Origin of the sequence: Desulfosporosinus hippei DSM 8344, from assembly GCF_900100785.1 — a bacterium.
Lineage (GTDB): Bacteria > Bacillota > Desulfitobacteriia > Desulfitobacteriales > Desulfitobacteriaceae > Desulfosporosinus > Desulfosporosinus hippei.
Window position 1 is genome coordinate 173,014 of sequence record NZ_FNCP01000001.1, and the last position, 57,671, is coordinate 230,684.

Genomic DNA, 57,671 nt, shown 5'->3' on the forward strand with positions numbered 1-57,671 from the left:
CGCCGCCATCATGGTAAATCGGCTCGAATAAAGAAATTGGTTCCTGGATAGCATCTAAGGCAAAAACAACGTCTTCCCGAGGCAACGAGAGTTTCTTGGCGATTTCGGCAACAGTTGGTTCACATGACCGTTCACTCACCAACTGATCCCTTACCTGCAAAGCCTTGTAAGCGATATCCCGCAAGGATCTGCTAACTCTAATTGGATTATTATCCCTTAAATATCGGCGTATTTCCCCAATTATCATTGGAACTGCATAAGTAGAAAACTTTACGTTCTGACCAAGATCAAAATTGTCAATCGCTTTCATTAATCCGATACACCCAACTTGAAAGAGGTCATCCACATATTCTCCACGATTCGTAAACCGTTGTATCACACTCAGAACAAGGCGGAGATTTCCATGGATTAGTTTATCTCTGGCACTGCGATTTCCAGCTTGATAAATTACGAATAATTCTTTCATTTTTGCGCTAGATAATACAGGCAATTTTGAGGTATTCACTCCACAAATCTCAACTTTATTCAATGCCAATCTACGAGCACCTCCCCAGCAAATTCTGTTGGGAAGTATACCCTAACATAGATTAGGTTATTCCAATCGACAAAATTCTTTACGCAATCTACGAATAATTCTTTTCTCAAGCCGTGAAATATAGGACTGGGAAATCCCTAAACGATCTGCTACCTCTTTCTGAGTTTTTTCTACCCCGTCATCAAGCCCGAACCTTAATTCCATGATAACTTTCTCTCTATTCGTTAATCTTCCCATTGCCAGATGCAAGAGTTGACGATCTACTTGCTCTTCAATAGGCTTAGAGATAATGTCATTTTCCGTACCTAATACATCTGATAACAGAAGCTCATTTCCGTCCCAGTCAATATTTAAAGGTTCATCAAAGGAAACCTCAGACCGGGTTTTATTGTTACGTCTAAGATACATCAAAATTTCATTTTCAATGCAACGAGAAGCATAGGTAGCCAGTTTTATCTTTTTCTGTGGATCAAATGTATTGACAGCTTTAATTAAGCCAATCGTTCCTATGGAAACAAGATCTTCAATTCCAATCCCGGTATTTTCGAACTTTCTGGCAATATAGACCACCAAGCGAAGGTTTCGTTCTATCAAAATATCTCGAATAGAACCGTCACCCATTTCCAAACGCTCTAGTAGAACCCCTTCTTCGTCTGAGTTAAGTGGTGGGGGTAGGGCTTCACTGCTTCCAACGTAATAGATTCCACTAACTCCAAAAATCTTTTGAAGCAGCATGGCCCATAGGCCTCTGGCCTTACCATGAACATTACTCCACCACTTCATTCATCCATCTCCACCTTTCTGAACATGTTCTGGGTGTAGTAACGCTTGGTATTCACCCTCTGAGCTTAATACTTGTCTTACAAGCGCCACCGTAGCATGAATTTGTTGAGTTCCTTCGGCGCCGAAACACGTTACACTATCCGGTCTTATTCCTAGAAGCCAACTCTTATTATCAATTGTCTGAAAAGGGATGAAAACAAGACGTTTTACCAACTCGGGATTGACCTTCCACAATAGTGGCCACGGGTCTGCATAATCCTTCCAAGGGATATCCAGGAACGCTTTGATATTCTCCGGCATAGCACTTGCAGCAACCTCCTCTTCCAGCAGAATTACAGGATAGCCTGTCAATGGATCCCGCAAATGATTGCCGGTATCTAGTAAGGCCTTGATTTGAATAACCCCTTGCTCATCTCCACCAAAATTGATCTCCAGATCGAAAATATTTCGTCCTATAAAGGACTTTTTTTCTTGCCATCGTTGCCAAAGTCGCTGTAAGAGCCACCACATTAGAGCACCTAAAGGAAGAATCCAAACTCTGTTTATAACCAGAATTAACCGTTCTTTATTTACTCCCCCATCAAATTGCGCCCATCCCCATGAAGCGTAGACAAATCCGCCTAAGCCTGCAGAAAGGAGCCAAAAGCCAACGATTTCTTTAAGAAACGCATTTAATCTTGTAGTTGGAAAAGCGACAAAGACCATAAGAAAAGGAATCAACCATTTAATGAATAGAGTCCACGGTGGTAGTGAATAATAGGCAACCACAACGGGGATTTCGCCAAGTAAAACTGCCATAGAGATTCGGCTTAGACGAATTGGTAGTTTGAGTAGGCGACCAAGAAGGACAAGCAGGATAGTGTCCATTCCTCCATTAATGAGAATAGCCAGATCAAGATAGGTCTGTGCAATGCTAATTTGGTACACCCTTTCTATGCGCTTCTCTAAAAATTATACTTGAAATACAAAGTAAAACCTGTCGCATTCAGCGGGGCATAAATGGATATTAAAGGTAAATTAGTACGAGTGGTGTAGTTTTTTATCTATGAACCCTATTCGTCGACAGTATGTGTAAGCTTTAGCACGAAATTATTTGATAGCAACATATTTAGTCGATACTTAACTCATCTAAATATCTGATGACAGGCTGACATTGATTGTGGATTCTTTTTATTTTTGATAAGTCTTTTAAGCCCGGCTTTCCCCTGAGAAAGTTGGCTACTGGTTTTCACCTTTGCTTTGACAAACTGTTACATTAAACGGAAATTTACGGTTATTTCTTCAAGAATAATCATTTTTATTCAAATTTTATTGAAATATTGATAAGTCCGTGTTATTGTAAATTAAAATTTAGAATTTTTACATATCTCCATGTGCTTAATTACACTTAGTTTCTCAATGCCGTTTGAACTAATCAACAATTAAAGGCGGTAGATAATTAATGGCTAAAAACCTAAACGTTAACTTGAGTGAGAAAAAAAACGGTCTGAATACCATCGTTCAGATTGCCAAAGAGCTAGAAAGCATTTTAGAGCAATCGAAGGATTTTGAAAGTGCCCGTCGACCTCTGAGGGAAGCGATAGATCGTAATCTTAAGAACAATGAGTTCTTACTGCTTTGCGACTTAAAAGGGTTAGCATTAATCCACTCAAATCGCTTACGAGAAGGTATGGTCTTTAATAATGAAATTGAACTAAAGGCAGCTCAATGTAATCAACCGATTACTCAAATTTATCATCGTAATACTGGAGAAGTTTTGCTAGACGCGGCAAGCCCTGTTTTTGTCAAAGGTACTCATACCTACGCCGTTCGTCTGGGTATACCACTTCAAAAAAATCTTCTTAGCAAACAACTGCTTTCAGGTATACTACCGGTTCTTCTACTCGGTGGGACATGGATTATCTCAAGTTCCTTTTCTCCGGCTTCGCTTATCTCTTCAACCATTGCCCTGGGCGCTCAACTAATCTATAGTTTCTGGCTTAAGAATAAAGTTTCATCGGCACTTCAGCAAGCTTTTAAGGTAACAAAAGCCATTGCTAAAGGGAATCTAAAAGTTCTAGCCAAGGCCAATTCCAATGATGAATTGGGAAGCCTATCATTCGAAGTAAATAAAGTATCTCTTGGCATGAAGTCGATCATCACGGATCTAGCTTCCTTTTCTGAGCGAGCTCAAGATATGAGTCAAACTCAAGCATCCCATGCTCAACTATTCGCAGAAAATCAAGAAACCTTGGCAGCTACTCTGGAGGAATTTAGTGCAGGAGCAACTGATCAAATTCAAGGCATGCAAATGTCACAAAAGCAAGTTGACGAGATCCAATCTGCTTCCCAAAGCATTTTAATCAGCACACAGGAGGTTCTTTCCTTGACTAGATCCGCTAAATCAACAAGCCAAGAAGGAACCTTAGCGGTTAATGAGGCAATTCTTGAGATGGGCCTGATCTATGAATCAACGGAACAGGCTAATCAATCTATACACGGATTAGCTGAACAGGCCCAAAAAATCGGAGATATTATTTCTGTAATTAATGGCATTTCAGATCAAACTAATCTACTGGCCTTAAATGCAGCTATTGAAGCTGCTCGAGCTGGAGAACATGGTAGGGGCTTTGCAGTTGTCGCAGAAGAAGTCAGAAAATTGGCAGACAGTTCAGCTTACTCTTCTCATCAGATTATGGAACTTATTTCGAATGTTCAAGGAATGGTTACCTCAACTGTCGACAAGATAAGCCAAGGAATGAACGAGGTAAACCGAGGTAAGGCAGTCATTGAAAAAGCCGGCGATGCCATTGCCTCCCTTGACGAAGTGATCAATGAAACTTCAATAAAAGTGGAGACTAACCTGCAAAATGCTGATCACTTGTTAAATCAGAGTGAATTATTAGCTCAAACTCAGCGGCAGGCAACCACAATTGCAACTCAATTTGCCGAAGGAGCCACTCAAGCAGCAACAACTGTAGAACAACAAATGGTTTCTACTAAAGAAATCGCCTCCATCTCTTCTGAACTAGCGAAAACCTCCGCTCACTTGAACCAAGTTATCCAACGATTCGAAGTCTAAATACACCAAGAAAAAACCAGGTCATACCACTAGAGGTATGACCTGGTTTTTTATCTAACAATTAATTAAGATTACCGTCTGCGCCTCAGAAACTCAGGAATGTCCACATCCCCTTCTTTAGCTACAGTCTTAATAATATTGTCTTGAACCTTACCGGGGGGGGTACCGAAACCAGCCCATTGCTGGTCGAATCCGGTTGCGATGACTGTTACTCTAAGCTCTTCCTTCAGATCCTCATCGATAACCGCTCCAAATATTATATTCGCTTCAGGATCTGCTGCTTCCGAAATAATTCCTGCCGCTTCGTTCACTTCAAAGAGGGTTAGATTTATTCCTCCGGTAATATTCAGCAGTACACCTTTTGCTCCTTCAATAGAGGTTTCCAGCAGCGGGCTGGAAATTGCCTTTCTTGCCGCATCAGCTGCCCGATTTTCCCCTGTTGCCTGACCGATGCCCATTAATGCTGAGCCGGTATTTGACATAATAGTCTTAACATCCGCAAAATCTAAGTTAATTAAACCAGGAACTGCAATTAGATCTGAAATGCCTTGAACCCCTTGACGCAAAACATCATCCGCAATGCGAAAAGCCTCATGGATTGTTGTATGCTTGTCCACTACCTGTAGCAAACGATCATTGGGAATTGTAATAAGGGTATCTACTTTGCTTTTTAATTCGGCAATGCCTTTTTCAGCTTGCATAGCCCTCTTACGCCCTTCAAAAGTGAATGGTCTTGTAACCACCCCTACTGTTAGCGCCCCCATTTCTTTGGCGACTTCTGCAACAATAGGTGCTGCTCCAGTACCGGTTCCTCCGCCCATTCCTGCTGTAACAAAGACCATATCCGCGCCTTTTAGAACCTTAGCCAGTTCTTCACGACTTTCTTCCGCCGCTTTAGCACCAATCTCAGGATTTGCGCCCGCTCCCAGCCCTTTAGTTAATTTAATTCCTATTTGAACTTTTTCTCCCGCACGTGAGAGCTGTAAAGCCTGGGAGTCAGTATTAACTGTTACGAAATCTACCCCTTGTAAACCAGCGGTAATCATACGATTAACCGCATTGTTTCCACCACCGCCAACACCAATGACCTTAATTTCTGCAAATTGGTTTAAGTCTGTATCAAATTCTAGCATTTAGGCGTTAACCCCCTCGCTCATTCTTACCTGCAATAATTTATTAACAATACAGGTTATTTCTATAATTTTTCTGTGCTTCCATATGTTCATGTGTAAACTTTCTCGCTGAATAACAGCTAAATTCAAACATTAGTCTCTAGAACTACTCCTTTAGGAGTATCTGCCATCCAACGGCTTATTGGCCGATCAATTTTGTTATACACACAACATTACAAATTCTATATTCTTATCCAATAACCCTTTTTTTGATGATAAATTTTTCTCTAAAAAAAGGAAAAAGAATCTTTAAAAAAACTTCCAGAATTACTTTCCGGACAATTCCCTTAAAGTGTTAAAGATATTCTTAGGCGATGATCTCCTATTTTTTAAGAAGATGGCGACGGATGCTTCCTAAATTTTGGAATATGCGCACGCCGAAAGCGACCACCGCTGCTAAATAAAGGTCAACACCAATCCGGTCACCGACATAGGCTAACAGAGCTGCAAGGAGCATATTGCTGAAAAAGCCTGTTAGAAATACCGTACTATCAAAATGGTCTTCCTGAGCAGAACGAATCCCCCCTAAAACAGAATCTAAAGCTGCGAGGATTCCTACCGATAAGTATTTTGCATATTCTATTGGAACTGAAAAAGGACTTACATACCCAATTGCTAGTCCTAAAACTAAGCCTAATAAGGGTAACCACATATTAAAAATCCTCCTGACTTAGCGACCAATTACCGGTTTTGCCGCCGTAAAATCAATATAACGAACCCCTTGTTGTATTGAAGTGTACCCATCGTCACTTAAAAGTTGATAAAGTGCCATCAATTTATCTTTCCACTCATTGGCTTGTCCAAGTCGTACTTCAACCCCACTTGTCAAAAATAGAGTAATTTGCTCGATAGCATTAACATGCAACTCTCCAATCTGAGTAACTAATTCCGGCGGAGCTTGTTTAAGCAAGTTCAGACCTGCTTCAAGGAGAGAATTTTCCAGGTTCTGCCCGGGCCCAACTGTATCGGGAAGTTCAATTCCACTAATCACGGGATAATCATTTTTTGGCCAACTCTCTAGCCGGCGCAAAAAAGTCCCTTCGGAATCCACCTCTAAAACCCCTTTAGGGACTACAACTAAAGCAACAGGGGTTCGTTCAGTAACCTGAACAACCAGAGTTTGAGGGAGATTTCTTTGGAAATGAACATCTTTTATTAACGGATGTAAAGATATCTTATATTGAAGAGCTTTCCGATCAAAAAGCAATAGGTTTTGCCCTTGAATTCCGTCCGTTAACTTTAGGATTTCGCTTTCTGAAATGAGACTTAATCCTTGCACACTAACATGTTGAATAGCAAAAGCATTGGAGCGTAAAAAAAGCGCCAAACCCAGGGAAAGCAGAATCGTCAATACTGCGATATAGAGAAAGGACGTATTCATTTTCTTGGGTTCCATAGTGGTATTTTCCTCCTTGTCCCAAGTATAACGAATACAGTCCTATTCTGCTACACAAAATATAGGGATCTTTAAAATTAATTCGTAGAAATCTCACTTTTTGCCTTTTTAGAAACTCGTAAGAGCTTTGCTCCTAAACGGCAGTATTTTTCTTCAAGTTTTTCATATCCTCGATCAATGTAGTCTACCTTTTCCAGCACAGTTGCCTCCTCTGCTGCTAATGCCGCTAAGAAGAGAGCTGCTCCGGCGCGTAGATCTGTAGCTTCGACGAAAGCTCCTTCAAGAGATTTAACCCCTCGTATAATCGCTGTCCTGCCCTCAACCGTAATTTGAGCCCCCATTCTACGCAGCTCATCCACATGTTGAAAGCGGTTCTCGAAGATTGTCTCGGTGATTATGCTTGTTCCTTCCGCACTAGACAACATAGCCATAAACTGAGGCTGCATGTCGGTTGGAAATCCGGGATATGGCATTGTTTTAAGGTCTACCCCTCGTATCCCGCCCAACTGCTTCACCCGTACTGAATCATCCAGAAGAGTTATGGAGGCCCCGGCCTGCCGTAATTTAGCAATCACCGGTTCCAGATGTTCAGGAACGACATTTTCGATGACTACATCTCCTCTGGTCATGACAGCAGCTATCATATGGGTACCCGCTTCAATGCGATCAGGAATAACCGTATGTTCTGCAGGACGGAGGGAATCAACTCCATCAATTCTTAAAACATCCATCCCTGCCCCGCGCACTTTCCCACCCATCTTGTTGAGAAAATTTTGCAAATCTACTATTTCCGGCTCACGTGCTGCATTTCTTATGACTGTAGTCCCCTTTGCCAAAACTGCAGCCATCATAATGTTTTCTGTAGCGCCAACGCTTGGGACATCTAAATAAACATCCGCACCTTGGAGATGATCTGTCCAGGCTTCAATATAACCATGCCTTTCCTTAACCTTTACTCCTAATAGCTGCAAACCTTTTATATGCTGATCCATCGGACGGGAACCAATAGCGCATCCTCCCGGTCTGGATATTTTAACTCGCCCATATCGCGCTAACAACGGACCTAAAATTAGATTGGATGCTCTCATTTGCCGCATTAAAGCTTCATCAACCTCGCAGGATTCTAGCTGCCCAGCATCAATAAGCATAGCCTCATTTTGACGTAGGACTTTACAACCAAGCCCTTCGAGCACTTCGATCATATGTTTAATATCGGCTAGCTCCGGTATCTCAAGCAAACTAGATGTCCCTTCTGCCAGTAACGATGCAGCTAATAAGGGAAGGGAAGAATTCTTTGCCCCACTAACTCGGATACTTCCTTCTAACCTTTGTTTACCTGTGATAACATAGCGATCCATCACTATAATCTACTCCCCTTTTAAACAATTCAATCCGGTACTATCAAACTTGAGTGGCTTTCTCTAAACATCTCTTCTTCGGTTGACTCGTGCCGTTAGAATACTTTCGACTTCCGTTTGTAAGCCAATACCATATTTCAATTGAATATCCGCCTTAATGGCTTCTATCAAGGCAAGAACATCACTGGACGTTGCAAGGCCTGTGTTGACAATAAAATTTGCATGCTTCTCGGATACTTTCGCACCACCTATACTTCTTCCTTTCCAACCGGCTGCCTCAATCAATCGTCCGGCAGAATGTCCCGGTGGATTTCGAAAGACGCTCCCCGCGTTAGGCAGCTCAAGTGGTTGATTTGCTGTACGTTTTGTTAAGTATTCTCGCATATCCTGCAAGATTTGTTCCCGTTCACCTGCCTTGAATTTAAGGTGAGCTTCTAAAACCCAGGCATGCCCCCGCAAAGAACAGAATCTATAGGCAAACTCAAATTCATCACGTTTTAACTTCTTAATACTCCCATCCGCCCACAGTGTTGAAACACTAAGTACACAGGAAGAAATTTCACCGCCATGGGCCCCGGCATTCATCATAATAGCCCCGCCAATAGAGCCCGGAATCCCTCGTGCAAACTCCAAGCCACTCCATCCCAGTTCGCCTGACTCTTGAGCCAAACGAGCTAATGTATATCCGGCCTCAACCCTGACCGATTGATCCCCCCAGCTAATTCCTCGTAGTGATGTTGAAACTAACGTGATTCCAGAAAGTCCTTCATCCGGAAAGAGGACATTCGATCCACGCCCAATTAAGCGCACGGGAATTTCCGCTGCTTGGGCCCGCTGCCAAACTTTTAGTAAGTCCTCAATTGTTTCAGGCCAATATACAGTCTCAGCCGGCCCACCAATCCTCCATGTACTCAGTTTATGGAGCGGATAATTCTTCTCTACACGCCCCGGCATTCCATCCAAAATCATTAATATTCCACCTCAAGTTATCTGCCATTCTTTGGTTCTTCCAAATAGAGCTAAGAGCCAGCCTTATATCCAGCCAGGAAACTCCCAGATCTATGCACATTGCTATGTTTTGAACTGCTGCTTTTTCCTCAGATAGTTTTGGCCAACGCGGCAAATGTCCCACAAACTTCTTTCTATCTTGTGAGCGGTAAAAATCAATCTGATTTTCTCGGATCTCCCAAGCCGCTTTTTCATTTCCTCTGTCATTACTAATTCTTCTTCCCAACGAACTTTTTTCCATAAGCCCATCTAACCAGGACTCAGATATAAGCCAATACACTCCCTCTTTCCGCTCACATTGCCATTGCCCATCAGGAGTTGCCCAAAGTATAGTTGGTTCAAAACCAGCCTGATCTAAGGTGTGCAACAGCAAAGGACGTTCATCAATCAGGACTGTGGGCTCTGAAATCCAAATAATTAAGTCATTTTCTAAAAGATTATGTATAAATGATTCAACAGATTGAAATTCAATCCCCTTCGCCAAAGCCTTTTCTCTTAGAGCATCCTTCTCTTGCAGGTCAGGCCAGAAAATCAATTCTGTTACAGGGCTAAAAACTTCCAAAACTTGAACAGTATTACCATCCAAAGGCTTATCTAGCCAGTTCGGTCGAAATTCTCGGCTTAAATCTTCCTGAGTCGGTTCAACCATAGAATAATCAACCTGGATTTCTTCCAAAACAGCCCTAACCCCACTGATTCCTGGAACTGCAGAAGAAGCAGCCAGTTGTATCTTTCGCTTCGGCCACACCGTGCTCACTCCTTTCATTGTTCACTGCCATATGCTATGCATCGGAGTAAAAAGGTGTGAGCGAAGTGTAAGAGGGACGGTCCTTTTAACACACATTTATGCCAGCTAAAACCCAAGTCGTGAACCCTAAGACTGCATCCTTCGCTCTTGCGAAAGCTGCTAGGTGATACTCCCAATAGATGTTATCGCAACCGGAAAGACCATGAAACACCGATTTTAGAAGTGGGTGTTCCAGCATTTTGAATTAACTTGTATCCTGGACTCACTCCTTTGGAAATGAGCCCAGGATACAAGTCGAGAGCCCCCCCTAACTTGTATTATCACACACGGCCTTACTGTTTAGAACCTTGCTGATAGCGGATATCTAAGTTGACCTCCCAATCTTGACTACAATGATATCACTAAAGGCTTATTAAGCCAGAAGTAGTTATCTTATGTTATTGACTTTCGAACTACGAACCACGAATATCGAACCACGATCAGCGCCAGGCTGTAGCTAGGCAAAGGTCTACAATTTTATCTAAGGCCTTAGGCTGAGCTAAAGTTCGGGAAGCCTCTCCCATTTTTGCTAAAAGGGATGGTTGAGAGATTAGTAGCTTAATTTCATTCCACAGTCTTTCCCCATTACATTCTGAGTCCAAGATTACTTGGGCAGCCCCTGCTTGAACTAGAGCCTGGGCGTTATGTTCCTGATGATTCTCTGCCGCAAAAGGGTATGGAATTAAAATTCCAGGTATACCGGCAACCATCAGCTCAGCCAGTGATGCCGCCCCAGCCCTACCGATATACAAATCTGTACAGGCTAAAGCTTCCGGCATATCTTTCAAATATTCTATAACTCGCCATTGCGGGCTTTCCCAAGGAATCTCTCTTTGTTTTAATTCTGCAATAGTCTCTGCATAGGTAACACTTCCGGTCGCCCAAATCACTTGGATATCCGGTCGCTGGGCCAGACATTCCAAGACCTTGACCATGGCCAGATTTAAAGTGCGAGCACCTCTGCTTCCACCGGTAACTAGCAGGGTCAACCTATCCGAGCGAAGCCCAAAATGCTTTGCCCCAATTTCACGAGAATACCCACCAATTTCCTGACGAACCGGTAGTCCAACCAGTTCCATTTTATTCTTAACCCCAAAATGTGCAATGCTCTCAGGGAATGTCACCATAACTTTGTTCACTACTCTTGCCAAAATCCGATTAGTAATACCGGGCCAGGCATTTTGCTCATGAAGTAAGGTCGGAATCTTAAAAAGGGCAGCAGTCAATACCACCGGACCGGATACATATCCCCCTGTCCCGATGACTAAGTCCGGATGGAACTCACGTAAGACGTTCTTGGTTTCCCATAGGGCTTTAAAACTTTTACCAATAACCTTTATTGTATCCAGACTTAACTTACGAGGAAGTCCCTTTCCGGAAATACCTTTAAAGGCTATCCCTGCTTCCGGTACTAAACGCGCTTCCATCCCATCCTGGATTCCTACATAGAGAATTTGCGTATTAGCATCACGTGCCAACAAACCTTTGGCAATTGCTAATGCCGGATAAATATGCCCACCTGTTCCACCACCGGTCAAAATAACGCGCACCATCCATACCCCTTTCTCCACTGGAGACTATTGTGAGCCCCGAACATCCTGCCTCAAGTTCACTATCTTACTTCCCTCGAAATATTCAACAGCACTCCAACACCTAACATAGTGAAAACCAAAGAAGTTCCTCCATAGCTTATAAACGGTAAGGTAATTCCCGTAACAGGCAATACCCCGCTTACAACACCCATATTGATCATTGCTTGTATAGATACCATAGCAGTTAATCCAACCGCCAGGAAACCCATGAATGGATCTGGAGCCCTCATTGCCACCCGAAAGCCTCGCCAGGCAAAAAGGAAGAAAATCAAAACCACTAAAGAAGCCCCTACAAAACCGAGTTCTTCACCAATCATAGCGAAGATAAAGTCCGTATGATTTTCCGGCAGATAAAGAAACTTTTGCCTGCTCTGCCCTAATCCTAAACCAAACAGTCCTCCGGGTCCCAAGGCTAACAGCGCCTGAATGGTCTGATATCCATTTCCCAAAGGATCTGCCCACGGATCCAAAAACGCAAAAATACGTCTCATACGGTAGGGTGCTGCTGCAATGGCAGCAACCACCAAGCCTAAACCTGTTCCAGCCAAAGCCATAATGTGACTTGTCTTGGCTCCCGCAGCAATTAACATAAAAAAGGTGGTAGCCGCTATTACTAATGTCGTCCCCAAATCAGGCTGAAGCATAATCAATCCGGCAATGACCCCCATTAAACCAAGGATGGGCAAAACTCCTTTGCGGAAAGACTCAATCTTATGAGGATTAAGCGCCAAAACATGAGACATCATCAAGACCATGGAAAGCTTGATTACTTCCGAAGGCTGAATAGACAATGGCCCTAGTCCAATCCATCGATCCGCTCCATTAACCCTTCGCCCAATTCCCGGGATCTTAACAGCAATCAGCAGGACAATAGCCATAATAAGCGCAGGCTTAGCATATTTTCGCACCCAGCGTAAGTCTATAACCATGCTGACAAACATTGCTACTAGCCCCATCGTAACCCAGAGTATTTCCATCTTAAGATAGTGATAAGGATCGTCATACTGAATATAGCCTCTAACCGCACTCGAACTATAAACCATAACGAAACCTATCGCTAACAGAGCTAAAATTGCCCCTAACAAGACTAAATCCGGTCGATGGTACTTTCGCATTAATAGATCCCCCTTTTATTTTTGAATGGGTTCCCTATAATGCCTACGCACTAACTCCTTAAACAATTCCCCTCTTTGCTCATAATTCTTAAACATATCCCAACTTGTACAAGCAGGAGATAATAATACGACATCTCCAGGCGTTGCTTCAGAGATGGCTTTCTCTACCCCATCCTCGAATGAAGCAGCCCTTATAATCCTCTCAACCCTCTCATCTTTAGCCGCCTGTTCCATCTCCTCAGCCGCTTGTCCCAGCAAAATTAAACTTTTGACCTTTTTTCGGACAACCTTCATGAATTCGTGGAAATCAAGTCCCTTATTTTTTCCTCCGGCAATTAACACCAAAGGCTCGTCGAAAGCCTGCAAAGCTTTAGTTGCCGCATCTGTATTCGTGCCCTTAGAATCATTTACAAAAAGCACCCCTGCAAAGGAACCTACAACTTCTTGGCGATGTTCAACTCCTTTGAACCGAGCAAGTCCTTCTGAAATCTCAGTCCAGGAAAGCCCGAATGCTCTTGCGGCAGCGGCAGCTGCCATAACATTTTCCAAATTGTGAGATCCGCGTAATTGGAGATTCTTTCGCGAAATAATAGGAATCATCGTCTTCTTTTCCTTAACCGCAAAGACAATATCATCATGCCATAGACTAATTCCATCCTGCAAAAAAGTAGTCGGGCTGAAATAAATCACTTGGCTTTTCAATTTTGTTCCTAAGTCCCGGACTCTCGGATCATCCCAATTCAAGATCGCTAAATCCATAGGAGTTTGGTTTTTAAAAATCTGAGCCTTAGCCTCTAGGTAGTTTTCCAATGTTTCATGCCTATCCAAATGATCAGGGGTGAGATTTAGCAAAACTCCTATATGTACATGAAGCTTATCCACAAATTCTAATTGAAAACTAGACAGTTCAGCCACAACAATACTGTTATCCCCTAAGCCGTTTACTTGCCCGCTCAAAGCAACTCCAATATTCCCCGCAACAACTGTAGGCTTACCTGTTAGCTTAGCCAATTCTCCTATAAGGGTTGTGGTTGTCGTTTTACCATTTGTCCCGGTTACTCCAACACAAAGGGCGGGACAGTCATGCATAGCCAGTTCTACTTCACTCCACAAAGTCACATTGCGAGAAAGTCCCTCTTGAACCAAAGGGAGCTTAGGGGAAACCCCCGGTGACAAAACAATCAGCTCAGGATTAATCTTAGCAAATTCCGGCATTTCTCCTAAAAGCAAATGTTTTGTATCGAGTCTGATATCCTCTATACCAGCAAGCTGTTCTGCCGACTTACTATCTGTCAAGAAAACCTCTGCTCCCAGCTTATGAAGTTTTCGAACCGCCGCCTGTCCACTTAAACCTGCCCCTATTACCAAAGCGCGTTTGTTCAACCAATCCACAATATATACCCTCCGTTTCAAGTTCTAGACGCTATTTTTGCATATTCATCTCGAACCTCTCAAAATAACCGATCATATCTCCTTTCTCATCTCTTACAGGTACAATATTAACCCTCTCATTCCTGTAATTAACGTGCAAGAAGACCTCATTAGCGTGGTTCTTGAGTTTTTCGACAGTGGATTTTATCATTTCCACTGATTTAGGGTTTTGATGGCACTCAAAAAGAGACTTCCCAATCAAATCTCGATAGCCACGTTCTTGATAGTAATGATATTCTGCTCTTTTATTAAGGTATCTGATAACATGCTCACAATCGACAAAAACAATCGGGTACGGGTATGAATCCAAGATAAAAGACAACATTTCTTCTCTATCCACAAAAGTTCCTCCTAAGTGAGTCTAGATCTATTGAGTCTCAATCCTTATCCCAGGGTAGGCATATATCCAATAATTCCCAGAACGGCACAAATCAAAGCGACAGACCAGAAAACAATAACTACCTTCCATTCACTCCAACCAACAAGTTCGAAATGGTGATGCAGGGGACTCATACGAAAAATCCTTTTCCCTGTTGTTTGAAAAGAAGCAACTTGAAGAATTACAGAGAGCGCCTCCACTGCAAACAAACCACCAATCACTATCAAGACTAACTCACTCTTAGTTAGCACTGCCAGGCTTGCTAGAGCACCTCCTAGTGCTAAGGATCCGGTATCCCCCATAAAGATCCGCGCCGGGTAGGTATTAAAGCGCAAAAAGCCCAGGGTTCCACCCACCAATGCCGCAGCAAATACTGCCATATCCGTCTCATGGGCCAAAACAGCTACTCCGTGAATAGCAGCCAGTAAAGCAATCACCACATAGGCGGCACCTGCAAACATTGTACTTCCGGCAGCTAATCCATCCAATCCATCGGTAAGATTTACCGCATTAGTCATTAGCACAATGAGCAGAGAAATCAATACATAGTAAAACCAGTTTAATTCTAGGTGTACTGATGTGAAGGGAATAGCAACGTCTGTTCCTCGCCCTAGCCACTTGACAGAAACCCACATTAGAATAAATGCTAAGCCAAACTGTCCAATGAGTTTTTGGTAGGCTCTAAGCCCTAAAGAACGATGCATTACAACTTTAATAAAATCATCAATGAAGCCAATTAATCCAAAACCAAGGGTGATTCCGACCAAAGTCACCATTTCCAAAGAAGTGGGTTGTTCTGCCGAAACTAGAGCACTGACAATAATACCTACTAGAAAAATAATCCCACCCATTGTAGGGGTTCCTGCCTTTTTTAGGTGTCTTTTAGGGCCATCATCGCGTACATTTTGACCGAACTTAAGAACCCTCAAGACCGGTATCAAAAAAGGGCTCAGGACCAACGTGATAATTAGGGCTAATCCTGCTGCCAAGACCAAACGCTCAGACATGTGCTATTCCATCCTTTACTCTCATCTTTCCAGTTTTGCCGTAATCTCTTCCATTCGCATACCTCGCGAACCTTTAATCAGAACCCAAGTCCCCTGTCCCAACGCCAGCAGCCTTAGGGCCTCTTTAACAGCCTCTTCACGAGAATAGGTCACTGTTATATGATTTTCCGGAAAACCGGCCAATCGCGCCCCTTGAGCAATCTCTTCAGCCAATTTTCCCACTGTGATCAATTCACTGATTCCTAAATTTGAGAGTGCTCGCCCAACCTCTCGATGGCCTGATTCCGCGGAAATTCCTAATTCGTACATTTCACCTAAAATTGCCAGGCTTCTATTACTACCTGCTCGCTCCTTGAGGACTTGCAAAGAGGCCTGCATGGAAACCGGATTGGCATTATAGACATCATTAATTATGACACTTTCCGAAACCCCTCTTCGAATTTCCAACCGCATTCTAGATAATTCCAGCTCACTAAGCCCAGCGCATCCTTTGTCCAAAGAAACTCCCAACACCGTCCCAACAGTTAAGGCAGCCAAGGCATCCAATACATTATGAGTACCGGGTAAGGGGAGATTGGCTGTTACTTTCTGATTTTTATAACCCACGTCAAAGGTTGTTCCCAGTTCTCTCCAAGGCCTAAGCTTTGCACCTCTAATAATTGGTTCGGCAAAAGCTCCTTCAATACCATAATATGAAATCTGATGCTTGAGATCCATTCGGGCCTTTTCTACCGAAAACTGATCTTCGGCATTGATAATTGCGACTCCATCCTCAGGTAAGGCATCAATTAGCTCCCATTTTGCTTGAGCAATACGCTCCTGAGTAAGAAGCAATTCCAAATGAGTAGTACCAATATTCGTTATTACCCCAATATCCGGCTTTCCAATATCGCATAGGGCTTTAATCTCACCCAAACCACGCATACCCATTTCAAGAATTAATATCTCTGTTCCAAGGGGTGCATTTAAGATGGTCATCGGAAGCCCTAACTCGTTATTATGATTTTCTTTATTGCGGTAAACCCGATACTCTTGGGATAAGACTGCGTATATCATGTCCTTTGTTGTCGTCTTACCATTACTTCCTGTAACACCAACTACCTTGGCCTTAAGCTCCATACGCCAATACTGAGCAAGTTCTTGAAGCGTCTTAAAAACAGACTCTACTAACAAAAGAGCTTTCCCTTCCGGCACCCTAGGCTCTATGGCTCCCCGAAAACGAGTTTCATCCGCAATAACCAGCACTGCTCCATTATTCCAAGCTGCGTCTATATAATCATGCCCATCTACTCGCTCTCCCGGCAGAGCAAAAAATATTTCTCCACCTTGGGCTTGACGACTATCAAGGATACACCCGTGAACTTCCTGATCCGGGTCTCCCAGCAATTTTTCTTTAACTAATCTAGAGACGGCTTCAGTCGTCCATTTACGCATAGCCAAGCCCCCTTAATGCTTCACGTGCTACTTCACGGTCATCAAAGGGATGAACCTCTTTACCAAAGATCTGATAGGTTTCATGCCCTTTACCGGCAATCAAGATTGTATCTCCCGGTTTTGCTTGACTGCAGGCACTCCATATTGCTTCTCGACGGTCTGCTAGAGCAATATGCTCCACTCCTGAAACGCCGGTCAGAATCTCTTTAATAATTTCATCGGGATCTTCCGTTCGGGGATTATCCGAAGTTACGATCAGAAAGTCACTCCCCCTTGCAGCAACCTCCCCCATCAAAGGCCGTTTTGTCCTATCACGATCCCCTCCACAACCGAAGACAGTGAAAAGTCTTCCTTTGGTAAAGCTTTTAGCAGTACTTACTACATTCTCCAAGCCATCCGGGGTATGGGCATAATCCACGATGACCTGAAAGGGCTGACCTTGACGAACGCTTTCAAAGCGACCTGGGACTCCGGCTATTTCTGAAAGGGCCTCAGCAACAGTTGCTGGGGGATAGCCCCTCTCCACTCCCCAGACAAAGGCTGCTAAAGCATTGTAAACACTAAAAAACCCTGGCGTCGCATACCAAACTTCTTGTACGGTTCCCTTAAATCGAACCTGAAAGCGTACCCCCTCTGGGGTTACTTCTACATTCTCTGCCCGGTAATCAACCTTATTATTTATTCCATAACTCACAACTGAAGCAATTGAAGCTTGACTTAATTCCCTAAAGACCGGATCATCCCCGTTTAAAATACTAAGCTTCTTTAATTGCTTAGTCCCTTTCAAATTAGAAAATAAGAGGGATTTCGCCGCCAGATAGTCCTCCATTGTTTTATGATAATCTAGATGATCTTGTGTCAAGTTTGTAAAAATTCCTGCATCAAATTCACAACCGGCTACCCGTCCTAATACCAAAGCGTGAGATGATACCTCCATTACAGCCAAGTTCACACCTTCAGCAACCATTTCCGCTAAAAGCTTCTGAACCTCTATAGCCTCAGGAGTTGTCCTCTCCCCTGGAATGGCCCGCCCATTAATTCGAGCCCCTAATGTTCCTATCAAGCCAACTTTCTTGCCAAGCTTTATCCCGATTTTCTCAATAAGATAAGTAATGGTAGTTTTGCCGTTTGTACCGGTTACACCGACTAGCTCAAGCTGCTCACTCGGATGATGATAGATTATAGCTGCCATCGCTCCCATAACTTGACGCACACTTAAAACTCTAATCTGGGGAACATCCAGTGGTAAAAACCGTTCCACAACTAAAGCCACAGCCCCGGAGGCAACTGCATCAGCCGCAAAGTCATGACCGTCTACCTGAAGGCCCGGTACACAAGCATATAAATCCCCTGACTGTACGTGCCTCGAATCCATTGACATTCCGCGGACGATGACTCCACAATCCCCTGACGATTCCAGAATCTCAATACCGCTGATTATGTCTAATAACGATTTATTCGCTCTAGGCATTCATCATCTTTCCTTTCGAATGCTTTGTAAACCAGATTATAACTTCCCTTAAATTATTATAGACAAATAAGCCTTGCGACAGACCTAAACCTAATCGGTTACTGCCCTAATGGGCTGCCCGAAATAGGCATACGACCCGTTAGACTGCGAATAGCCTCAATGTCTTCATCTTCATCTTCCCACCAGGGATTAAGTGTAGGCGTCGATGCCTCTGCCCCCAGATAGAGGAGAATATTAGATTCCGCTTCCACTTGTGAGTCACCGTGAGGGATCTGATCTAAAACGATCTCACCTTTACCCTCTGTCATTATCTTAAACCCTGCTTTAGTTAGAATATCTTGTGCCTCTCCTAAAGGAAGGCCTAAGACAGAAGGAACCGTTGCGGCTTTTTTAATAGGTGAGAACTCTAGCCCAGGCATAGGTTTGCCGGGAGTTAAAGGTGCCTTAGGATCAGGTTTAACACCCAGATATCTCAACGAATCGAGCATGACCGTCTGTACAACAGGAGATGCTACAACCCCACCATAAAAGGGCACGCCATCAATAACACACAAAATTGCCAGACGGGGTGCATCTGCAGGGGCAAATGCTATAAAAGACGCAACATATTCCCCTTGGATATAGCCACCGTTCTGCACTTTTTGTGCAGTCCCTGTTTTTCCCGCCACACGATATCCCGGCAGGAAGGAACGTCGCCCAGTTCCATTTGTTACGACAGATTCTAAGACCTCACGTTCGATTTTAGAAGTATCCTCACTTATAATACGCCTGATTTCTTCTTTTTTGAAGGGGGTTACAACCCTACCGCTTGGGCCAACAATCTCTTTTACCAATTGTGGCTTCATCAAGGTCCCACCATTAGCAACCGCAGAAACCGCCGTTAGTAATTGGATAGGGGTAACGTTATTTGTCTGACCAATTGACATGGTCGCTAAATCTAAGGCTGTGGCCTTTTTCTTATTTGCTAAAATCCCTAAGGCTTCTCCGGACATCTCAATACCTGTCTTCTTTCCAAAGCCAAAATCCCGCAAATACTTATAAAAAGTATCCATTCCCAAGCGTTGTCCCATTTCGATAAAACCCGGATTACAGGAATTTTCAGCCACTTCCGTAAAAGTTTGATCACCATGTCCGCCTGCTTTCCAGCAACGAACATTTTTACCCAAAACCGTATAGGCACCCTTGTCAAAAAAATGCTCGCTAAGCTTAATTTTCTTTTCTTCCAAAGCAGCAGCGAGAGTAATAATTTTAAAGGTAGATCCTGGCTCATAACCATTCTGAATAGCAATATTACGTCTCGTACTGGGATCTGCTTCCTGATATCGATTTGGGTCAAAGGTCGGTGCAGAAGCAAGGGCCAGCATCTCTCCTGTATTAGGGTCCATTACCAGGATTGATGCGTTCTTAGGCACTTGCCCATTCATATTAACCCCCTGACCGGTCATTAACTTTTGCAATTCCCGTTCCGCAAAGGCCTGAATATTTTTATCAATGGTTAATTTTACAGTGTTTCCCTGTTTGGGAGCCAGGTACTGATGTTCCGCTTGAGGCAAAGGAATGCCATTAGCCCCAAATTCTTGGAGAATACTACCCGGTATCCCCTTCAGCTCCGATTCCCTTGTCAACTCTATTCCTTCAAGACCCTGATTGTCAATTCCAGCATACCCGATTATATGGGCTGCAAGACTTCCATTGGGATAATATCGCTGACTATCCTCCGTAGTTCCTATGCCAGGAAGTTCTAACGCCCTTACTTGTGCTGCAACCTCAGGGGTAACACGCTTTTGTACGTATTCCAGCGCTGAACGTTTTGTAATCCGCGCTTCAATTTCTTGAGCCGATTTTCCAAGCAGCGGAGCTAAGGTTGCGGCCATCTCTTTAGCACGGCCCGATTGGCGAACCTCCGCCGGAACTGCATACACTGTTTCTGTACTGACACTCATTGCTAGAACATTTCCTTGGCGATCCTCAATATTTCCACGTTTGGGAGCTACCGGAACACCACGAAAATGAGAATCATCTGCCTTTTTTCGCAAATCGGCTCCCTGACTTAGTTGAACGAAGCCTAACCGAACAATTAACACTACTAAAAAGGCACAGACACACAAAAAAAGAAAAGCGATTCGTTTACGCATGACGACATAAGGACTCATAAGCCCTCACCCCACCTTTCTGGGGTCTCCGCGTACCCAAAGCGCCTTTCTCTTAACGTTGTGTAGAAGCAAAAAAGCTTGTAAATTTTCGTGAGAATTGTTGAAGTGCAGTGGGTTTAGACTCTGCTTGAGTTACCGCTTGGGTCGGCGGAGCCCCCTGTTCATTTTTAGCCGCAGGCACTACACCTGCCATATACACTTTCCCCGTAGGTTTCTCCATACCCATAGATAGGGCAACACTCTCAATACGTCCTACTGAACGAAGTTTGTCGGCTTCCATCTGAAGCAGATCATTCTTCGTTTTGATAGCGGAAATTTCATTTTCTAGGGCTCGTATCTCAGCTCCTTGGACTACTGTCAGATGAATAGTTTCCGCTCCAATGGCACCCGTCACTCCGACAACAAATGCCAAAACTACAATACTTTTAATCTTAGAGTATCCTTTCCCTTTTCTCACAAGTCGAGGATTTTTCTCGGCATGTGTTTGTGTCAAAACCTCCTGCCACTCAACCTTTTCTTGCGCCACTACCATGGGTATTCCTCCTCCTATTGCTTTAGACATTATATTTTTTCGGCAACCCGTAATTTTGCACTTCTTGACCTAGGATTTTGCTCCACTTCTTCTTGGCTGGGAAGAAGTGGCTTTTTGGTTATTACCTTAGCTTTGGCTTTTGCATTGCACCGACAGATCGGTAACTCCGGCGGACACGTGCACCTTCCCAGCCAGGATTTCATTCTCTCTTTGACGATGCGGTCTTCAAGAGAATGAAAGGTTATTACCCCTACTCTGCCACCCTGGCCCAGACAGTTCAGGGCCTGATCTAACCCACGATCCAAGACTCCCAGCTCATCATTGACTACAATTCGTATGGCCTGAAAAGTACGTTTTGCGGGATGAGGTCCACTTCGTCGAACTGCAGCCGGAACCGCAGCTTTAATTGCCTGCACCAGATCTCCCGTGGTTTCAAGAGGCCTTTCTCTGCGCGCTTGAGTTATAAACTGGGCAATCCTTTTTGCCCATTTTTCCTCTCCATAGTCCCAAATGAGTTGAGCTAATTCCTCTTCAGTCCATAAATTCACAATTTCACGAGCACTTAATAGACCTGAAGAATCCATACGCATATCTAAGGGGGCATCATGCATATAACTAAACCCCCGTTCAGCTTCATCGAGTTGAGGTGACGAAACTCCTAAATCAAAGATGATTCCATCGACGGGAAGCAAGTCCAATTCTCCTAAAGTTTCCTCTAACGACTCAAAGTTCCGATTGATTAAGGTGACCCGTTCATCCTTACCAAGAATATCTTCAGCATGACGAATAGCCTTTATATCCTGATCAAAACAGATCAATTTTCCGGACGCTCCAAGCTTTGATAAAATCATTTTACTATGTCCGGCACCTCCTAAGGTGCAATCAACATATCTACCCGAGGGATTTGAAACGACTAAATTTACAGTTTCTTCTAATAACACTGTAACATGATGAAATTCCAAGTTAATCCGTTCCTTTCTATATTCCGAGCTGGACTAGAGATTCAGCAGCGCTGGCATAGGCACTTTCTGCTTGCTGACTGTATTCTGTCCAAAGTTTCTGGCTCCAAATCTCGACTCGACTTGACACTCCCACCAGAACCAGATCTTTCTCTAATTGCGCATAATCACGCAGATTAGCTGGTAATAGAATTCTCCCTTGCTTATCAAGCTCACATTCTGTTGCCCCAGAGAAAAAGAAACGGACGAAAGCTCGTACATCAGGTTGAGTAAATGGTAACTCGCGCAGCTTTTTTTCTAAGGTTTCCCACTCTGAACGAGGGTAAACGAACAAACAGTGATCTAAGCCTTTGGTTACAATAAATTGTTCACCTAAGGCTTCACGAAACTTGACAGGTATAATCAACCGTCCTTTTCCGTCAATCGTATGAATGTATTCCCCCATAAACATAGTGCTCACCCCACTGCAGTGGTTTTCTACCCCACTTTACCCCACTTCATCCCACTATTCTCCATTCATGAAGATAATCCTGCTAAAGAATTCTCTTTTTAGAATAAAAAATAGGAAAACAGGAGGAAGGTCCTAGTTTATTTCGAAATAAGTAGGACCTAAGCAGTAAAAAAACAAAAGCCTTTTCAACACTTTAATAAAGCATTAAAAAGACTAAGGACTAAGAGTGAAAATTTAATTGGGATATAGCTTAAGGTAACTTTCAAAAGTAGTTAAATGGATCAATTCCGAGACTTCCACTTCTTCCAATTGGAGTTCCTTAATTCTACTTCGACGGAGTTAGACTCACGGAAGTCTCGATGTTCGGCTTTAGCTGAACTAGTTCACTTAGGCTTTTTAAGCAAGATGCAGTGGTTTTCCGAGTATTCCGTGCGCTGCTTCCATTACAGCTTCAGGCAATGTAGGGTGGGCATGGACTGTTCGTGCTATATCCTCTGCGAGCAGCCCTTTTTCAATGGCTATTACTAATTCAGAAATTAACGTGCTCGCCTGCGGCCCCATGATGCTGGCCCCAATAACCACTCCTTCATGATTCGCCAAAATTTTAACGAGTCCAATGCTTTCACCTAAGGCTAAGGCTTTGCCATTGGCTGAAAACGGAAATTTACTGACTCGATAATCGACTCCTGATGCTTTAAGCTCCTGCTCAGAAAGCCCAACCGTGGCAATTTCAGGATGTGTAAAAATCGCACTGGGTATGGCTCGATAACTCATCTCCACGGAATGACCGGCAATCTGTTCCACAGCAATTATTCCTTCTGCAGAGGCCACATGGGCTAACATAATTCCCCCTACGACATCCCCGATTGCATAAACATTAGGAAGATTGGTTTCCATTTTAGAGTTCACCTTAATGGCTCCCTTGTCAATCTCCAAACCCAATCCATTTACATCGATTCCTCTCAGATTTGGTCTGCGGCCAGTTGACAATAGAACGCAATCAGTAGAGATTTCTTTAACTCCTTTAGCATCTTCAATCTGAACTAGAAGACTCTCACCTGCTTGACTAATCTGCTTTACTAATGTTTTTGTAAAAATATCTATTCCATTACGTTTTAGTAATGGGGTTATTCGCTTTGGAATTTCCTCATCGATGGTTGGTAACAGACTCGGAAGCATTTCCACAACACTTACTTTGACCCCAAAGGCCTGATAGATGGAAGCAAATTCCAACCCAATAACTCCTCCTCCGATAATAACAAGACTTTTAGGCATATCAGTAATGTCTAGAATCTCATCACTGGTCACTACCCCTGGAAGATCAGCTCCCGGAATGGGTATTCGTACAGGTGTAGATCCTGTTGCCAGCACAACGTTCTCTACCTCTAAGTCTTCCTCACCATTCACTGTCCTCACAGAAATATGCCCTAATTGTTTAAATTCGCCCCATCCCTTGATAACACGAATATTTGCGGCTTTCATTAATTTCTCCACACCGCCGACAAGAGAGTTGACAACTTGTTCCTTTCGAGCAACTACTGCCTGATAATCGACTCTTTTGTCACCAACATACAAACCAAACTCCGGAGCGTGTCCAATTTCCCGCCATAAATCAGCACTCTTAACGAGAGCCTTTGTAGGAATACACCCTCTGTTCAAACACGTACCACCTAATTGTTCACCCTCGATGAGAACTACTGACAAACCTAATTGAGCGGCTTTTAACGCACATACATATCCTCCAGGACCTCCTCCGAGGACGCCAACTTTATAAGCCACGTCTTTCCTCTCCTTCCCTATAGTTTTCAACTAATTCTATTTCAGGGGACGTTTTACCTGCAAAGATGCTCAGTCTAAAGCTGAACAAGAATCTGTAAACAATATGTCCAGCTCAATTTGATCGTATGCGCAGGGACTCTGTTCAGTTCAAAAATGTCCTAGGTTGCTCTGTCTACAGACTAAATACAAGGAAAGGACCTAAGCCCCGAGTTCAGCTCAGGATTTAGATCCTTTTAAGATTGTTCTCTACCTCTTACGGTTTAACCGAAAAACTCTCCTGAAGTAACAGGTATTATTAGGATTTGCCCAGGATAGATAAGATCGGGGTTGCGAAGATCATTAGCCAGTATAATGGCCTGCATTGTTGTGCCATAGCGTTGAGCAATTTTCCAGACAGAATCACCTTTTTTTACCACATATACTTCATTTGAAGGGGTAGGTGTAGGCATTGGTGGGCAAGGACGCTTAGGATGATGTTGATGATATTCATGTTGTTGATGATGATGCTCCATAACAGGGGTACCACAAGGTGAGCATGGTCTTGGCCCGTCAAGATCAAGGGAAACAAAGCCCGGATCTAAATCAACATCTAGATTTACAAAGCCTCCTGGGGGATACATGCCAGGAGCACCATGCATCATACCATACATACCTGGCATTCCCTGCATGCCTTGCATGCCTTGCATTCCTTGCATGCCTCCCATTCCTTGCATTCCTCCCATTCCTTGCATTCCTCCCATTCCTTGCATGCCTTCCATACCTTGCATGCCTTCCATGCCTTGCATTCCTCCCATACCTTGCATTCCTCCCATACCTTGCATACCTTGCATTCCCGGTGTAAGAGTTGGGTTATAAGCAACGGAACGTAATTCCATATTATTTTCCTCCTTTATCGTTAACCAGCTTGCTTCTCAACATTTATTCTTGCCTTTAACTAATAACAATATATGGAAGTAAATCCATAATGTGTTTGTACCTTGCTAAACTATTTGTTTTTTTAAAATCATATAATTTAAAACCCAAGCCTTAATAGTGCCCGAATCAAATTCTAACTTTACACCCAATTTAGCTAAAAACTTGTACTTAAAATACAAGTTAATAGCAGTTTATAAGAGATTAAAAATAACACAAACAATATTCTTGAACTCGAAGTTTGTATTTACTGGGTTAAATACCTTTATCAAAAGTATACTCCATCTATAAAGGGGCTGATGCTTACGAACCTTTAGTTCGTTTTGCACAGCCCCTACATAACTAACAATATTAGCTTAAATTCAAATATGGATTTTCTATACCTCAGTAATCGCCTTATTAAGCTTTTCAATTAGATCATCCGGATTTTTCCCATGAGTTAATGCCGCACCTTCGATGCTCTCCATTGTTGAAGAAGGACATCCTAAACAGTGCATCCCAAGTTCTAAAAAAACTTGAACAGTTTGAGGATATTGGCGAAGAACTTGGCCTACTGTCATCTCTTTAGTTAACAATTAAATTCCTCCTTTGCATTTCTTATAGAAATACTCGGTTTTATTATATAGTATTTTTGTCGGATATACAACAAGCTAAGATACGAACACCCAACTCACATTTATACCATGTCTACTCTCTAAATCCGGGTCATGATTACAAAGTTATTTACACCGTCCCCCTCATAGCACTTCCAACTTCCGACAAAAGCTGATAAATGTGTTCCGAAAGATCTTTCTGAAGAGTACCGGTCCCACAACTTGGCGTTAACATACTTTGCTGGCGCAAGAGGTTTTCATCAACGCCACGTTCTACAAGCGCAGCAATATTATTTTCCAAACGATGTATTAGACCATGAGCAGTTTCTTCCCAAGCATCTTGATTTGTAGGGACAATTCCCCAAGAAAGGATGCCACCACGTAATAAAAATTTGTTAAGATGCTCAGCTAAAACCATCATACTCTGTAAATAAGCATAGGCATCAAAATTCACAATTTGGGCCTTAGAGTCAAAAAGAAGCGTCCAATCCATACCTGCACAAACATGTACGCCGGGGATCCCTTTTTGCCGTATAATTCCTTCAAAAATTGAGTTTAACTCTGTTATCAATTCCTCTCTGTTTAGGGTTATATAGGAGGAGGCACCTACACCATAGAGTCCGGGATCATCGACCATCATAATTACTGGCAATTCGAACTTGCTCAGTCGCTTGGTCTGCCACTCGGCATGTAAAGTAAGAGTCTTAACCAAGATATCTCGAAGAGTTTCATCATAATAGCTGGATCTTCTATTTTTATCCGTGATTTGCATACCTAACGTAAGCGGCCCACTTAGTTGTCCTTTTAAAAATATAGCTTCCCTTGTTCCATGATTTTCGAGATTAAGGCAGAAAGCTTCAAACCCTTCTCCACCTTGCAGACTAAAGCCAAAGCGACTTAAAGCCTTATCGGATCCCTCAATTCCCTCTAAATACAGAGAGAAAAACCCGGTCATTCGCTCTACCCAGTCCGTTTCTTCAACTAAAAACTTTGGATTTTTAATATCACCAATAATTCCTGTTTCAATTAAAACACTGAGGTATTGCCCAATAAATGAGCTTTCTGCACCGGAATTAGGGAGTTGAGGCCAATGAGGAGCCAGAGGGACTTTTCTCCATATCAAATCTAAGGCCTCTTCACTATTTGTTTGAGGAACACTTCCAACTCCTGTGGTTAAAAAATGAGGTTTGAAATTATTTCTGTTCATATCTTAACCTCCCCATCTAGCTTGATTTAATACAACCTCGAATTTTAAAGTGTTATATTTGGTATTTAAGAATATTGTCATTTTATCATCTCATGTAATTGTTGAACTATACTATGAGTAAGCGGTTGGAACATGTTCCAAATAAAAACCCAATCTGATACGTAAAACGATCCCCACACGAAAACTGCTCCAACAATAATTCCGGGAACCCATAAAAAGGGTAAATACCTCCCCCCAATCCGGTGAATATCATGTGCCCGAATAGGAGCAAACAGGAATCCCAACAGGATATAACCAACCATAGGTGCATAAAATGGAACTCCCCAAGGGATCAGAGCCCAGGCAATGGCAATAAATACCGCCCAACGATAACGTCTTTCCAACCAATAAATAAGACCGGCTTCATTAGGTTTCTCCGGTAAATGCGGAACAACGACTCCAATTTGGAGCAATCGAATAAGAATAAATAGACCAACTAACACCGCCCATATTAACCAAGGGGATTGAGCCTGTAATAACTGCATACCAGGCCATAAGTGGGAAAGCCATGGGTTAACGTTGAGAGGAATACGAAATAATCCAGAGGTGAATAGCCCTGCTACCATAGAAATGCGAGCTAAAAAGAATAGTCCATTCCAGAACCAAGCATTGCGCAGACGACGCTTGGGCTTATTATTTCCGATCTCTTTATAACGCCAAGTTGCTGATCGAATATTCATCCATCCCAGAAAAACCATAAGCAGAGCCCAGCATCCAGCAAAGATTTGTTCTTTATCCCATTGCACGCTTGAGGTCAAAGGAGTTTCGACCGCTACAGCTCCCCACATCCCCTTAATCGAAGCTCCTTCGATTAAAATCGATTGCTCTTCTGAAAGTCCTGAGCGAAGGTTCGATAATGTCAGCGCAAAAGCCAAACTAGGCTCTACTTCTTGCTCAGCCTGTTGCAAGTACATTTTAGCAGAATCACTAGAGTCTAAACCCTTTCCCACTGTCCATGCCCAAAGTGAAGGGTGAAGCCTCTTTACTGAGATTAGGTTTCGAAAATCATCTGCTTGAGGAAGTCTCTTAGACGGAACTAACTCAACAGGTAGTTCAGCCCATATCCCGATACCTACTCTGTCTGCAGTTTGCAGCCAAAGTTCATCCGGAACTTGTCCAATGAAATAAACAAGGTTTTTTCCTTCTTGACGTTTAGATATTAACCATGACTCTATCTCCCCGGAATTACGAAGACGGCTTTCCTTCTGAGGTGTTAATGCTTCTCCCGAAATCAAAAGTTCCTGACCATTTAATTTCCAATTCCCAGATTCAAAGGAAACCGCGCTTAAACCTAAAGGCAAGGATAAATCGTCAACATCACCTTTACTGTTCGTAACCTTTAGATGTAGTTGATAGAGGTAAGGGTCTTCCGTCGTCCAGCGACGGGCATCAGGTAATAAGAATGTTAAGGTCACCGGTTGACGATCCGGACTTTCTTGGGGTTCCACAACAAGTGTTTGCTCCGCTAACCCAGCAGATCCATCGGAGATAACCCCATATACAGTCCATGGCCCTTCCGGAGAAAAACCACGGTGCAGCAAATCTGTAGCCACTGTTATTTGAGCAGTAGACTCAAGCCATCCAATCTTTACTTGCGGCAACACTATGGTCGTTTCCACAACGGCATCCAAACGAATATCACCTTTGATATACCCCGATTTTGGCCAAGCGGAACCTAACAAACCGGAACGCTGCCCGGCACTTCCAGTAAGCTCAACTAAGAGGGTGTTGTCTTCTCCATAACGAAAGGCTTTAGGTAAAATTTCTAACTCGTCACTTCCACCACTACCTTCAAATTCACCTATTTTTTCACTGCTAGAGATTCCATTTAAGTAAACATTGGCATGTCCCTGTACCCCATTAAAGGTAAGTACCATTGTCCGGGAGCTCCACTCACCGGGGATTTGTAACCGTTTAGTAACAACGGAGAATCTTGCACTAGACGGAAGAACCAACGGACGTCCTTTAGTTAGAAAGAATTTACTATATTTACCCTCGGAAGGTTCTGATTCTGTAGTCCAAGCTTGGCGTAAAGATGAGAACTGATTCCAACTCCCATTTAAATTCTGAGTATAACGTGAAGCACTAATTGCACTCTGGCTGGCATAAAGAGAATCCCCTTCCGAACTCTGCCAATTCCACCAAAGAACGCCTAACGTTACTACCCATAAAATTATAAAAACTATGAAGCGACGATTAAACATAAAACGAGCCCCTTCTTGCAGCACTTAAATCCGATGATACTTGAGATATTCGTGAAAAATCAACAAAACCCTTGCAAACAATAAAAAAAACTCATTTAGTAAACTAGTCCAACCATAGGACCAATTTCCAAAAATGAGTTCCTTAAAATTAAACTTGCTTTTTAATTCAGCTGCTCATTGCTCCGGCATTCCGGACAGACACCATAAAACTCCATGCGGTGTCCTAATATTAGAAATCCGGATTTCTCCATCACTTCTTGTTCCATATTAATCAGAGGCGCATGAAAATCAGCTACCTTACCACACTTTGAACACACAATGTGATAATGATTATTGGGGTTGCCATCGAAACGACTGGCCATATCTCCATAAGATAACTCCAACAGGTGTCCATGCTCTTTTAACATGTTTAAAGTATTATAAATTGTGCCTAAGCTTACTCCAGGAAATTTAGCCTTGACATGATGGTAAATTTCATCGGCCGTGGGATGGGACCGAGTTTCAAGCAAGAACTCCAAAATTGCCTGTCTCTGCGGTGTAAAACGGACACCTTTATCTTTCAATTGTTTAAGAATTCCGATTGCATTCATGTCCCTATCCTCTTTCCTCAGTATTTGAAATCATTTCTAATTAGATTTTAAGTTAATATAATAAATTTGTCAACTATCAAGTTGCCTAATAAATTCCCCGTTTTAAAAATGCTTTCGCTCAAGTCTTCACTTATCATGCTAATTCGATTAAGAGAATACTTACACTTTAAAATAAGTGGTATTAAAAGAACCCCAGAAGTGCTTCTAATTACCGATCTCTTGCATTGTAGTTCTGTCTCCAGCTCATTCTCCGGAATCCCCAGAAGGATCACCGCCTGGGAGTAGCTCAAATTCCCAAACGTTTGGGAATTTGAATTGCCGTCCTGGTCGCGGGCCGTTTGGCCCCGTACTCTTAAAAATGCCCATACTTGCTCAGCCTTTTTACGTAAAAAAAAGAGAGTTAACTAACTCTCTTTTTTATACCACTAAAACCATTAAATTTTTAAGCAGGATTTGGTGCTTCAACTGGACAGACAGTGGCGCAAGAACCGCAATCGATGCAAAGCTCTGCATTGATAACGTATTGACCGTCACCTTCGCTGATAGCAGATACTGTACATTCTCCTTCACAAGCACCGCAACTTATGCATTCTGAGCTAATAACGTATGCCATACCCAACATCCCCTCTTCTCCGAACTTCAGAATCAATATACCAAAGCCATGGAGAAAAGGCAAGCTAAAAACTATTAGGTTATCACATAAAAAGTAAAATTATTCATTCGTTAGTTATAGATCACGTCCCGGTCTGTAAGGTACTTGATAAAGTCTCCTTAGACAATGGGAACAATACGGGAGAACCCTGTTACTTACATGATTTCTTCGAAAAAGAATATGTCCCAGATCTTCATGTTCAAATCCACAAGCACGACACTTTTCCAACATAAAATTTTTACCTCCTCACACACGATTGTGCGTTTCTGTACAAGTAATTTAGTTATAGTATGCTCCGTTTTTAAAAAAAATAAACAAGCAATTTAGAATTGCTTGTTTAAGATTTGAGTCAGATGCCCCAGAGTGTAACACTCGTACATTTGGCAGAAAGGAAGAAATGCTTTTACAAAAGGAGTTTCTGACCACCGCCGCTCCGGAAGAGTATTTAACCATAGAACTTTACGAACCTGTCTATTAGCCCAACTCAATAACTCTGCTGCCTTTTCCCCTTCAAGTGTCTGAGCATCACTCACAATCAGAAGCAGGGTTTGTTTTGAAAACACATCCGAATTATGCCTGTGCAGAGCTTCTAAAGCATTAGCAAGATTAGTCCCTCCTCCCCATTCCTTCCCGGACATGGAGAGAGCTTCTTTCACCATTGTTTCAAATGTTTGGCCCTTTTTAAACTTCTGGTTTAAGGGTACTAACATTTCCCCAAAGGCAAATGTTTTAATTCCGTTAACAACAGTCGAAAGTCCATAAACAAATTGCCAGATAAACTCACTATATTTCAACATAGACCCGGAAATGTCACAGAGTAACACAATTTTGAGACGTCCCTTGCGGCGACTCCGATAACTACGGTCAATTAATACCCCGCCATACCTTAAATTCTTGCGCAGAGTCAGGCGCATATCCAGGCCTCCCCGGCGACGGGCGGCCCGATAGCGACGAGTCACTTGATTGGCAAGTCGTTGGCTAAGGCGCCGAATTAAGCGAACAACCTCCGGCCATTCTTCAGGAGAGATCTTCTTTAAATCCCGACTTATGACCTCAACCTCGCGATCACGTAGTGCTCTTTCCACCTCAGAGAGAATTCCATTAGTGGACCCCGGAGAAAGTATTGGCTCATCTTCATTTAATTTCCTGCGCCAATATTCTAAAGATCCGCGGAGAACCCGTTCTACCATAGGCTGATAAGAATGATCCAAAGGCATTCCACCACGAGTTCCATTCGAGGATTTTTCCAAGAAATCTCTCAAGCGTTGTTTATCATCTTCAGGCATACTTGCATACACTGCTCGCTGCTCTTCAGTAATATCTAATTCATTGTCTTGAAAACGCAGATCTTGGTAAGTACTTTCGATCTGCTCGTTCCATTGGTCAGCCTTTTGAGCAGCCGCCTTATTCCAAGCCTCTTTTTGTTCTAAAGTAGCAAAATAAGCCCGAAAGGTTTCTCTGAACGCGGAGATATGCTTAACATCCTTAACCATAGTCGCTTGTAAAACGCTCTCAACTCTATCACGGTCCACTAAACCGATAAGGGACAAACCTTCTGCCGCATCAAAAATTTCAGAAGGGCTTATTTTAATCCCTACCGTTCTCAATAACTGTGCAAACTCCACCAGGTGCTTATCTAGTTCACTGACCTTTCTATCGCTGTTGGTGTCCATGTGCATTCCGTTCTCCTTGTGCCATTTTACCTGACTCAAAAAGGAGGCCTTCTGCTCCCATCTCTTGATAGAATAGCTCTACATCATCCTGACTCTTAAGCAGCAAGGTTAATGTAGCTTCAACCCAGGCCGGATCCAGTCCCGTCTTACCCATTACGAGCAAAGCCTTTGCCCAGTCCATTGTTTCTGATACCGAAGGGGTCTTATTGAAAGAAAGTCGTTCCCGCAGCACATTAACAGCTCTTGCTACTTCTAGTGCTAATCGTTCCGGCAAATCCGGGACTTTTGCCCTAAGAATCCGAACCTCTTTGTTAACTGAAGGCGGCTCTATATGGAGGAAAATGCATCGTCGCTTCAAGCCATCAGAAAGCTCTCTTTCTCCATTTGAAGTTAATACCACCATAGGACGTTCCTTGGCTTTAATAGTTCCCATTTCAGGTATTGTCACTTGGAACTCTCCTAAGAGCTCGAAGAGAAAGGCCTCAAATTCAGAATCGGTCTTATCAATTTCATCAATGAGGAGTACACATCGTTTTTCACTTAAAAGTGCCTGCAGTAACGGGCGAGGAAGCAGATAATCTGCAGAGAAGAGGTCGGCTTCTTGAAGATGTTCCCGACCCAGCTGTATCTTTAAAAGCTGTCGCTGATAATTCCATTCGTAAAGTGCTTTTGTCTCATCTAGACCTTCATAACATTGAAGTCGAATCAGAGGAGCTTCTAATACTTGGCTTAACACTTTAGCAATTTCCGTTTTTCCTACTCCAGCAGGTCCGGAAATTAAAAGTGGTTTTCCAAGCTCAGTCGCTAAAAAGGCAGTAAGCGCGATTCTATCATCCCGTTCGGTAATATAGCCGATAGCATCTAACTCTTTCTCAAATAGATCTAAAGTCCTTCGCTCCGTCATTTTACCCCACCCCCATATAGTAGTTCGATATTCGATGTTCGTTGTTCGAGACTCTTAACCTTGAATAACACTTTCATAAACTGACTCATACCTTCTCACTGCTCGGTCAATGGGAAAGGCTTCTCTTGCCCAATTTGCTGCTTGCTCAGAAAAACTCATATATCTTGAGCAATCAGTTAATAGTTTAAGAACTGCCTCACTCATTCCATAAATATCTCCTACATCAGCGAGATAACCGGTTTCACCATCTTTTATGACTTCTGGTAAGCCTCCTACCCTGCTAGCAACCACTGGAACACCACAGGCCATCGCCTCTAAGGCTACCAGTCCAAAACTCTCCTGTTCTGAGGGGAGAATGAATACATCGGTCATCTGCAAAATATCCTGTACAGTTTCTTGTTTGCCGAGAAACTGTACTTTTTTCTCAAGTCCCCGTTTAGTGACTTCCCGTTCTACCTTAACCATTTCAGGCCCATCTCCAACAAGTAAGAGGCGGCAAGGAACAGCCTTTTCAACCAGATCAAATATTTTAACCACATCTACAACCCTTTTGACTTCTCTAAAATTTGAGATATGGGTTAAAATCTTTTCTCCAAAGGGAGCAAAGTGCTCTTTGCATTTTGACATTAATCCCCCTTTGGGTAGGTACATCGATGGATCGATAAAATTTGGAATAAACTCTATTTCCTGATCCAGCGACTCAAAGGCAGCTGCGGTTTCTCTTGCCAGGGAATTTGAAACTGCTGTAATACGGTCACTAACCTTAAGCGCTAAGCAGGTTAATAGCTTAAACTCTTCATAGGCACCTACTAAAGTAATATCTGTTCCATGTAGCGTTGTAACTAACGGAATAGGCTTAGTCATCATTTGTTTAGCCAAATATGCGCTAATACTATGTGGAATAGCATAATGAGCATGGATTAAATCCAACCCTACATAATTAGCTACTTCTACGATTTTATTAGCAAGCAACAAAGTGTAGGGCGGATATTTGAACACAGGATAGCTTACATCTGTCACCTCATGATAAAAGAGCTTCTCATGAAAACGACGCAAACGAAAGGGGCGAGCCGAAGAAATAAAATGAACTTCATGCCCTCGTTCGCCTAGTGCATACCCGAGTTCAGTTGCAACAACACCGCTTCCCCCATAACTTGGGTAACATACCATTCCGATTTTCACCAATTGCACCTCTTTTAATTAACCTGAAATAAAAAGACCTGTAATGCCGAAGAGTGCTGTGAAATTCCCAAAATTCAGGAATTCATTTCCTCAAAACCTATCGGCAATGCATCTTGAATGGCCTCCCCTATAATTTTCTGAATATCATTTACCATACAAGACACTTCAAACTCAGCTTCTAAATACTCTCTTGCAGTTGGGTTTATGCTTACCAAACTGTATAAGCGTTCTAGTTCTTGCTGTTTTTCCTCGCTGATTTCTTGCTCTAACATTTGGGCTTCACGGATCTCCCATTGTTTCAATTGAAATTCTCGAACCATCTTATGGTTATTTGCATCACTCATAACCTTTTCCTTTGATTTAAGAAAGTGCTTGAATTGATCCGATTCTTTTAGAGTACGAGCTAATTCGTGTGCCAAATCAGTAGTAGCCATATCCCTTCCCACTCCTCTGTAACAAGCTTCTATGTAGTAATATGATTAGTTTGTCAAAACCGCTTAGCCCAAACTTTAATATCTCATTATATATAATTTTACCACAAGAGACAAATATAGACTTGCCAGACACTGAGTAGAGTCCGTCCAGAATAGATAATTTCTTGTACTATAGATTGTTGCATAAGTTGTACTTATTGATTCTTATTCACAGTCCCCGCTAATATTTCAAAAGCCTGCAAGCGACTGAATGACAATAAGTCTGTCCATTGTACTTTGGAAATAATCCATGGACAATGGGCAGCCATTCGGCTGGCAAATCCTATTGGACTCCCTCCATACATTTTTTCCAACCTACGTTGGGCAAGACTTACTGTGCCGGAGGAATGTGCATTACAGGCTATCGGTTCCAAGCAAAGTATTGGTTCATCTTCATAGGTGACTAACAAGCCGAACTTATAAAGCTGTTTAACACCTACTTTTTCACGACAAATTGATCCCATTAAGGGGACAGGGTCCGGTCGGATAACCCCACCAAGTTTACGCCAATAACTCTTTTCGGATAAATCCGAACTGGAGACACAGACCCCTAACGCTCCCATTTGTAAAGCAAACCGAACAACAAACCGTGCAAAGTCAGATTCTACATTTCCATTCAATGATAGTCCCCTTAAAATGACAAGCCGCTCAGTACTGCTAATAGTCAGATCTTCAATTCCTGTCACTCCCAATTGAACGACATTATAACCTGGCAACATACGAATTTGTGGATCTAGCTCAGTCCCTCTCTCATTAAGGAAGGCCCCAAGGGCTAATGCCCAATCCTTAAGACCGTCTTCATTCCATTCTGAGTGGGGAGAAAGGGCAATTTCTATCCAAGGCATTTTTTTCGACTCCTTCACAAACCGGCTTAACCATATACTTAGTGTTGCACCGGAATGTGAAGTCTATCCAGTTATCAGCGCAATTGTTTTAGCAAAGTCCATCGCCTCTCTACAAAGTCATAGAACAGTAGCCAAATGTACTGAAAATCTGAAGGAGGCACAATAATTCCGGACCGATATACCTTGAAATTACACATGTGAAAAAGTGGCGAAACCACCCTAATTAAGAGAGCTAAAGGATAATCATGATTGTATCCTTTAGCCTTCTCGCTCTTTTGTAGTAACAAAGCATTTAGCCTTCGTACATACCCTTCAAGGTATTCGGGAGCCGGAGGATTATGACGTTCGTTAGATCGTCCGAAAACATAACGAGCCTCATCTGAATCATAGAACAAGTGGGTAACCTCTACTCCAAGACGTGTCCCATCTGTTTGATTTTCGATGACAATATCAGGCCGATCTGTATGATCAAAGATTATATAATCCTTTCCATACTTACTATTCAATATCTCCACTAAAGCCTGAGCAGCCGTTTCCTCAATGAACCATTTCTCATCAAGTATATTTTCCAAATTATTCCCCCCTAATCCAGGGAATAGCTTACTTTATCTAGTCTGGAAAACCCAACAAGGGATTTCACGCCGACCTCATGTAGTAGCTGACTTGCTTCTGATAGATCTCGTCCTACATTTCCAGCACAATGCGCATCTGAACCTAAAGTAAACTCAATCCCGCGCCGGTGAATATCCTCTATGAGGCGTCTTTCCGGGTAAAATTCCTGAACTGGTTTATACCTTCCATTTGTATTAACTTCCAATACTAACCCCTGCTCAGCGACCACTGTTAAGGCTTCATCAGCCAGTGCCAAAATATCTTTGGAAGGCCTTGCTCCAAATATTTTTATGAGATCAAAGTGTCCAATCGTTGTAAATAATCCACTCTTAGCTGCAAGTGTCACAACCTCAAAATATCTGCTATAAAACTGATCAATATCTTTCTTCCAATGCATGTGTTCTTCTTCAGGAATATCAAAAACCCAGCCATCAAATTCATGCACAGACCCAATAATAAAATCAAAAGGAAACTGCTCTATTAAGTTCTTAATCCTTCCTTCTTCATGGGGACGATATTCAGCTTCCAATCCAATTCTGACAGCCAAATGAGGGTAGTCCTTAGCAACCTCACGGATCATGGGGAAATTCATTTGATCCCAATAATAATCATGATCCGCAAATCCAATCTCTTTTAATCCTCGCCGAGTGGCTTCATCTAAAAAAGCCGCAATAGTTTCCCGGTTAGCCTCTCGATCATTATGCCCGAGAAGATGCACATGCAAATCTAACATCACTAACTCCCCTCTATCTCTTACAGATTCTGTACTCCGGTTCTGATCATTAAATACGGATAATTATCAAGTTCCGACAATGCCGTCTTTGTTGTTGCAGCAGCTAAATCAGCCAAAAAGTTACCCGATAGTTTAACATCTGTTTTTCCTACGATTCGACCCTTTAAAATTCTTAAGCTATGCGGTGCACTTAAGGAATATGAACCAGAAACTGAATCCTGTGTATGTAACCCAAGAACTGATAGAATGAGAACTCCATCCTCAATCCCTTGTAACAATTCCAGCCAAGGAGCCTCGCTCTTATGCTTAATATAGAGGCCAGCCGTCCCCTGTGGAAGGCCAGTCGGCTTCGCACCCCAGCGAACAGCATCTTTCACTCTCAGGTAAGGAGTCTTTAATTGCCCATCCTGAACCAAGACTGTTCGAGATGCCGGAATCCCTTCAGGAGTAACTAAATAAGATCCCAATTCTAAAGGACGGAATGGATCAATCATTAAGGAAAGCTGTTCGTGAAAAACTGGCTTGTTATCTTGAAAACTCTCCTTCGAAAAGGCCCCCTGCCCTTCAATCACTCGATCTCCCGAAAAATTAGGAAGTATAAATTGCCTCACCATATCTTCGGTCATGCCGGGTGCAAGGATTACTTGAGTATTGGCACCAACAGGAGATGCTTCCTTTTGCATCCATTCATACTGATTTACTGTTTGCAGCCATAATTTCTCCTGTTCTTCAGGTCGAATTAGTCTACGTTTAGCAAATCCTGCCCCAATTAAACTGTCAAAAGAAAACCCTGAGGCAAATTGAGATTGTTGATAAGTCACTGCAAGCCCCGTTGAGGTTCGAACATGCCTATAACCCCAAGCAGCTTGAATACTCCCCTGCATCTTTACATTTTTAGGTATGTCCTTTAACCAACGATCGGCCTGATCAAATAGAATTTTGTCATTACCAGTAATAATTGATTTAATCGACCGATCCTCAACCGCTACAAGGGGTAATGATTCAGGAGCAGGTATATGTACGGCATCCGGATCTGCATAAGAAGCTTGCTTCCATTGTTCCAATGCTCTTGGCCAATAATCCGGGTCGCTGGAAAACGGGAGCTGAACCATAGTCTGACTACATGTCCCATCCGACCAGACTAAAAAAACATCTCCACTCTCCCCTTGACGATAACTTGGCGGAGTATAGACACTACCTGGGGAATTATCTTTTATTCCCAAGGCAACTACTTCCGATTCATGAACCACAATTCTCCAGGCTGAGAGTTTAAGCTCCTCATTCTTCGGAGCCCGCTGAGCCTTGTAGAGCAGATCCTCTAATTGAGCTACAAGTTTCATGCCTGTTCTCCTCCTAAGCTTACTTGTTGATCGACATCCATCAGCAAAAATCGATGACTTCCACCGCTTGAGGCCACGGATTGACCACCTTTTCCACATGTACCAATTGCATCATAACAGCCTTCACCAAGGCCGCCACGAATAGCCTCTAAGGCGGAAAGGATTTTTCCACTAAATATAGAAGGCTGATAAATCGGGAGATCAGGATCAGCAACATCTATGATACCATCACATTGAAAAACAAAATCCCCTGTTTTAGGATTAACTTGGCCACCTCTATACCCTAACAAAAGCAGATTCTTCTCCCCAGCAAGCATTTCTCCATGTTGCAAGAGTGTCTCGCGTACAGCTTTAACCTCATCCATCAAATGCTCTTCCGGGGTTAAAGGCAGCATACGCTCAACCAGCAACCGAATATTACTCATTCGGGGCAACGGAATATGTCCGTAACTCTCTGCACGACCGGCCCCAGTTACAGGCATCCCTGCTTCCTCTGCTGAAAAAACGTCCCCCAATCCTGCTTCTAAAATTCCATCTCTCACTATAGTTACAGTCTGCCTGGGCAGACCATTAGCAGAGAATGGCTGATTGGCCCAGTCCCCAATCAACGGACCGTCAATGATACTTACACCAGGTCTGGCAACCCGAAGACCTTTGCGCAATTTCCCATTTTCACCAAGTACGGATTCATTCATATGATCAGATTCCACTGCATGCCCAAAGGCCTCATGGGCCAGTCCTTTGGCTAAACCGTAATCAATAATCAAGGGATAATGGCCACTGGGCAATTGGGGTGCAGCACACACTGCTAAGGCAAATTCAGCTCTGTCAATTGCCTTCTTTTCCAAAATGCTGTCTGCCAGTTCGTCTATTAGCAGGGTTGCATCCATTCCGCTGCGATGAATCAAGGTACTTTGAGCCTTACCGTTATTACGTACCGTCCCTTGATGCATCAGTACCGCTCGTGGAATCACAAAAGACACTAGTGTCCCATCACTTCGTCCAATACACCATACTTCTTCGACCTGACGATAGCTGGATTGCCAAACCCCTTTAGGGAAAGAACTGCTCAGACGAGAATGAAGGGTCATCACCATCTTTTCCAGCTCCGCTAAAGGAATCTCTTCAAACCCTTTTTGAGCCGTATTGGCTACTTCTTCTTGAACAGGAGGTGCCGCCCAGATTTGGCGATTCGCCTTCGAGCCGATACCTTCGTTCCTCAGTGCCAATTGAATAGCCTTTTCGACAAGTTTACGCCCAGTCTCTTTATCTAAAACATCTGAATTAGCAAAGCCTGAGGCCCCCTTCTCCGTGAAGGCTTGGACTCCGATTCCACTGTCTTCGCCGGTGGATACTCTTTCAAAACGTCCGTTACTTAGACGCATACTCCATTCTCTACGGGACTGAGCTCGTACTACAAAATATCCCGCTATCCCTTTAGTTTCTTCCAAAACGGATTGAACCAATGCCTTAATTTCTAGTTGCTCCAAAAAGTATCCCCCCTATATATCCATCTGGTACAATTATGCTTAAAAACCAGACTCGCTACTCTTATCGTTATTATACCACGTAAGACTATTTGGAAACTCTTTGAAGAGAGTTCTAAGATGTCAAATCTACAAACGGCTTATCTCACTATCATTTAGTTATCCTAGATGCTAATTTTCAATCTTAGTCTTCAAATTCGAACTTCGAACTTCGAACCGCGAACCTCCAACTTCGCATAGCCCCTATGGATTCCTCGGAAAAAAATATCCTGAGGCAAGTATAAATACTAATGCCACAGGACATGATTTTAACAGTCTCACTTTTTATTTTTTTATCCCCACTCCTCTCTTTACTTCACTTGCGACAGTTAATCCGTCGCAAGCTTTTTTTTGTTTTAATCTAATTGCTTAACCAATAACTTTCGTTCCTCCGCGAAACCGTAACTCTCGTATAGCCTAAGGGCTTTAACATTATGACTGCTAACCGCAAGACCCAGGTAGGAAATTCCCTGTTCGCAACAATGATCTTCTGCTGCCTTGAGCAATAGTTTCCCCGCACCCTTGCCCCTCCACTCCGGAAGAACCACAATGTCCATAATCCACCCTTGTGTAAGTCCCGTCAGCTCTTCTCTGGCTGAGTCATGCAGAACCAAATATCCTAGCGGATGTACACTTTGAGCCTCCTCCTCTTCCTGTTTTAACTCTTCCACAATAAAAACTTTAGCTTCAGCTTGCTGAATCCAGGTCCAAAATCCTCTAAGAAATTCCTCTCGGTATTTAAGCGTCACCTCCATTGGCTGCTTGCGCCATGGAGAAATACTCTCAGGAATACCAATTTTCCCAAGAGCATACATGAAAGGCCAATCACGAACATTTCCTTGACGAACCTGCATATAATCACCCCTTAAGTAATTTTATGCAATCATCGTTGCTGTCGCGTTTAACCTCAAAAATATAATTGATTGATGGCAAATCCCTTAATAAGGCTCTATTTTTATTAAGTTAATTGCCAAAAGAAACTATATGTTTGGGAAAAAAGTTCTTGATACTTTTATTGGTTAATATATTTAAATCAGCCTTAAAAATAATTATCTGAGACTTCACTCTTCAACGTCTTAAACCAAGCTTGAACTAGAGAGGTGAGATATCTGTACTTAGCAATCCTGGTGCTGGGCCTTTGTCTTTTACTCTGGGGGATGAAAATTCTTCGGCAAGGACTCCAATCATTTGCCGGTCATCGTCTGCACGTTGCCCTTCTTTGGATGACAGAGACTCCCTGGCGTGGATTCTGGAGCGGCTCAATTTCTACGGCAATCCTCCAATCAAGCACCGCCTTAACCGTTATGGCTGTATCTTTCGTTGATGCCGGTCTTCTCCCTTTTGCCAACGCTTTTGCTCTGATCCTCGGCAGTAACATAGGAACTACTTTAACCCCCCAACTGCTTGCTTTTCCTCTCGATCAGATAACCCCTTACGTTATGGTTTTTGGTTCCCTGGGTTTTCTTTTTATCCCATCTCACTGGCGTTATCTATCCCAGTCAGTTTTCGGTTTAGGTGTACTCTTCTTCGCTTTAGGATTGCTTGAAGTCGGGATGGCACCACTTGTTAATTTGCCTCAGATTCAAGATTTTCTTCGCCAACTTGGCGACAATCATATTCAAGGAGTCATCGCAGGTACGGTAATATCCGCTTTACTTCATTCCTCTAATGCAACCACCGGTATCATTATGCTCCTCACGGCAGACGGATGGATTACCCTCCCTACAGCCCTAGCCTTTATCTTTGGAGCAAATATCGGTACCTGCTTCACAGCCGTAATTGCTGCACTTGCTTCATCGCGAGCAGCACAACGTGTTGCCCTATTCCATGTTTTACTCAATGTATTTGGAGTACTGGTCTTTTTCCCCTTTGTCGAGCCCTTCGCTTATGGCCTGACCCTCATGGGGGGCAGCCTCTCTAGACAAGTTGCTAATGCTCATACGATTTTTAATTTGCTGTCGTCACTATTTGCCTATCCTTTGCTGCCTCTAGCAACTAAATTTCTGAAGAAAATATTGCCCTAACTTTCTCTTACTCAGTCCGCTAATTTATAAGTCGATGTTCTATCTCTCCAAAATGCCCAATGAACTTTTAGTACACTTGCCCTTTAATATCAAATTTTTTTGCTATTAAATCACAAATTCCCTGAGCATTATCTAAGTCAAAACAGGGTATCCCGTTATCAAATTCGACATCACTAACAATAGCAATGAGATCTTCAAGTTTAGAGAAAAGCTCTTGATGCACACCAGATCGAAACACTTCAATCTTTGGCTTATCCGCAGATTTATACCCTTCGGTAAAGATCAGATCCACGCCTCGAATTCGTTCTAATACCTCATCCAGGGGCTGATCCTCAGAGACTCGTTCTAGGATCGCAATTCTCTGGGGAGAACTGATTGACACAATATCCGCACCTGCACGGTCATGACGCCAAGTATCTTTGCCGGGTTGATCCATCTCAAACCCATGAACATCATGTTTTAAGGTTGCTACCCGCCATCCCCGGCGTTTAGCCTCGCTTATGAGTTTTTCTAAGAGTGTTGTCTTTCCCGAGTTAGACTTTCCACCAACTATCGAGATAACAGGAATTCGAAAAGGCTTTAAGCTTATATTCATGTTCTTACTCTCCTCAGTCAACAATCCAGCGTGCCGCTAAGAGTTCTCCAACTTTAACAGACCCATGGTTTGCCGGCACATCCACCAATAAATGACTGCCAATCATCGAGCGAAGTATTCCTGACCCCTGTGCGGATGCCAGGTCCGCCCAGATTACTCCGTCTTTAAAAACCGCCTGAGCTCGTAAGAAGCGCCGTTGTTTACCACTCTTTTCAAAGCTGTTAGCCATTCTTACCTGGAATTCCTTAGCCTTATAGGCGGCATGTCCTGCAAATTTAAGAAGTATTGGACGAACCAAGAGTTCAAAGGTTACCATTGCAGCGGCCGGATTTCCCGAAAGAGAGAAAAAGAATTGCTTTCCTTTTTGCCCCACTGAAGCCGGCGTTCCAGGTTTTAAGTTCAATTTCCAAAATAACATCTCACACCCAAACTGGGTAAGAGCCTGCCGCATTATATCGTATTCCCCTACAGAGGCTCCACCGGTTGTTATGATGACATCTGCTTCAGCAACCTTCTCTAAGGCCGCGAGGGTATCCTCTATCTGATCTGAAACAGTGGGGATAACTTCAACCTCAAACCCTGCCTGTCGGAGCATTCCGCGCAAGGTATAACTGTTACTATTATAAATTTTTCCTGGGCTCAAAGACTCGCCCACATCCATCAGCTCGGAGCCTGTGGACAGTAAGCCAACCCGGGGACGGCGAAACACTTCAACTTGATTCACACCAACAGCAGCAATCAAGCCAATTGCTGGTGGAGTTAGACAAAAACCTCGCCTTATCAGAATATCCCCTTCCTTTATTTCTTCCCCTTTTGGGACAATATTTGAGCCTGGCAGAACAGGACGAAAAATCGTCACTTGATTACCTTCCTGCTCTGTGTCCTCCATACGCACTACACAATTAGCTCCCGGTGGAATCGGGGCACCGGTAAATATCTTGGAGGCCTCATCCATCCCGATAATCTGTTCCGAGGGAAACCCTGCCGGAATTTCATTGACTACCTTAAGTTTAAGTTCTTTGGAGACAGCCTCTGTTGCCCGATAAGCATACCCATCCAGGGGAGACCGCGCAAAGGGGGGCATATCAATTTTTGATCGCACATCCTGAGCTAAAACACGGCCATAGGCATCAGCAATAGAGACGTACTCTGTATCGACCAACTGAATATTAGCGAGAACCATCTCCAGGGCCTCTTCTAATTCGATCATTATTTTCATACTATTGATTCCTTCCGTTACAAGTTGTTAACGGTTCTACAATTTCTTTATAACTATTTTTTTTATGAACTTGAACTTATTACTAGAATAAGTGTATCGATAATTCCCAAGGTTGTCAAAAAGAACCTGCCAAAATGACAGGTTCTTCTTCTCTGAAGTTAAGCTTAAGGATTTGCACGTATCTTCTCGAATTGTACTCTACCCGCTACGCGATATATATCTAAACTTCGATAGGCTTCTTCTATTTGAATGATTTCTTTACCAACAGCAATTACCACATTTGCGTGGCAGTATTCTACATGTAGACGGCTGGTGGGACTTATCTGAACAAATGTAGAACTCACTTCTGATCCCCCTAGTTCGCGAATCTGAACCTTGCCCCCGGCCAAAATTTTCCCGCCCCGACATACACCTTGTATCGTAACGTCTCCTTCTACTCGAATGTGCGAATTGTAGGTTCCTTTTAGACATTCAAAAGATCCTCCGCACTCAACGCTAGCCCCCTGTAAATAATTAACACTAAAACTTAGCTTGTCCGGGAGTTCGACAGTTAAGTTTTCAATGAATTGGCTAAGGGCCTGATTTACACGCTGCAAGAATGGTGTAGACTGGAGTTCTAATGGGCCTAGCCCTGATAGAAAGTGTTTTGCTGTTCGGATAGATACAATAAGCCCTTCAGTAATAATTTCGTCATGCTTATTTTCTAACACAAATTTCTCCACCTTTTGTGCTAGTTTGGGCAGTTCGAAGAATTGCCTTTCTATAATCATCTTTAAACATTGCCCGGGTTTAAGATTAATTGCGTCAGGAGAATTACCGAAATCTGCAGAACGTTGTAAACAAAGGGTAAGTTGAGCCTCTAATTCAGAAACCAGACGGAGGAGCTCTGAACGAATAACATATTTTTCTCCGATAATAACCTTTCCGCCAATAAGATTTTGATATATCTTAGCACCTTTTTCCGCTCTTATCTCAGCATGTGACACTGATCCTTTAACTTCCAGTTTTCCTCCAACGAAAACTCGAAGCCCATCTTGAACATTGCCATTTATAAACACATCCCCCGGAAATTCAATACTTCCAGAAGCCAGATCCACATCACTATTTTGAACTAAGATATTCTCTACCATGTAGGTTCGTTCATCGATCCGAATAGGTTGTCCGGAACAGGCAGCTATTACTTCAAGTTGATCCTGAGAAAGACAAACATTCTTTTTTAGCCGAAACTGAAAATCCTTTACCGATGCTGCAGGGAGATCTCTGCCAAAGACGTCCTTACCTGGGATACCTGGCCTGCCGGGGATCTTACGAGCTAGAACAGCCCCTTCTTCAACTAGCTTCAACTTTGAGGCAAAGAAATCAATTTTTTTATCTTCCAAAGTATTTAGTTCTTGGGGTCTTCCTACAAAGTCTTCTAATCGAGCATGTTCGGGTGGAACAGGAATTGTTGCTTCAGCTATTACAAGCTCATTGTACCCTTTGACCCCGATTATTTCCTCCCAAATTCCCTGTCGTATTCCATAAACGACCTTTAACCGTTCCAGGTCTGAAGTTAACTTTGCCTCATCCCACATACCCTGTTGATCCTGTGAATTCTCCCATAAGGTATACTTAGCTATATCAATTTCTTCTGACCCAGGAAGGCTCACAGGTAGGGTATAATGCCCCGCGGGCTCATGTTTTACTTTCGCCATAACTGACAAACCCTGAAAACGTATATCCAGTTCCCAAGTCAAGTGACCCTTCTGCACAACCGGATGGAACTCAACTTCATCGCCAGGTTTAACGTTAAAAGGCCTAACTTGAAGAACTCCGTTAAACCATACTTCACCAGCCTTCTCAGAGGGAATGAAGAGTCTGGATCCTTTACCAAGAACTATAATATAATTCGAACCATCCCTTGTTACTAGACTAGGTTCTAAAACTGGAGTTTGGCTCACATCATCCCAAATAACCTTCACCTTCCACTGACGGGAAAATAAACTAGGTTTATCGATCACTTCAAGGGTGATATTTTCCGGCATAGTATTAAGTTTTAGTGCCCATTCTTTCTTAATCTCTTCAAGGGAATGTGACTGAACAACTATTTCCGGCATAATACCACCCTGCTTTCAACGTGTTGCTATTCTTTTAATAATATCATAATTCTCATTAGGCCCTATAGGTCTTTAGTCCCAAATTATCAGAAATGTTAGGACTAAAGACGTTGGAGGGGATAATTCTCTTAACCTAATTTGTTGTGTTAAAAGAACCATCCCCTCAACATGTCTCCTTGACTCTATTCCATCTGATAGCCAGGTGATTTTCTTCCATTAGGATCTTGGCTGTTACCCGGAACCTGAGGAAGTGGTTTTGTAGGCGTAGGAATTACTGGCTTTAGCAAATCTACAGGTTCCTGACCAATGATTTTCTCGGTTGTCTTCCCTTGAAATAAATTCTTAACGACTTGTTTCACTTCAAGCGGATCAACTTTCCAATAGCTTATCCCCTCTAAATCCAGAAAAGATCCGGGCAGTGTTTGAGCCACCATATTTGAACTATCGAATCCAACCGCTACTTTAGCTAAGGTCAAAATATCCTTAGAGGATAAACTGGTGTTCACTGCATCCATAACTTGGGGAACAAGGAAGGGAAGTTTGGGAATTGTGCTTAACTGAAACATTTCTTTAGCTACAGCCTTAAGTACGACTTGTTGTCTTGCGGTTCGTGAAATATCTGCTAAAGCATCATGCCGAAAACGAGCATATTGTAAAGCTTTAGAACCATTTAAGACCTGTTCTCCTTTGCGAAGATTTATGTAGCCATCCTCATCATCACCAGTCTCGTAATACATGTCTTTCTCGACATTGACTGTGATCCCGCCTAAAGTATCGATAATCTTTTTAAACCCTTGAAAGTTAGTTTGAACATATCCCGCTATTTTTTCCCCTGTTAACTCTTCCACGGTTTTCTCAAGAGTATCTAAATCTGTCAATGAAACAATCTCATTAATTTTCTTGTAGCCGTGCCCTTTAAGTAGGACTCTCGTATCCCGGGGAATAGAGAGTAAGCTTGTCCGCTTAGTTTTTGGATCCACGCTGGCTAGGATTATAGTATCTGTGCTAAATTTCTTTTGTTCCGGACGTTGATCTGCTCCGATGAGCAATACACTAACCCGATCTTTAATTCCTTCATCTATAGAATCTGATAAATTCATATTATCCCTGCTTGTTTCCTTACCTGAATCAAAAAACACCATATATCCAACAGCCCCGGCTGCTATAACTACAGTAAAGGTCACAACCATCAAGATTATCTTCATCGCACGAAGCACAGCACCAACTCCATTAAGTAACTTCTTTATACTATTATACCCAACTTTATCGTTTAAGAAAGAATACTCACAAAATCTTCAAGAAAGCAAGAAAGATAATTAAAGTAAACTTGTTCTCTTTCACTGAACAATGAGGCTTCAAGTGAGAACTCTATCACACCTGAAGTTTACAAGAGTATCGGATATTCGTCAAAATCACCCAGAGGGATTTCCGAAACTCTATCCACAAAGCTATGTCCATACCGCATCACAAAAGTTAAGGGATTCAAAACTCGTTCTTGCCTGGAATTGTTAGGAGTAATCCCATTTTCAAGCTGTTGCAAGCGGCTTAACTGATCCTTACAACGTTTTCGCTGGGCCTGCCAAATCTTTCTTTCTAAATACTCTAACTGATATTTTACTTTTGCCTCATTTCGCTCCAGCCATTCACTTACATTGACATCGATATCCTCCAGCGGCTTAAGCTCAGCATAGCTCTTCCTTATCTGATTGCGTAAATGCTGAAAACGTTCATCAATATTTAGCATATCTTGTTCTCGGATACAACGGTTTCGATGTTCCTGCAAACCGCTGTACACATCTTCAAGCTTTAGTCCCTGCCTTTTTAAACTTTTTTGCCAATAAGCCGTTAAAACAACTGCAGAAAGCCGTGGATAAAGGATCGGCATTATAAATCCTAACTTCGCAAAAACTTCTCCAAGCTGCGCCCAATAATTCAATTCTCCCGGGCCGGGAACATAAGCCAAGGTAGGAAACAGATATTCCTGAACGATAGGACGGGTCACCACATTAGGAGAAAAGCTTTCAGGATTTCGAGTCAGTAGCTGGTTAAGGGCATCCAAACTCCATGTTTTCTTTTGTCCACGCAGATAAAATGATTGCTCCCTGAAGAGAATTGCTCGTCGTTCCGGTACAGAAAGAAATAAATTTACCTCTCCGCCGGTTGGCTTTATTTGTGGCTTAAATCCCAGGTCGACCCATTTTTTTGTGCGTTCGGCCAAGGCATCCCGTACATCCCCGTGCATTTTTAAGATCTGCTCGTACATCGGCGACGCCAGTTGCTTAAATTGCGGAATCATTGGATCGAAAAAAATTAGCCCCCATTTCTGTACAAGCCACTGCAATGTTAAAGCAAACCATTGAGTCAAGTTCTCAGCTTGTTCGGTTATCTGCCGACATTTCTTAATAACGGAAGCCCTAAATTCGCTCTCCGGCATGTCTAATAGTTGTGTTTCAATCGTTTCCCACGAGGGTACTTTTTGGTGACCAATAGATTTTCCGCCCCCGTCACCCGGCAGAAGACAAGGGACTATACTTCCCTGAGAATTTAACAAGTAGGTCTCGCGAATCTCTTGCCAGTCATGATCTTCCCCGGCAATCCAAAAAACCGGAACAACCGGACGTCCGAGTTTTTCACGCTGTTCTTTAGCCAGTAGTATTGCGGTCATAGCTTTATATAGGGTATATAAAGGTCCTGTCAAAATTCCCGCTTGTTGCCCTGTGATCACCGCCAGAGTTTCTTTATTTCTTAGTTCTTCAATCATCTTAAGGGTTTCTGAATTAGACCCTAAATTGAGATGATACACTTGCAAGGTATCTGCCAGAAGCTCTCTGGAATAAGTTCTGGAGTCCAAATAAACTGCTCTTTTTTCAAAGCTTGCTTGTGCTTTTGGATCCCCACCGGGAAAAAATAAAGCTACTTGTTCAAAACAAGTAGCTATGGTTTGCACTAGATCTCTCATCTCTATCCCTCCGCTACCTTACCAGTTACAGCGGTATTTTATCATGCACGACTGGAAACCGCAATTCTGCCTCCCTCGCCTTGATTAACTCGTCCGATTACGGCAGCAGCAGGAGTGTTATTGGCCTGTAGTTCCTTAATTAGTAACTCAACACGATCTTCAGGAACAGAGATTAGCAACCCGCCAGAGGTAATCGCATCAAAGAAGATAATTCTGAGTTCTTCTGGGACCTCCGCTTCAAAATCCACCTTATTCTCAAGATGACGTCGATTAGCCTGAGTCCCTCCCGGAATGGCTTTTTGTTGGATACAATCCCAAACACTATCTAAAACCGGTACAGCCTCTGCATAGATATCGGCACTGCAGCCACTTGCCTCCAGCATTTCATGCAGATGGCCCAGCAGCCCGAAGCCTGTAACATCCGTCACAGCATGAACCCCGACAGATATTGCCGCTTCAGCAGCCCCTTTATTTAGAGTTGCCATAACTTTAATGACTTCGGCTTCCGCCTCCGGTGACACGATGCCACGTTTTATCCCGGTAGTAATAATTCCAACCCCCAGAGGCTTAGTAAATACCAAAACATCCCCTGGCTTGGCTTTAGCATTAGACAAAACCTGGTCTGGATGCACAATCCCCGTAACCGACAATCCGTATTTGGGTTCAGGATCATCAATAGAGTGACCACCAACAAGTATCGCTCCTGATTCCCGAATTTTATCACTTCCACCTTGCAAAATCTTCGCTAAAACTTCCATGTTTAGTTTCTTCACCGGGAAAGAAACTAAGTTCATAGCAGTAAGAGGCTTAGCCCCCATTGCATAAATGTCACTTAGGGCATTTGCGGCAGCTATCTGACCGAAAGCATAAGGATCGTCTACAACAGGAGTGAAGAAATCAACACTTTGTACAATGGCTTGTTCTGCATTAATCCGGTAAACCCCGGCATCGTCAGAAGTTTCCATACCTACTAAAAGGTTAGCATCCTCTTGATTAGGCGGTAAATAGCGCAATACTTGCGCTAGGTCCGAAGGACCTATCTTGCATCCTCAGCCAGCCTTGGTAGACAACTGCGTCAACCTAACCTTATCCGTTGTTGCATTCTGGGAGATATTCAGATCCATCTTCAAAACCACCTTAGTATATTAATTATCGTAAACTATCATGCTTTTATCACAACTTGTAATAATGCTACGTCAACTATTCAATCCAACTTACATTTTTATTGCTCCCACTCCGCTAACCGCCTGACAACTTCCTCTCTATCGCCCTTTAGAAAAGTTCTAACATCGATTACTATCCAATCCTTATGAATTCTTGACAGAATGGCTACCGAACCTAAGCGCAAAAACTTCTCCAATTCAATAACGCTTCCTTGCCTTGGTCGAATAGTACATACCCAGGTAGGCAGCTCAACCGTTGGCCATGCTCCTCCACCTACCTGAGAGACATCCTCTTGCAACTTAACATCAATTTTTTGGTTCGGCAAAAGTGCCGTAAATAATTCAAACGCAACTTCATATAGTTTATCCAAAGGAGCAGAGAGCATCCTCCAAACGGGAATTTCACTGAATTCACCGTTGTCATATAAGCGAAGAGTTCCTTCTAATGCCGCTAAGGTTAATTTATCAACTCTTAATGCTCGAGTTAATTGATTTGCCCTTAATTGTTGGATAAAACTCTTTTTGCCAACAATAATGCCGGCCTGTGGCCCGCCAAGCAATTTATCTCCACTGAAGGTAACAAGGGAGAGACCCGATTTAACAGTTTGTTTAATAGTTGGCTCTGGTGGAAAACCTAAATTAGCCCCATCGAAGAAACTTCCGCTTCCTAAGTCCTCCATCACAGGCAGACCCTTATCTTCTCCGAGTTTTACAAGTTCCGCTCCCGAAACTGTATGAGTAAATCCTTCGACCCTGTAATTGCTTGTATGAACTTTCAATAGCATGGCTGTTTCCGAACTAATAGCAGCTTCATAGTCCTTTAGCCAAGTCTTATTGGTAGCTCCGACTTCTACTAATTTTGCTCCGCCAGCTTTTAGAACCTCAGGAATTCTAAATGAGCCTCCAACTTCCACTAATTCCCCCCGGGAAACGATGACCTCTTTCCCTTGGGCAAAGGTATTCATCATCAACAAAACCGCCGCAGCATTATTATTGACTACCATCGCTGCTTCTGCACCAGTCAACTTACAAAGCAACTCTTCCACATGAACGTAGCGTGAACCCCGCTCTCCAGTCTGAATATTTAACTCAAGGTTACTGTATCGTTCTGCCTGTTCTGAAATAAAACGGGCCACTTCCGGTGCCAGGAGGGCTCTTCCGCAATTTGTATGTAAAACAACTCCAGTGGCATTAATTACCCGCCGCAAACTAGTCTCACCCTTGATCAACTTTTTAAAAAGGTCTTTTTTTATGGTGGGCCACAGAGAAGCTTCAAATTCTTCAAAAGGATTAGCATAATTTCGGTTAATATCTTCCCTAATACTTTGTAGAACCTGTCGAACATACAGAGTCATGCGAGGCGTCCAACCCTCATTCGCCATAAATGGACTGAATTCTATTTCATCTTCTAATCGAGAGAGCACTTCATGAACAGCCGGAAGAGCCCTTAAGCGCCTAAGTATCTCTTGTTCCACTGATTATCAACTCCTTAGAGGGAAACTATTTTATCGACCAAATTCCCTGAATCCAGCCCGCAAGCTTTTTAGGATTTCGACAGCAGAATTAGCATATGATAAAGGAAACTTAACACACTTGCTGAAGCAATTGTCATCAGGCCTCCTTTGCCTTTGACCTTTGACTTCTGATTTCGAGGAGGTATTCCATGTCTAATATTAGCCCTGACTCAACTTGCGCAATCAAACAGCCATCTCATCAAGCTGTTATCCTTCTCTTCAAGGCACGCCCACAATCAAGAGAACAATTTTCCCCTTGTATCTTTTGCGGTAAGACTATGAGAATACATAAATTCAAAGGCAAAACCGTATGCATCAATTGTTTACGTCAAATACCTGCTATTTTCTCTTGTGGTTAATGGTCAAAGGGCTTTCTTATTTCTATTTATGTATTTTGTAACTCCTGATCAAAAGATACAAAATTGTTTTAAATTAGTTATAAAAAGGTGGCTAACGTAAATTCCTCAGGTTCAGGCTGATGAGTGAGGATTTTAAGCCTAGTATAAGAAAGGGAAGCATATTGCTTCCCTTTTTGAGTCTAGTTTTCTGTCGGCTTATTGAAAGCTGCATTCAATGTCTGCACGGCTTTTTCTCGAATTATTTCTTTTCCGTGTTCAGTGAGGAAAGACTTTGTTATACCTACGATTTCACCGTATTCATCAAGGATTGCTTCTGCCAAATACCTTTTCTTGCCTGTACCCATTCGATTGAGTACAAGATAGTATTCATTTTCGAATTCATACAACCCCGAACGAAGCTGAGCGAATTCCGGTAGCCTCCCTATAGCCGAGATTACATCTTCAAAGTCGTTAAAGACATAGACCAATTCCGTAATTCGGCCTCTGGATACTTTCCGGCCAGCTTTCTCTTTAACAGAACCCTCAATTTGATCTTCTTGCTTCATAATTGTAATTACAAACTCATCATTAGTCGCCACTGTAGCCTGGATCCAGAAAGGTTGATCTAGGTTAAATTCAACCTCTTCCCTTGCTTGCGCGATAAGTTCCCAGAACAATTGCTCCGTCTTAGCTGACCGCTGAAATAGATCAGCCATCGTAATATCCCTGTCAGTTAATTCTGTTAAAGAGATAAAGATGCGGATGGTATGCTCATTAACTTTCTGGACACGCATATTCCCACTCTCCTTTCCGCATCGCTTCTTACTTTAGAATATACATATTCTATCATATTCACATTATAGCATATTACGCCAAGACTTTTTCTGTGAAATCCAATAAGATTGCACTTTGTTCCTAAACCTAGAGGATTAAAACATCATGTCTGAACTATCCCACCTTATTATAGAAAGTTTAGATTTAGGGCACAGGGGTATAGTCTTTCCCATTTTAGACTTTGGCAACCGTCAGTATCCCCTAAATTGAATATTATCGAATCATATTTAGTAGATGACTTACTTTACAACAAACTGCTACTGCTAACTATCTCACATCGTATGACTTCACGCCTCGTAGGCAGATACATTAGCCTAACTTGATCATCAACATTTAACCGCTGGTAAACAAAAAAATCTATATACAATTTCGTTTGATCAGTACCACTACGAATATCCACACTATATATGCTTAAAGCTGAGTCAAAGCTCTTTCCTTGAACGGAACCTTCAATAAGGCCAGGCTCAGCGAACCAATCCGGCTGGGAAAACAATAATAATTGAGTATATACACCTAATACCCCTACCCAAATTACGATTTTCAGCGACAAGAGCAAGAAACCCCAAGCATGGCGAGCATTACGCCATGTAGTGACAAATTTCCAAATCAATCTGAAGAGTATGACTCCGAATATCAAAAAGAGTACGACCAAACTTGGCCAAGTCGTACTCCAAAGATAGCCATAATAGTCTTCCATTACCTACCCCTTTACATCCACTAAAAGTACAGTGATTATCTAAGATCCTATATTTCTTTAGGTTTCAACTATAAATTCGCTAAAAAGTCATAATCTCCTTCTCTTTTTACAGAAATTTAATGGTAGTTAAAACAAATGAGGAGCGATATTCCACGCTCCCCACTATTAATAATTGTGCTAAGTAAACTTCTTACTTTGAAGAATCAACATCAGACAGCTCTAATACTATTCTGCCTTAACAAATTGTTTCTTGCTCGCACCACAAGAAGGGCAAGCTTTCGGACGGCAACGACCTTCAGCTGTTGTACTGCATTGGGAGCATTTCCAAACCGCCATCTTAATCTACTCCTCAAAAAAGTTTGTTTATTTCTATCGGTCGAAAATGATTTGAGTATAGTATATCATGTTAATCGTACAACTCAACTTTTAGCAGAAGAAACTATTAAAACAGTTATGGTTTATTGTGTTTTTAAAATCACTCATTGACGTCAGTGATTGCTTCAAATACTCCCTCTGAGGCTATACCAGCTGAATTCAAAGTGAAAACCGCAATATGCGTTAGACCGGTTGAATCGGTATCGTCCGCAATTGTATAGGTATTCGTTCCAACAGCCACTTTTGCTAATTTTGTTCCTTTTGTGGTTCCATTAGTTGATGTGTAGATTTCATAGTGAGTTACTTCAGAAACATCGTCTGGAGCTGTCCAAGAAATTTCGCCACCAATTTGATCTTTGTCAGTATCAGTATCTGTAAAAGATAGATCACTTACTATTTCTGTAGGTAGATCTAATTCACTTTCAGCATCATAAGCTTGTTCGACTCTTTCAGACTCTTGTGCCCCTCTGCTTGTTACAGATACCCAAACTGAACCTGCCCCTCCACCACTCAATTGCCGAATGGTAACTGAAGCTTCATCTTTACCGGTTGCAACTGTGGCCTTACCTAATAATTTTCCACCCGATGCACTACTATAAACTTTAACGATATCACCAACGTTTAGTTCAGAAACAATAACCTTATCATTTTTACGTAAATTATTCTGTACGGTGATCTCAGAGGGCTCCTTTGATCCAGTTTCTTCAGGAAAATATTTCTCGCACTTCTCTGATTCTCTTTTCCCTTTACTTGTTACCGATACCTGGACTTCTCCTTCATCTGTACCTAATTGGCGGATATTCACTACGGCGATCACTGATCCATTTTTTCCTTTGATTGCTGTAGATTTTCCCAACAATTTCTCTAGATGATTGTAGACTTTAACAATATCTCCAACTTCGAGAATGCTACTCTCCTCATCATCAGTGACTGTCACAGTATCAGTTATACCAGCATTATTTACTATAGTAATGTTATGCTCTGCCAGTTCATATGTATAAGACTCTTCGTCATAGGCCTTAGTACACTTGTCGGATTCTTTATTACCCAATCTTGTTACGCTAACCGTTATTTCACCTTCGTCGCTTCCTAATTGTGGTATGCTAACAGTTGTTTCGGTCTTGCCTTTAGAGACCGTTGCTTTTCCCAATAATTTAGTACCAGCTTGGTCATACACTTTAATGATATCTCCAACCTCTAAATCTGAGACTGTTACTATATCGGCGGCACCAGCATTGTTATCAACGGTGATGCTCTCGGGTTCTAGTTCTTCGGTTGCTTTCATTGTTACAACTGATCTGGCACTTTCTAAAGTAACCGATACATACACATCAGTGCTTATATTTGATAAGCTAATAATTGCACTAGTTTGTCCCGTTTTTACTGTTGCACTTCCTAATAACTTCCCGTCAGAAGCTTGATCATAAATCTTTACTGTTGCACCCACGGGCAGACCGGTGACTTCAATGGAAGGTTTCCCGTTAACAGATGTAATGTCACCAATACTGATCGCGTTAATCACATCCTCAGCCATGTTAATATCCGGTTCAATATCTGCTGCTTGTACAAGGCCTACAGGTGATAGGGCAAAAACGAGTCCAAATAACGCTGTGTACATTATTTTCTTTATGCCTTTTATCAAATTAATCTCTCCTCTACTTTGAACCTAACCATGGACTAGGCCCTCTTTCTTAGCTTAAGCTTCCCAACTTTTCTTGTGCAACCCCCCCATAATCTTTTGTACATAGGCCTGAGTTTCCTTATATGGAGGAATTCCATTGTATTTTTCCACCGCGCCTGGGCCAGCATTATATGCTGCAAGGCTTAGCGGGATATTCCCTTGAAAACGATTGAGTAAATCTTTAAGGAAATGTGTTCCCCCATCTAAGTTTTGTGTAGGGTCATAGGCATTATTAACTCCATAAGAAGCTGCCGTCCCCGGCATTAACTGCATTAAGCCCATAGCCCCTGCTGGTGATGTTGCCTTTGGATTAAACCCTGACTCCGCTTTGACAACTTCCTGAATCAAATTAGGATCTACTCCATATTTTTGAGCCATAGAATAAATCAAATGATCCAGAGCACTTGAGTTACTGCCTTTAACCTCAGAGGTCTGAACATTGTTGTAACTATCTTGGGCAACCCTTGATGAAGATTGAAATAGATTATTAAGCCCCTGAGATGCATTCCCCTCTCCCCCAAGAGCTGCCTTTAGTAAAGTCGCAAATAAAAGCGGCGTTGTACTGTTGCTATCACTTGAGCCGGACAGATCCATCCTATCAGTTTGAGTAGACTGCCAAGAAGAATTCATCTCTTGAAGTTGATATAAAAGGAGCATTTGGGCAATGTTCACTGAGTAACCTCCAATCTAGATGTAATAGGGGAATTATAGTCTTAGGGTATAACTAGGAAACTAATCGGTTTAACCCTTGTACCTCATTGTTCTCCAGAATTTGTTCAGGAATTAGTTTAATGATTATCAACTATATCTTTCCAACCTCATTAACTGCTTTTCCTAACAGTTCATCTTGAGTTTGAATTACTTTTTGATTTGCTTCATACGCTTTCATCACTGACATCATATTTACTAGTTGTCCAGAAAGATCTACATTAGATCTTTCAATTGCCCCCTGCTGAACTTGGGCCCCAACCGATGCTTGAACACCTTCAGTTGCATTATATAAGGATTGACCTTCCCGTTGTAAAGCATCTTCAGGAATCTCAACAATACGCAAACGGTTAACTTCCTGGCCTTGATCAAAAATCATACCCTCTGAGCTAACTCTAAAATCGGAACTCAATGGGCCTATTGGGCCTTCTTCTCCTTGAACTGTAAAGCCCTCTGACGTTCTAAGCATTCCTTCGCTATCCAACTGAAAATGCCCATTACGAGTATATCGATCTCCGTCCGGAGTCTGGACTACGAAGTATCCTAATGTTGTAAGGGCTAAGTCTGTCTTGACATCCGTTACATCTAACGATCCCTGAACATTCGATCTGGTTATTTGGTCGACTCCTAAACCTGTCCCCATTCCACCAAGGGCTACAGCCTCAGAAGTACTATTTCCCCCGATACGATAAATCTGTTTCGAGGGAAAAGAAATATTACTGGCAAGCTGTTCTTTGAAGCCGGCAGTCTTTATATTGACAACGTTATCTCCGATGACTTCGCTTTGCGTTTGTGCGGCTATCATTCCTGTAGCTGAAGTATATAATCCGCGTATCATTTCTATCCCCCCTTTATCCCTTAATTACCATTCTCATCAAGCCTAATTGTGATGAGATGGCTCGAGTAAGGGAGTTATAATACAAGCCATTTTCAGCAACATTTGCCATCTCACGATCTATATCCACGTTATTTCCATCATTGCGCAGAGAGGTAGTTCGATCTGTGACGATCCCTAATCCATCAATTTCAGCGGACATACTACTTAGGTGTTTGGGGGAGGTCTGCTTCATTTGTAAAACCGGACTTTCTTCACCTAAGGCAGCACCGAGAGCCATTTGAAAATTAACATCGGATCGTTTAAAGTTGGGAGTATCAATATTCGCAACGTTATTAGACAGAACCTGTTGCCTCAATGATGAGGCATCAAGTCCGGTCTGCAAAACATTCAGTACGGGTCTGTCTAACCAACCTGCCATGACCTTACCTCCTCAAGGAATTAGCAATCCCCCACATTTTATCTCCATCCTGGACTAGCCTGGCATTCGCTTGATAAGCCCTTTGAGCCTGGATGAGATCGGTCATAGAGGCTGCAATGTCTACGTTTGATTGTTCCAGAGAATGACTGCGAACAACCCCTAAAACCTGATTACCCACCAAAGGGCTTCCCGGTTGTCCAGTCTGAGGCTCGCCAGAGTTTTCTGTAGCAAGAAAAAGATTGTTATCTGTTCTCTGTAAACCCCCAGGATTTTGGAAGCCAACAAGGGTAATTTGACCAAATGTCATAGACTCCCCGTTAATTA

54 protein-coding genes and 1 pseudogene (2 of these 55 only partly in view) are annotated in these 57,671 nt (G+C 42.6%); 2 read left to right on the top strand and 53 right to left on the bottom strand.

Annotation, left to right across the window (positions count from 1 at the left end; all coding sequences use genetic code 11):
- The 3 genes in view from sigG to BLS16_RS00850 are tightly spaced (at most 57 nt apart) and all read right to left on the bottom strand, a layout consistent with a single transcriptional unit that may run on beyond the window.
- A protein-coding gene (gene sigG / locus BLS16_RS00840; RefSeq protein WP_014904583.1) for an RNA polymerase sporulation sigma factor SigG crosses the window boundary here: on the bottom strand, positions 1–535 show its 5' portion. The gene continues 239 nt to the left of window position 1, outside the view; only the first 535 of its 774 coding nucleotides appear in the window; the start codon lies at positions 533–535; its stop codon lies beyond the left edge, outside the window.
- A gap of 57 nt (positions 536–592) precedes the next feature.
- Entirely contained in the window at positions 593–1,270 is a 678-nt protein-coding gene (sigE, locus tag BLS16_RS00845; RefSeq protein ID WP_242876146.1) for an RNA polymerase sporulation sigma factor SigE, read from the bottom strand.
- A gap of 48 nt (positions 1,271–1,318) precedes the next feature.
- Positions 1,319–2,245, bottom strand: a complete 927-nt coding sequence (locus tag BLS16_RS00850) for a sigma-E processing peptidase SpoIIGA (RefSeq protein ID WP_092328702.1) — start codon at positions 2,243–2,245, stop codon at positions 1,319–1,321.
- Between the two features lie 514 nt (positions 2,246–2,759).
- Here BLS16_RS00850 and BLS16_RS00855 point away from each other — a divergent pair.
- Positions 2,760–4,379: a methyl-accepting chemotaxis protein gene (locus BLS16_RS00855; protein ID WP_092328705.1), complete on the top strand. Its 1,620-nt coding sequence runs from the start codon at positions 2,760–2,762 to the stop codon at positions 4,377–4,379.
- 71 nt (positions 4,380–4,450) lie between these two features.
- Here BLS16_RS00855 and ftsZ read toward each other — a convergent pair whose 3' ends face one another.
- The 35 genes and pseudogenes from ftsZ to BLS16_RS01030 all read right to left on the bottom strand — a co-directional run bounded on the left by ftsZ (position 4,451) and on the right by BLS16_RS01030 (position 40,742).
- Positions 4,451–5,512, bottom strand: coding sequence for a cell division protein FtsZ (ftsZ, locus tag BLS16_RS00860; RefSeq protein ID WP_014904587.1), 1,062 nt, complete (start codon positions 5,510–5,512; stop codon positions 4,451–4,453).
- Positions 5,513–5,873: 361 nt separating this feature from the next.
- Entirely contained in the window at positions 5,874–6,203 is a 330-nt protein-coding gene (locus BLS16_RS00865) for a small basic family protein (protein ID WP_014904588.1), read from the bottom strand.
- Between the two features lie 18 nt (positions 6,204–6,221).
- Positions 6,222–6,947 carry a cell division protein FtsQ/DivIB gene (locus BLS16_RS00870; RefSeq protein ID WP_092328707.1) on the bottom strand — a complete coding sequence of 242 codons (726 nt, stop codon included), beginning with the start codon at positions 6,945–6,947 and terminating at the stop codon, positions 6,222–6,224.
- A 77-nt stretch (positions 6,948–7,024) separates the two neighbouring features.
- The gene (gene murA, locus BLS16_RS00875; RefSeq protein ID WP_092328710.1) at positions 7,025–8,311 is read right to left on the bottom strand and encodes a UDP-N-acetylglucosamine 1-carboxyvinyltransferase; all 1,287 of its coding nucleotides are present in this window, start codon (positions 8,309–8,311) and stop codon (positions 7,025–7,027) included.
- Positions 8,312–8,368: 57 nt separating this feature from the next.
- Complete coding sequence (gene murB / locus BLS16_RS00880) at positions 8,369–9,274, bottom strand: UDP-N-acetylmuramate dehydrogenase (RefSeq protein WP_176786026.1); 906 nt, start codon at positions 9,272–9,274, stop codon at positions 8,369–8,371.
- Positions 9,222–10,061: a hypothetical protein gene (locus BLS16_RS00885; protein ID WP_092328712.1), complete on the bottom strand. Its 840-nt coding sequence runs from the start codon at positions 10,059–10,061 to the stop codon at positions 9,222–9,224. Before BLS16_RS00885 ends, murB begins: the two co-directional genes overlap by 53 nt.
- A gap of 479 nt (positions 10,062–10,540) precedes the next feature.
- Complete coding sequence (gene murG, locus BLS16_RS00890; protein WP_092329139.1) at positions 10,541–11,650, bottom strand: undecaprenyldiphospho-muramoylpentapeptide beta-N-acetylglucosaminyltransferase; 1,110 nt, start codon at positions 11,648–11,650, stop codon at positions 10,541–10,543.
- Positions 11,651–11,712: 62 nt separating this feature from the next.
- A complete protein-coding gene (gene spoVE / locus BLS16_RS00895; RefSeq protein ID WP_034598496.1) occupies positions 11,713–12,807 on the bottom strand; it encodes a stage V sporulation protein E in 1,095 nt (364 codons plus the stop codon).
- 15 nt (positions 12,808–12,822) lie between these two features.
- Entirely contained in the window at positions 12,823–14,199 is a 1,377-nt protein-coding gene (gene murD / locus BLS16_RS00900) for a UDP-N-acetylmuramoyl-L-alanine--D-glutamate ligase (RefSeq protein WP_092328715.1), read from the bottom strand.
- A 31-nt stretch (positions 14,200–14,230) separates the two neighbouring features.
- Positions 14,231–14,578 carry a PAS domain-containing protein gene (locus BLS16_RS00905; RefSeq protein ID WP_092328717.1) on the bottom strand — a complete coding sequence of 116 codons (348 nt, stop codon included), beginning with the start codon at positions 14,576–14,578 and terminating at the stop codon, positions 14,231–14,233.
- Positions 14,579–14,622: 44 nt separating this feature from the next.
- Complete coding sequence (gene mraY / locus BLS16_RS00910; protein ID WP_034598494.1) at positions 14,623–15,624, bottom strand: phospho-N-acetylmuramoyl-pentapeptide-transferase; 1,002 nt, start codon at positions 15,622–15,624, stop codon at positions 14,623–14,625.
- Between the two features lie 21 nt (positions 15,625–15,645).
- Complete coding sequence (locus tag BLS16_RS00915) at positions 15,646–17,058, bottom strand: UDP-N-acetylmuramoyl-tripeptide--D-alanyl-D-alanine ligase (protein ID WP_092328720.1); 1,413 nt, start codon at positions 17,056–17,058, stop codon at positions 15,646–15,648.
- The gene (locus BLS16_RS00920) at positions 17,051–18,529 is read right to left on the bottom strand and encodes a UDP-N-acetylmuramoyl-L-alanyl-D-glutamate--2,6-diaminopimelate ligase (protein ID WP_092328723.1); all 1,479 of its coding nucleotides are present in this window, start codon (positions 18,527–18,529) and stop codon (positions 17,051–17,053) included. The genes BLS16_RS00915 and BLS16_RS00920 overlap by 8 nt, the downstream gene beginning before the upstream one ends.
- A 98-nt stretch (positions 18,530–18,627) precedes the next feature.
- On the bottom strand, positions 18,628–20,682 hold the full coding sequence (locus BLS16_RS00925; RefSeq protein ID WP_092328727.1) for a penicillin-binding transpeptidase domain-containing protein: 2,055 nt from the start codon (positions 20,680–20,682) through the stop codon (positions 18,628–18,630).
- Positions 20,683–20,734: 52 nt separating this feature from the next.
- Positions 20,735–21,214 carry a septum formation initiator gene (locus tag BLS16_RS00930; RefSeq protein ID WP_092328729.1) on the bottom strand — a complete coding sequence of 160 codons (480 nt, stop codon included), beginning with the start codon at positions 21,212–21,214 and terminating at the stop codon, positions 20,735–20,737.
- Positions 21,215–21,243: 29 nt separating this feature from the next.
- The gene (rsmH, locus tag BLS16_RS00935) at positions 21,244–22,176 is read right to left on the bottom strand and encodes a 16S rRNA (cytosine(1402)-N(4))-methyltransferase RsmH (RefSeq protein ID WP_092328732.1); all 933 of its coding nucleotides are present in this window, start codon (positions 22,174–22,176) and stop codon (positions 21,244–21,246) included.
- A 16-nt stretch (positions 22,177–22,192) separates the two neighbouring features.
- A complete protein-coding gene (gene mraZ, locus BLS16_RS00940; RefSeq protein ID WP_174278167.1) occupies positions 22,193–22,624 on the bottom strand; it encodes a division/cell wall cluster transcriptional repressor MraZ in 432 nt (143 codons plus the stop codon).
- 396 nt (positions 22,625–23,020) lie between these two features.
- On the bottom strand, positions 23,021–24,403 hold the full coding sequence (lpdA, locus tag BLS16_RS00945; RefSeq protein WP_092328735.1) for a dihydrolipoyl dehydrogenase: 1,383 nt from the start codon (positions 24,401–24,403) through the stop codon (positions 23,021–23,023).
- A gap of 260 nt (positions 24,404–24,663) precedes the next feature.
- Entirely contained in the window at positions 24,664–25,278 is a 615-nt protein-coding gene (locus BLS16_RS00950; RefSeq protein ID WP_092328737.1) for a LysM peptidoglycan-binding domain-containing protein, read from the bottom strand.
- Between the two features lie 414 nt (positions 25,279–25,692).
- Positions 25,693–25,890 (bottom strand): DUF1858 domain-containing protein, encoded by a 198-nt coding sequence (locus BLS16_RS00955; RefSeq protein ID WP_034598486.1) that lies wholly within the window; start codon positions 25,888–25,890, stop codon positions 25,693–25,695.
- 148 nt (positions 25,891–26,038) lie between these two features.
- The gene (locus BLS16_RS00960; RefSeq protein ID WP_092328740.1) at positions 26,039–27,115 is read right to left on the bottom strand and encodes a methionine synthase; all 1,077 of its coding nucleotides are present in this window, start codon (positions 27,113–27,115) and stop codon (positions 26,039–26,041) included.
- A 77-nt stretch (positions 27,116–27,192) separates the two neighbouring features.
- Positions 27,193–29,358, bottom strand: a complete 2,166-nt coding sequence (locus BLS16_RS00965) for a glycoside hydrolase family 2 protein (protein WP_092328742.1) — start codon at positions 29,356–29,358, stop codon at positions 27,193–27,195.
- A 161-nt stretch (positions 29,359–29,519) separates the two neighbouring features.
- Positions 29,520–29,948, bottom strand: a complete 429-nt coding sequence (locus tag BLS16_RS00970; protein WP_092328745.1) for a Fur family transcriptional regulator — start codon at positions 29,946–29,948, stop codon at positions 29,520–29,522.
- Positions 29,949–29,995: 47 nt separating this feature from the next.
- Positions 29,996–30,274: pseudogene (locus tag BLS16_RS24130) on the bottom strand (DUF3102 domain-containing protein); the annotation flags it as partial.
- Between the two features lie 116 nt (positions 30,275–30,390).
- Positions 30,391–30,561: a DUF362 domain-containing protein gene (locus BLS16_RS00980; protein WP_007786544.1), complete on the bottom strand. Its 171-nt coding sequence runs from the start codon at positions 30,559–30,561 to the stop codon at positions 30,391–30,393.
- Between the two features lie 362 nt (positions 30,562–30,923).
- Positions 30,924–32,279: a vWA domain-containing protein gene (locus BLS16_RS00985; RefSeq protein WP_092328748.1), complete on the bottom strand. Its 1,356-nt coding sequence runs from the start codon at positions 32,277–32,279 to the stop codon at positions 30,924–30,926.
- Positions 32,254–33,177: an AAA family ATPase gene (locus tag BLS16_RS00990; protein ID WP_092328750.1), complete on the bottom strand. Its 924-nt coding sequence runs from the start codon at positions 33,175–33,177 to the stop codon at positions 32,254–32,256. The genes BLS16_RS00985 and BLS16_RS00990 overlap by 26 nt, the downstream gene beginning before the upstream one ends.
- Before the next feature lie 54 nt (positions 33,178–33,231).
- Positions 33,232–34,359 (bottom strand): N-acetyl-alpha-D-glucosaminyl L-malate synthase BshA, encoded by a 1,128-nt coding sequence (gene bshA, locus BLS16_RS00995; protein ID WP_092328753.1) that lies wholly within the window; start codon positions 34,357–34,359, stop codon positions 33,232–33,234.
- 74 nt (positions 34,360–34,433) lie between these two features.
- Entirely contained in the window at positions 34,434–34,793 is a 360-nt protein-coding gene (locus tag BLS16_RS01000; protein ID WP_092328755.1) for a YlbF/YmcA family competence regulator, read from the bottom strand.
- Between the two features lie 194 nt (positions 34,794–34,987).
- Complete coding sequence (locus tag BLS16_RS01005; RefSeq protein WP_092328757.1) at positions 34,988–35,677, bottom strand: hypothetical protein; 690 nt, start codon at positions 35,675–35,677, stop codon at positions 34,988–34,990.
- A 74-nt stretch (positions 35,678–35,751) separates the two neighbouring features.
- On the bottom strand, positions 35,752–36,249 hold the full coding sequence (locus BLS16_RS01010) for a hypothetical protein (RefSeq protein ID WP_176786027.1): 498 nt from the start codon (positions 36,247–36,249) through the stop codon (positions 35,752–35,754).
- An 11-nt stretch (positions 36,250–36,260) separates the two neighbouring features.
- Positions 36,261–37,022, bottom strand: a complete 762-nt coding sequence (locus tag BLS16_RS01015) for a histidinol-phosphatase HisJ family protein (protein ID WP_092328758.1) — start codon at positions 37,020–37,022, stop codon at positions 36,261–36,263.
- Between the two features lie 20 nt (positions 37,023–37,042).
- Complete coding sequence (locus BLS16_RS01020; RefSeq protein ID WP_092328761.1) at positions 37,043–38,362, bottom strand: metallopeptidase TldD-related protein; 1,320 nt, start codon at positions 38,360–38,362, stop codon at positions 37,043–37,045.
- A complete protein-coding gene (locus tag BLS16_RS01025) occupies positions 38,359–39,852 on the bottom strand; it encodes a TldD/PmbA family protein (RefSeq protein WP_092328763.1) in 1,494 nt (497 codons plus the stop codon). The genes BLS16_RS01020 and BLS16_RS01025 overlap by 4 nt, the downstream gene beginning before the upstream one ends.
- Before the next feature lie 392 nt (positions 39,853–40,244).
- On the bottom strand, positions 40,245–40,742 hold the full coding sequence (locus BLS16_RS01030) for a GNAT family N-acetyltransferase (protein ID WP_092328766.1): 498 nt from the start codon (positions 40,740–40,742) through the stop codon (positions 40,245–40,247).
- Positions 40,743–40,997: 255 nt separating this feature from the next.
- Between BLS16_RS01030 and BLS16_RS01035 the strand changes: the two genes are divergently transcribed.
- Positions 40,998–41,912 (top strand): Na/Pi cotransporter family protein, encoded by a 915-nt coding sequence (locus tag BLS16_RS01035; protein WP_282433696.1) that lies wholly within the window; start codon positions 40,998–41,000, stop codon positions 41,910–41,912.
- 67 nt (positions 41,913–41,979) lie between these two features.
- Here BLS16_RS01035 and mobB read toward each other — a convergent pair whose 3' ends face one another.
- The 15 genes from mobB to BLS16_RS01115 form a co-directional block, all read right to left on the bottom strand.
- The gene (mobB, locus tag BLS16_RS01040) at positions 41,980–42,507 is read right to left on the bottom strand and encodes a molybdopterin-guanine dinucleotide biosynthesis protein B (RefSeq protein WP_092328771.1); all 528 of its coding nucleotides are present in this window, start codon (positions 42,505–42,507) and stop codon (positions 41,980–41,982) included.
- A gap of 13 nt (positions 42,508–42,520) precedes the next feature.
- Positions 42,521–43,726 (bottom strand): molybdopterin molybdotransferase MoeA, encoded by a 1,206-nt coding sequence (locus tag BLS16_RS01045; protein WP_092328774.1) that lies wholly within the window; start codon positions 43,724–43,726, stop codon positions 42,521–42,523.
- 164 nt (positions 43,727–43,890) lie between these two features.
- Positions 43,891–45,822, bottom strand: coding sequence for a FapA family protein (locus BLS16_RS01050; protein WP_092328776.1), 1,932 nt, complete (start codon positions 45,820–45,822; stop codon positions 43,891–43,893).
- 182 nt (positions 45,823–46,004) lie between these two features.
- The gene (locus BLS16_RS01055; protein ID WP_242876133.1) at positions 46,005–47,027 is read right to left on the bottom strand and encodes an LCP family protein; all 1,023 of its coding nucleotides are present in this window, start codon (positions 47,025–47,027) and stop codon (positions 46,005–46,007) included.
- Positions 47,028–47,206: 179 nt separating this feature from the next.
- Complete coding sequence (gene bshC / locus BLS16_RS01060) at positions 47,207–48,781, bottom strand: bacillithiol biosynthesis cysteine-adding enzyme BshC (RefSeq protein WP_092328781.1); 1,575 nt, start codon at positions 48,779–48,781, stop codon at positions 47,207–47,209.
- A 41-nt stretch (positions 48,782–48,822) separates the two neighbouring features.
- The gene (gene selD, locus BLS16_RS01065; RefSeq protein ID WP_092328784.1) at positions 48,823–49,905 is read right to left on the bottom strand and encodes a selenide, water dikinase SelD; all 1,083 of its coding nucleotides are present in this window, start codon (positions 49,903–49,905) and stop codon (positions 48,823–48,825) included.
- A gap of 98 nt (positions 49,906–50,003) precedes the next feature.
- The gene (gene selA / locus BLS16_RS01070) at positions 50,004–51,419 is read right to left on the bottom strand and encodes an L-seryl-tRNA(Sec) selenium transferase (RefSeq protein WP_092328786.1); all 1,416 of its coding nucleotides are present in this window, start codon (positions 51,417–51,419) and stop codon (positions 50,004–50,006) included.
- Between the two features lie 577 nt (positions 51,420–51,996).
- On the bottom strand, positions 51,997–52,590 hold the full coding sequence (locus tag BLS16_RS01080) for an adaptor protein MecA (protein WP_014904629.1): 594 nt from the start codon (positions 52,588–52,590) through the stop codon (positions 51,997–51,999).
- A gap of 284 nt (positions 52,591–52,874) precedes the next feature.
- On the bottom strand, positions 52,875–53,327 hold the full coding sequence (locus BLS16_RS01085; RefSeq protein WP_092328791.1) for a hypothetical protein: 453 nt from the start codon (positions 53,325–53,327) through the stop codon (positions 52,875–52,877).
- A gap of 225 nt (positions 53,328–53,552) precedes the next feature.
- Positions 53,553–53,663: an RCKP-type rubredoxin-like domain-containing protein gene (locus BLS16_RS01090; protein WP_092328794.1), complete on the bottom strand. Its 111-nt coding sequence runs from the start codon at positions 53,661–53,663 to the stop codon at positions 53,553–53,555.
- 139 nt (positions 53,664–53,802) lie between these two features.
- Positions 53,803–55,344 (bottom strand): fibronectin type III domain-containing protein, encoded by a 1,542-nt coding sequence (locus BLS16_RS01095; RefSeq protein WP_092328797.1) that lies wholly within the window; start codon positions 55,342–55,344, stop codon positions 53,803–53,805.
- A 54-nt stretch (positions 55,345–55,398) separates the two neighbouring features.
- Positions 55,399–56,055, bottom strand: a complete 657-nt coding sequence (locus BLS16_RS01100) for a lytic transglycosylase domain-containing protein (RefSeq protein ID WP_092328799.1) — start codon at positions 56,053–56,055, stop codon at positions 55,399–55,401.
- A gap of 130 nt (positions 56,056–56,185) precedes the next feature.
- Positions 56,186–56,929, bottom strand: a complete 744-nt coding sequence (locus BLS16_RS01105) for a flagellar hook-basal body protein (protein WP_092328802.1) — start codon at positions 56,927–56,929, stop codon at positions 56,186–56,188.
- 13 nt (positions 56,930–56,942) lie between these two features.
- On the bottom strand, positions 56,943–57,347 hold the full coding sequence (gene flgB, locus BLS16_RS01110; protein ID WP_092328804.1) for a flagellar basal body rod protein FlgB: 405 nt from the start codon (positions 57,345–57,347) through the stop codon (positions 56,943–56,945).
- A 4-nt stretch (positions 57,348–57,351) separates the two neighbouring features.
- Positions 57,352–57,671 carry the 3' end of a flagellar hook-basal body protein gene (locus BLS16_RS01115; RefSeq protein ID WP_092328807.1) on the bottom strand. 475 nt of this gene lie beyond the right edge of the window, so 320 of the gene's 795 nt are visible here — the last part of the coding sequence; its start codon lies beyond the right edge, outside the window; it ends in the stop codon at positions 57,352–57,354.

Excerpts from the sequence above, each read along its gene's own strand:
- BLS16_RS01055 (WP_242876133.1), bottom strand. The coding sequence starts at position 47,027 with ATGAAGATAATCTTGATGGTTGTGACCTTTACTGTAGTTATAGCAGCC.
- BLS16_RS00925 (WP_092328727.1), bottom strand. The coding sequence starts at position 20,682 with ATGAGTCCTTATGTCGTCATGCGTAAACGAATCGCTTTTCTTTTTTTG.
- flgB (WP_092328804.1), bottom strand. The coding sequence starts at position 57,347 with ATGGCAGGTTGGTTAGACAGACCCGTACTGAATGTTTTGCAGACCGGA.
- BLS16_RS00915 (WP_092328720.1), bottom strand. The coding sequence starts at position 17,058 with ATGCGTAAATGGACGACTGAAGCCGTCTCTAGATTAGTTAAAGAAAAA.
- BLS16_RS00985 (WP_092328748.1), bottom strand. The coding sequence starts at position 32,279 with ATGCACATGGACACCAACAGCGATAGAAAGGTCAGTGAACTAGATAAG.
- BLS16_RS00980 (WP_007786544.1), bottom strand. The coding sequence starts at position 30,561 with ATGGCATACGTTATTAGCTCAGAATGCATAAGTTGCGGTGCTTGTGAA.
- sigE (WP_242876146.1), bottom strand. The coding sequence starts at position 1,270 with ATGCTGCTTCAAAAGATTTTTGGAGTTAGTGGAATCTATTACGTTGGA.
- BLS16_RS01090 (WP_092328794.1), bottom strand. The coding sequence starts at position 53,663 with ATGGCGGTTTGGAAATGCTCCCAATGCAGTACAACAGCTGAAGGTCGT.
- mraZ (WP_174278167.1), bottom strand. The coding sequence starts at position 22,624 with ATGTTTATGGGGGAATACATTCATACGATTGACGGAAAAGGACGGTTG.
- BLS16_RS01030 (WP_092328766.1), bottom strand. The coding sequence starts at position 40,742 with ATGCAGGTTCGTCAAGGAAATGTTCGTGATTGGCCTTTCATGTATGCT.
- BLS16_RS00970 (WP_092328745.1), bottom strand. The coding sequence starts at position 29,948 with ATGAATGCAATCGGAATTCTTAAACAATTGAAAGATAAAGGTGTCCGT.
- mraY (WP_034598494.1), bottom strand. The coding sequence starts at position 15,624 with ATGTCTGAGCGTTTGGTCTTGGCAGCAGGATTAGCCCTAATTATCACG.
- BLS16_RS01080 (WP_014904629.1), bottom strand. The coding sequence starts at position 52,590 with ATGCGTGTCCAGAAAGTTAATGAGCATACCATCCGCATCTTTATCTCT.
- BLS16_RS00950 (WP_092328737.1), bottom strand. The coding sequence starts at position 25,278 with ATGGAATTACGTTCCGTTGCTTATAACCCAACTCTTACACCGGGAATG.
- murB (WP_176786026.1), bottom strand. The coding sequence starts at position 9,274 with ATGATTTTGGATGGAATGCCGGGGCGTGTAGAGAAGAATTATCCGCTC.
- BLS16_RS01000 (WP_092328755.1), bottom strand. The coding sequence starts at position 34,793 with ATGGCTACTACTGATTTGGCACACGAATTAGCTCGTACTCTAAAAGAA.
- BLS16_RS00990 (WP_092328750.1), bottom strand. The coding sequence starts at position 33,177 with ATGACGGAGCGAAGGACTTTAGATCTATTTGAGAAAGAGTTAGATGCT.
- ftsZ (WP_014904587.1), bottom strand. The coding sequence starts at position 5,512 with ATGCTAGAATTTGATACAGACTTAAACCAATTTGCAGAAATTAAGGTC.
- BLS16_RS00965 (WP_092328742.1), bottom strand. The coding sequence starts at position 29,358 with ATGTTTAATCGTCGCTTCATAGTTTTTATAATTTTATGGGTAGTAACG.
- bshC (WP_092328781.1), bottom strand. The coding sequence starts at position 48,781 with ATGAGAGATCTAGTGCAAACCATAGCTACTTGTTTTGAACAAGTAGCT.
- BLS16_RS01050 (WP_092328776.1), bottom strand. The coding sequence starts at position 45,822 with ATGCCGGAAATAGTTGTTCAGTCACATTCCCTTGAAGAGATTAAGAAA.
- BLS16_RS01085 (WP_092328791.1), bottom strand. The coding sequence starts at position 53,327 with ATGGAAGACTATTATGGCTATCTTTGGAGTACGACTTGGCCAAGTTTG.
- BLS16_RS00870 (WP_092328707.1), bottom strand. The coding sequence starts at position 6,947 with ATGGAACCCAAGAAAATGAATACGTCCTTTCTCTATATCGCAGTATTG.
- mobB (WP_092328771.1), bottom strand. The coding sequence starts at position 42,507 with ATGAATATAAGCTTAAAGCCTTTTCGAATTCCTGTTATCTCGATAGTT.
- BLS16_RS01005 (WP_092328757.1), bottom strand. The coding sequence starts at position 35,677 with ATGCCTTGGATAGAAATTGCCCTTTCTCCCCACTCAGAATGGAATGAA.
- spoVE (WP_034598496.1), bottom strand. The coding sequence starts at position 12,807 with ATGCGAAAGTACCATCGACCGGATTTAGTCTTGTTAGGGGCAATTTTA.
- BLS16_RS00865 (WP_014904588.1), bottom strand. The coding sequence starts at position 6,203 with ATGTGGTTACCCTTATTAGGCTTAGTTTTAGGACTAGCAATTGGGTAT.
- BLS16_RS01020 (WP_092328761.1), bottom strand. The coding sequence starts at position 38,362 with ATGAAACTTGTAGCTCAATTAGAGGATCTGCTCTACAAGGCTCAGCGG.
- BLS16_RS01045 (WP_092328774.1), bottom strand. The coding sequence starts at position 43,726 with ATGAAAATAATGATCGAATTAGAAGAGGCCCTGGAGATGGTTCTCGCT.
- BLS16_RS00960 (WP_092328740.1), bottom strand. The coding sequence starts at position 27,115 with ATGAACAGAAATAATTTCAAACCTCATTTTTTAACCACAGGAGTTGGA.
- BLS16_RS01105 (WP_092328802.1), bottom strand. The coding sequence starts at position 56,929 with ATGATACGCGGATTATATACTTCAGCTACAGGAATGATAGCCGCACAA.
- BLS16_RS00930 (WP_092328729.1), bottom strand. The coding sequence starts at position 21,214 with ATGGTAGTGGCGCAAGAAAAGGTTGAGTGGCAGGAGGTTTTGACACAA.
- BLS16_RS01015 (WP_092328758.1), bottom strand. The coding sequence starts at position 37,022 with ATGTTAGATTTGCATGTGCATCTTCTCGGGCATAATGATCGAGAGGCT.
- BLS16_RS00920 (WP_092328723.1), bottom strand. The coding sequence starts at position 18,529 with ATGCCTAGAGCGAATAAATCGTTATTAGACATAATCAGCGGTATTGAG.
- BLS16_RS00855 (WP_092328705.1), top strand. The coding sequence starts at position 2,760 with ATGGCTAAAAACCTAAACGTTAACTTGAGTGAGAAAAAAAACGGTCTG.